The organism is Microcoleus sp. K1-B1 (genome assembly GCF_036704705.1).
In the GTDB taxonomy this organism is placed as follows: Bacteria; Cyanobacteriota; Cyanobacteriia; order Cyanobacteriales; family Microcoleaceae; genus Microcoleus.
This window is the reverse complement of the sequence record NZ_JAUBSH010000014.1, coordinates 1-57671: the sequence shown is the minus strand read 5'-3', so window position 1 is coordinate 57671 and position 57671 is coordinate 1. Positions and strand designations below refer to the sequence as shown.

Here is a 57671-nt window from a genome sequence, read left to right as displayed (position 1 = left end):
CGAGGCTGAATCGACGGAGCTACCTTGAGCTTGTTGTGAGCCCAAACAATCGACTCAATAAGTTCTTGCCAGTAGCCACGGCCGCTGAACAGGAACATCAAGCTGAAGGCGAAGACGAAGTGTCCAGCTAGGAACATCAAACCGTAGGCCGACAGTGCCGAACCGTAGGACTGAATCACCTGAGAAGCTTGCGCCCAAAGGAAGTCCCGCAGCCAGCCGTTAATCGTGATCGCACTTTGTGCGAAGTTGCCACCGGTAATGTGAGAAATTGTGCCGTCTGGCGATACTGTTCCCCACACGTCCGACTGCATTTTCCAGCTAAAGTGGAAAATCACGATCGAGATGCAGTTGTACATCCAGAACAAGCCTAGGAACACGTGATCCCAACCAGAAACTTGGCAGGTGCCGCCACGGCCGGGGCCGTCGCAAGGGAACCGGAAGCCCAAGTTGCCTTTGTCAGGAACCAAGCGAGAACTGCGTGCAAACAACACGCCTTTCAAAAGAATCAGGACTGTAACGTGAATGGTGAAAGCGTGGATGTGGTGGATCATGAAATCCGCCGTACCCAACTCGATCGGCATCATCGCTACTTTGCCGGCTACTACTACTGCGCCGCCGCCAAAAGCGTGGCTAACGATTTCCGTAGCATTAGGCGCTGTTGTTCCCGGAGCCAAAGCGTGGATGTTTTGCACCCACTGGGCAAATATCGGACGCAACTGAATCCCGGTATCCGAGAACAAATCTTGAGGACGACCGAAAGCCCGCATCGTGTCGTTGTGAACGTACAAACCGAAGCTGTGGAAGCCCAAGAATATACAAACCCAGTTCAGGTGGGAAATGATCGCATCTCTATGACGGATCACGCGATCCAACAAGTTGTTGACATTTCCAGCGGGATCGTAATCCCGAACCATGAAGATTGCTCCGTGAGCGGCTGCTCCAACAATCAGGAATCCGCCAATCCACATGTGGTGGGTGAACAGGGATAGCTGAGTCGGGTAGTCGGTCGCGATGTACGGATACGGAGGCATCGCGTACATATGTTGGGCGACGATGATGCTCAGAGAGCCCATCAGTGCCAAGTTAATCGACAGTTGCGCGTGCCAAGAATTAGTCAGGATTTCGTAGAGACCTTTGTGACCTTCACCAGTGAAGGGGCCTTTGTGGTTCTCTAGGATTTCTTTCATGCTGTGGCCGATGCCCCAGTTCGTCCGGTACATATGACCAGCGACGATGAATAGCACTGCCAAAGCTAAGTGGTGGTGTGCTGTATCAGTCAGCCACAAACCGCCTGTGGTGGGGTTCAGACCGCCTTTGAAGGTCAGGAAGTCTGTGTATGCGCCCCAGTTGAGGGTGAAGAAGGGGGTTAAACCTTTAGCGAAACTCGGGTAGATGTCAGCCATCAAGCCCGGTGTCAAAATCCACTCGTGCGGCAGGGGGATGTCGGCAACTGTTTTGATCAGCTTACCGCCGACTGTCAGCGGTGCACCTGCATCGATCGCGTCCATGCAAGCATTGATCGGCAGAGCAACGTGAATTTGTTGTCCTGCGAAGCCCAAGCACCCGCAGCCTAACAAAACTGCCAAGTGGTGGTTCATCATCGATTCCACGTTCTGGAACCATTCCAGTTTCGGAGCGCGGACGTGATAGTGGAACCAACCGGCAAACAGCATCAAAGCTGCCATTACCAGGGCGCCGATCGCAGTGCAATATAGCTGGTATGAGTTAGTGATGCCGTTGGCGCGCCACAATTGGAATAGACCAGAGGTGATCTGAATCCCGTGAAAGCCGCCGCCTACATCTGCATTTAAAATTTCTTGACCAAAAATCGGCCAGACCACTTGAGCGCTGGGCTTGATGGCTGTAGGATTTGTCAGCCAAGCTTCGTAATTGGAAAATTTAGCGCCGTGGAAATATGCGCCACTCAACCATACGAAGATTACTGCCAAGTGGCCGAAGTGAGCGCTAAAGATTTTGCGCGAAACGTCTTCTAAGTCACTTGTATGACTGTCAAAGTCGTGAGCGTTAGCGTGGAGGTTCCAAATCCAAGTGGTGGTTTTTGGCCCCTTAGCTAGAGTGCGATCAAAATGACCGGGTTTTGACCACTTCTCGAAAGAAGTTGGAACCGGATTTTTATCGACTACTACCCTAGCTTTTACCTCTCGCTCTGGAGGACTAATGGTCATGAAGACTCTCCTCTCGGTAAGACAAGGAACGAGAACTGAACACTGTACCGGACACTCCCCACGCTTGATTAGGCGGGGGATTCTCGAAAAAGCCGACACTTCACTGCACTTTACTCTTTGCAGAGCTAGACGCAGGTGCATCGTCTCCCCAAGCATTTTGCTTCTTTGAAGAAGCCAGTTTCCCAGTGTCGCTAACAATGTGACTGGGTACTGCTAACTCTTCTCTCTATCTGGAGCCGCCGATCGCGTTCTTGATTCAGACTTGATACGGCTGCTCCTTTTGAGGGAGTTTTATGAATTATAAGCTTGCTAGAGAAGTATTAATCGCTTGTTAACAATACTTAAAAAAGGCTCAATTCTTGATGTATTAACGCCTCTAAATCCCACAGTCACTCAAAAAAGTCAAGGGGTACTGCCATTAACTTTACAAAACTCAAAGATAAAGTAATTTAGGAATACTCATTTGTAGATATATGTTTTGGAAAACGGCTGCGGGAATTAATAGTCGGAGAGGATGAGTTGCCCGCTGCTGCCTCAATCCTGCCTCCTAGGAGCCTTTGGAATTCATGAGGTGGAATTCCCCCATACTAAATTCATTTTTGGGCTATAGTTCCCTATGAGAAGGCTTCTAGGAGTATGGTTGCGTGATTGGGATCAATTGGCACAGAACGGTTATGGGCAGGCTGCTGGCATTGTTCGCAGTAGCAGTATTAATTTTGGGTTTAGCAAGTTGTGGCGCGGGCAATCCCGAATTGCCCAAATCAGGGAACAAGAGCGGCTCAGCTACCGCCCCAGTAAACAGAATCTCAGAGGTTTCTCCCCCAGAAGCCATTCAACAACTGCGTCAGGCTCTAGAAATCTACCAGCCTCAAATTAGTATTTTGAATCCAAAACCTGACGAAGTGCTTCAGGATATAAATGTGTCTGTTCAGTTCCAAGTTAAGGACTTGCCCATTTTCAAAGAGGCAAACTTGGGTTTGGGCCCCCATCTGCAAGTTTTATTAGACAACCAACCTTATGCAGCAGTTTACGATATCAACCAACCTTTAACGCTCTCCGACTTAGAACCCGGAACCCATACCCTGCAGGTGTTCGCCGCCCGCCCTTGGGAAGAAAGCTTTAAAAACGAAGGTGCCGCGGCTCAAACCACCTTTCACGTTTTTACCAAAACAGACGACAATAATCCCGATCGAACATTGCCCCTATTAACGTACAACAGCCCCCAAGGCAGTTACGGGGCAGAACCCATCCTGCTCGACTTTTACTTGACAAATGCCCCTCCGCACGAAGTGGCGCAAGAAAATTCCCAAGATGAAATACTCGATTGGAAAATTCGAGCCACAGTCAACGGCCAAAGCTTTGCGATCGACCAGTGGCAACCTATATATCTTAAAGGATTCAAACCAGGGAAAAACTGGGTACAGCTAGAATTAATTGACGAACGGGGAAATATCGTCAAAAACGCCTTTAATAATACAGTCAGACTGATAAATTTCCAACCGCTCGGCCAAGATCCTCTTTCTAAATTAGTGCGGGGCGAACTAACAGCCGCAGAAACTCGCGGTATAGTCGATCGCACCTACCAAGCCCCCGAACCCAAACCAACCCCAACCCCCGAACCGACACCGACACCTGCATTAGAAAAAACACCAGTTGTCCCACCCTCACCAGCGGTTCCAGAAACCCCTGTTACCCAACCGAGCTTAGAGCCAACAGTCGCTCCCGAAATTGCTCCCATTCAAGAAATAGAACCGACACCAACAGCAACCCCACAGTTAGAAACCCCGAAAATTGTAGGACCTGTTCAAGTAATAGAACCGACACCGACAGCAACCCCACAGTTAGAAACCCCAAAAATTGTAGAACCTGTTCAAGTAATAGAACCGACACCGACAGCAACTCCACAGTTAGAAACCCCGAAAGTTGTTGCACCCGTTAAAATAATAGAACCGACCCCAACAGCATCTCCCCAAACAAAAAAACAGGAATATAAAGGATACTACAATCGGTTCCGCAACTTCCTGCGTCAAGAACCCCAACCTGTTAATCCTTCAGAGCCACCAACCCTCCCAGAAATAACAGGAAAAGCTCCAGTACCAAAAGTAGTTGCTCCCGCGATACCAGAACAGTCTCCCAATCTTGTACCGCCAACGCCACCAGTGGCCGCTGAAACTCCTAGCCAGCCAACCAGCGAATTAGCCTCTCCCGAAACAACAGTTTCCCAACCAGAAAATCCGCCCAAATCCGAACAAAAAGTCGAATTTGCCACCTAACAAAAACTTTCTGGGCTTCGTGGCATGGGCGTCCCGCCCGTGCTCCATCTGCGGTCAAAAATCAAAAATTAGGACACTAAAAAATGACCTACCTCGAAACAGCAGCCAAATTCTACAGCGATGTTGCTGAAACACCCCAAATCGGACTTTGCTGCGTCCAAAGCAGCCCCTTGCAATTGCCAGGATTAAAAATTCCCGAACAAATGCAAGAAATGAATTATGGCTGCGGCACAACCGTTCACGCCGCCGAACTTGTAGGCAATCCCTTCGTGCTTTATGTAGGCGTCGGCGGCGGCTTGGAAGCACTACAATTTGCATATTTTTCTAGACACAAAGGAGCGGTTATTGCCGTCGATCCGGTTCCAGCAATGCGAGATGCGGCTGCACGAAACTTACAAATTGCCGCCCACGAAAATGATTGGTTTGATGCTAGTTTTGTGGAAATTATAGAAGGCGATGCTTTTGCGTTGCCAGTGCCGGATGCTTCTGTAGATGTTGTCGCACAAAATTGCTTGTTTAATATTTTTGAACCTGCGGATTTAGCTAAAGCATTAAAAGAGACTTATCGAGTGTTAAAACCGGGTGGTAGATTGTTGATGAGCGATCCGATCGCAACTCGCCCCATTCCGCAGCATTTGAAGGAAGACCAACGCTTGCGTGCCCTGTGTTTGTCCGGCGCTTTGACATACGCAGAATACGTTCAACACCTTGTAGACGTTGGTTTTGGGCAAGTCGAAGTGCGGGCGCGCCGTCCTTACCGATTGCTGGACAAACACAATTATCAATTGGATGCAGATTTGCTGTTAGAAAGCCTGGATTCGGTGTCTTTTAAAGTGGAGGTACCGGATGACGGAGCTTGCATTTTCACTGGCAAGACGGCGATTTATACGGGTTCTGAGGAGCTGTTTGATGACGGGGCAGGTCACGTTTTGCAGCGGGGAGTTCCGGCGGCGGTGTGCGATAAAACTGCTGGGAAGTTGGGGGGATTAATGCCAGATAAGGTGTTAATTACGGATTCGACGTGGCATTATAACGGCGGCGGTTGCTGTTAGATTTATTTCGGAATAATAATGTGGCTGTAATCTTTTGGGAATAGAGCATTTCTCAAAGAAGTGAGGTGTGGGCGCTTCCTATGCCCTCTTTGCACCTCATGTTAGTGAGCCATGATATAGAGATATCTAATTTTAGACTTCGCCTCAAATTTTCATCAAATTTTTATTTCCGCCTGACATTCTAGCTGAAGAAGGTTCACAACTCTGAAGTAGTAAGGAATAGATTGCTCTTGAGAGGAGGGGCTGTTTTCATCACACTCGTTCGCTAAATGTGAGGAGGAAATTTCCATGCTATCGAAATCTTTAAATTCAAGTTCATTATCGATCGTCCGTTACGGGTCTAGTTTTGTTTTGGGATTAGTGTTGTGGACGGCTTCGGCCCCGGTGCTGGCGCACGTTGGGCATGACAACGAGTTTGCAGGTGGGGATGCGGCGAAGATTATGCAGCCGATCGAAGTTGATGCCAGTAAAGCAACCGCATTGGGAATTAAGACAGAGGCAATTGCCGCTACAAACGATGGAGGTATTGTCAAAGTTCCCAGCACCAGTTTGATTGATGCCAATGGGCAAAAGCTCGTCTACATCCAGGAAGGAACAACCTACAAACCAATCTCAGTTCAGATTGGTAGCGACTCTGGAGATGTGGTGGAAATTAAAGAAGGCAATTTAGTTCCGGGAAATCAGATTGTGATCCAGGGGGCAACGCTTTTGTACTCGGAGGCATTGCGAGGTAAACCGCAGCCAGAAACGCAGGCATCACCCGCTACATCGCAAGTAGAAACGCAGGCATCACCCGCTACATCGCAAGCAGAAACGCAAGCATTGCCCACTACATCGCAAGCAGAAGCGCAGCCTGCTCAAGGATCGTCACCTTTGATGTGGGTAGCAGGCGCAGGAGTTTTACTCGTGGGTGGATTCGCCGTCTTTGGGTTAAAAGGCAAGGATCAGTAGACATTCAAAAACCAAGATTTTTGGTAACTGTCGATCGCGACGGAGTAAATCTTTTTACTCCGTCTCCTAAAAGCTTGCCTCCTGCTATCCCAATTTCATTTTTATGTTAAACGTCATCCCCAAATGGTCTATTGCTCAACGATGGTTAGTGGTGTTCGGGGCGATCGCCCTAACCATCTGGAGTACACATACTGTAAGTCGAATGCCCCTCGATGTCTTGCCGAATTTTGCGCCCCCTCAAGTAGAAGTACAGACAGAAGCCCCCGGTCTTGCGCCGGAAGCGGTGGAATCATTGGTGACGTTACCGCTAGAAAGTGCGGTCAACGGAACACCAGGAGTTGAAGTCGTTCGTACCTCCTCAGCCGTAGGAATTTCTGTATTGCGGGTAGTGTTTAAGTGGGGTACTGACCCCTATCAAGCTCGTCAACTCGTGGCAGAGCGATTGCAGGACGTGCAAGACCGACTACCGGAAGGGGTTGGTACCCCGCAGATATCGCCCCTAGCTCCCCCCATCGGAACGGTGATTCAATATGCGTTCACGTCTGACACTACATCGATCATGGAAGTGCGACGTTTGGTGGATGGCAAAGTCAACAATCGCTTGTTAGCAGTTCCAGGCGTATCGCAAGTGCTGGTTTACGGCGGAGATTTGCAGCAGTTTCAGGTGATTGCGAATCCTGAAAAACTCCAAGCGTTGAAGGTTTCCCTTCAGGAAGTCGTCAAGGCGGCAAACGAGGCAAATGCCAAAACCGCAGGTGGATTGTTGATTGACCCCGATCGCGAATTAGTGATTCAGGGACAGGGACAAATTCAGACCATCGAAGATTTGCAAAAAGCGGTCGTCAAGGTGCAGGAAGGAAAAGCGATTCTACTGCAGGATGTGGCAGAGGTGAAGATTGGGGCTGCACTCCAGCGAGGCGATGCCAGTTGGAATACTAAACGGGCTGTGGTCGTGATGGTCAACAAGCAACCTTTGGTGGATAGTCCCACCGTCACGCAAGCCATCATCGAGGCGATGGAGGAAATTAAACCGGGTTTACCCCAAGATGTGAAGGCGAATGTCACTTTCCGGCAAGATGCCTACATTGATGCCTCAGTTGGTAATGTGCGATCGGCGTTGATCGAAGGCAGTTTGGTTGTCGCAGCCATTCTGATTCCCTTTCTGATGAACTGGCGCACCCTCACCATCTGTTTGCTGGATTTCTTTCTCACGCTACTGTTCTCGCTGTTAGTGTGTTCCTGGATCGGGCTGGAACTCAACACCATGACTCTCGGCGGATTGGTAGTGGCGATCGGGACAGCAGTGGATGATGCGATCGTCTATTGCGAAAATACTGACCGCCGCTTACGGGAAAATCGCCTCTCGCCCAATCCCAAGCCACCACTGGACATTATTTTTGAGGGTTCTCAGGAGGTGCGCGAGTCGCTGATTGGAGCGACGTTAATTGGGATTATTGTCTTTTCACCGATTTTCACCCTCTCTGGGGTAGAGGGGCGGATCTTCACCCCCATGGGCATTGCCTATCTGGTGGTGGTCATCATCTCCAGCCTGGAATCGCTAGTAATCTCCCCTGCATTGTGTGCCATTCTGCTGCCCCACAGCCGGATGCAGACGACAGAACCCTTCCTAGCCCGGTGGTCTAAACAACTCTACGATCCGTTGCTGCGAATGGCGATGCGTCGCTCTACCTTAATTTTAGGACTGGCAACAGCCTCAATGGTAGCGGCCATGCTGATCGTGCCGACGTTAGGACGGGATTTTCTGCCAACATTCCAGGAACGATCGCTGATGAATGCGATCGCCCTTTATCCGGGTTCCTCACTCGAAGCAACCAATCGCGTTGGCTTAGCGATTCAAACCGCCCTTAAGGATGACCCCCGGTTTGAATCAGTACAACTCCGGGCCGGGCGTGCTCCGGGCGACCCGGATGCCGCATCGGTGAACTTGGCACACTTGGACGTGGAACTGAGTGAAGCTGCGATGCAAAACCGTCCTGCCTCGATTGAAGCCTTGCGGGAGGCATTGGGTCAGTTTCCGGGAGTTGCCACCAATGTCGGTGGATTTATCAGTCACAGGATGGATGAAGTGTTGTCGGGGGTCAGGAGTGCGATCGCCATCAAAGTATTCGGCAACGACTTACAAGAACTACGTCGCATTGGAGAACAAATCGAAACGACAATGAAAGACGTGAAGGGAGTGGTAGACCTTCAGCTTGAGCCCCAAATACCGATCCGTCAAGTACAAATTCAATTTAATCGGGATGGAGCCGCCCGCTACGGGTTGACGATCGCCCAATTGTCCGATTTCACCGAAACAGCCCTAAATGGTCGCGTGGTTGGTCAGGTGCCGGATGGTCAACAGTTGGTCGATGTGTTGGTTTGGGTCAACGAATCAGCCCGTCGCAATCTCAACACGATTCGCAACCTCCAAGTTAATGCCCCAACAGGTCAAATTATCCCGCTTTCGCAAGTGGCAAACGTTGAGTTTGGCAATGGCCCGAACACGATTAACCGGGAAAACGTGTCACGTTTAATTGTAGTGTCAGCCAACGTACAGGGACGCGATGTTGCGTCGGTTGTCGGTGACATTCGCGCCAAGGTCAAGCAAACGGTGCAACTGCCCCAAGGCTACTATATTCAGTACGGCGGACAGTATGAGTCGGAACAACGGGCTGCTCAAAACTTCCTAATTTTCGGAATATTAGCGGTGCTGGCGATCGCAGTATTGATGTACTTCACCGTAAAATCCGTTCCTGCGATGCTGATGGTGATGGTCAATTTACCATTAGCACTGGTTGGCGGTGTCATCTCCGTGCTGCTGACGGGCGGTGTTCTTTCTGTTCCCTCAATGGTGGGCTTTGTGACGCTGTTTGGCGTGGCGACGCGCAATGGATTGCTGCTGGTAGACAACTACAACGCCAAACTGGCACAAGGAATGCCGCTTCCCAAAGTCATTGTCGAAGGCTCGATGGAACGGTTGCTGGCGATTCTGATGACAGCACTCACTTCGGCATTGGGGATGATTCCCTTGGTGTTAAGCGGTGGGGCTGGTAAGGAATTGTTGCAGCCGTTGGCGATCGTTGTCCTCGGCGGACTCTTTACCTCAACTGCTCTCACCCTACTGGTTCTACCTGCATTGTATGCTCGATTTGGGAAGTTTCTGATGCCTAAACGGGTGATGGAAACAACCGAGTTGAAAAACTATGGCATTGAGCAGACACCAACTAAAGAAGTAGGCTAATAACAGTTAACTGTTAACTGTTAACTGTTAACAGTTAACAGTTTAAACAATACCGATGCAACCGGAAACAATATGATATCAAATCCGGTAACATCGTCCTGTATTCATCTCTCTATTCTCTCTGTTCTCTGCGCTCTCTGCGGTTAAATCATTCCGATCCAAAATGTTGGATAAATTTCGAGAATTCGTATATGTTTGTTAGCAAAAAAGTATCGGACTAGGTAGCGATCGAATGAGAATTCTGCTGGCGGAAGACGAACCCGATTTGGGTGCGATCGTGCAACGCACCTTGAGCCGAGAAAAGTACCTGGTGGATTGGGTGCAAGATGGCACAACTGCTTGGAACTATCTGGAAGACCAATGGACAGAGTACACCGTGGCGATTTTTGACTGGTTGCTACCAGGAACTTCTGGGCTAGAATTGTGCCAACGTTTGCGCCGGCAGAATAATCCTTTACCCGTTTTGATGTTGACGGCAAAAGATCGCACGGAGGATATGGTGGCGGGGCTGGATGCTGGGGCTGATGACTATTTGATGAAACCGTTTGTGAAAGCGGAGTTGTTAGCCCGGTTGCGGGCTCTCCAGCGACGGGGACGGAGTTTGTCGCCAGAACAGTCGCCATATTTCAATCCTGCCCAACTTGAGGCGGGGCGATTGCGGCTTGACTATACTAAATCCATCATCTGCACTACGGATGACGAAGGACAGCTAAGGGTGATTCCTCTGACGGCTAATGAGTTTCGGTTACTGGAATATTTCATGCAGCATCCGAATCAAATCCTCACGCGCGATCGACTTTTGACTCGGCTGTGGGATGTGGATACTGACCCGATGAGCAATGTAGTTGCTGCTAGAATTCGTCTGTTGCGCCGCAAGCTGGCAGATTATGGCTGTGACGGGATGATTGAAACGGTTCATGGATTCGGGTATCGCTTGAACAAATAACTAAGTAGAAGGAAGAAGGAAGAAGTCAACAGTCAACAGTCAACAGTCAACAGATAATATGCACTCCAACAAGCTATTTAACCGCACGCGCTGGCAACTTGCGGGTTGGTATGCGATCGTCCTGGGGTTGTTGTTAGGTATATGCGGTGTTGCAGTCTATCAGGTTGTGTTTCACACGCAGCGATACATTCTCCAGGAAAAACTACAGTCCTTAGCCGGAACGCTACATGACACTATCGAACCACAATTACAACAACCGGGACAGCTTTCATCCAGCTTGAAAACTATTTTGCCCGGTTTGTGTCTGTGGAATGAAAACTGTTACTCTTCAGGCAATGACGGGGCGCGACATACTGCTAGGGTGTTTCAGCAGGAGGGATATTATCTCCGCTTTTTAAGCCAATCTGGGGAAATATTAGGGAAGGTTGGAGAGCAGCCGGATGTATTAGAAAACTTTGCACCAAATGAGTTTTGGCAAATTTTACATCTTTCTAATGGCGATCGCTTCTATCAAATTTCTGTATTGCTGCGAACAAACGACGGTTTGTTTTGGGGTTATTTGCAAATTGGGCGATCGCTCAAAGAATGGGATGCTTATCTGAGCACTTTGCGATTATTGCTCTTTTTAGGCTTACCCTTGGTCATGCTGCTCGTGGGAGGAGCTAGTTGGTGGTTATCTGGATTAGCGATGCGACCAATTTATCAGTCCTATCTCCAGATGCAACAATTCACCTCCGATGCCGCTCATGAATTGCGAACGCCTCTGGCTGTCATTCAGGCTACTGTTGAGGATACTCGTCTGGCTGAAGATTTACCGGAGGTTAGTCAAAACCTGGATATTATCGAACGACAAAACATCCGCCTTTCTAGGTTAGTGAAAGATTTATTGTTTATTTGTAGACTTGAGCAACAACAGATTCCGACTCAATTGCAGCATTGCTGTTTCAACTATCTGATCGGCGATTTAGTAGAAGAACTTGCAGGTTTAGCAATGGTGGCTGAGGTGGAGTTGAAGTTAGAAATTCGTGCTTCGCGAGCCGTTGTAATTCTTGGGGATGAAGCCCAACTTTACGGGATGGTGACGAACTTAATTACCAACGCTATTAACTACACTCCCCCAGGAGGGCTAATCCTTGCCATCCTCGATTGCACCGACAAGGAAGCCATAATTCAAGTTCAAGATACAGGTGTTGGTATCAACCCAGCCGAACAAACGCGAATTTTTGATCGTTTCTACCGAGTGCAGAGCGATCGTTCTAGAGCCACGGGTGGTGCTGGATTAGGGCTATCGATTGCAAATGCGATCGCAGTGGCTCATCAAGGCAGCATTCAAGTCCAGAGTGAGTTAGGAAAAGGCAGTACATTTACAATCCGTCTACCTCTCAAATGAGAACAATATTACTGCGATCGCGTCAAGATTGCCTTTGCAAGGGGAACCGCAGAATATCAATCTTTGGGTTAAGTCGATCGCAAGTGCGATCGAACCGACCAAAATTAACGATGTATTGGTGATGCTGGAAAATAACAGCCGGGAAAACCAAGGAGAAAATTGGGGTTCAGCAAGAGGGACGAATTTCTGAAGCGGTTAATTCTCTGGTTCGTCAGAGAGAATTTACAAGGGTAGCGACATCTGCCCGTTCTTTGATTGGAGATACTGGTATACTACGATCGACAGTTAGTTATTTAATAATTTGTAGTCATGGTAAATATGTCAAGCATCTCCAACATCGCCTCTGAAGTGGAAAGTGACTTTCTGGGAGAGATTGATAACCTTGACAGGCAATTACACGATCGCTTTCAAGACAAGTTTGTAGTCCAGCCCTCGCTTACGCGACTTTTGGTTAGTTTTCAGGCTAACAAAACTAGACCCATTTATAGATGGTACAAGTATAAGGAAGCTTTCTCCGCTTCTCTGGTAGAGTTCTTATTCCAAAAATATCAAGTCATTCAAGGCAAAATTTTAGATCCTTTTACAGGTAGTGGAACTGCTTTATTTGCTGCTAGCGACTTGGGAATAGATGGTGAGGGGATTGAATTATTACCTATTGGTCAACATATAATTAATACCAAAATTCTTTTAGACACTGCCTTCACTATTGATGATTTTCAGCGACTAAAGACATGGTTTAATTTGCAAATATGGAAACAATTTGAAAACCCAGTCACTCTGCCAGAATTGAGAATTACTAAAGGGGCTTACCCCGAAGAAACTAAAATAGAAATTGAGCAATATCTTGGAGCTTGTTATCAAGAAAATATTAAGGTTCAATCAGTTTTAGTCTTGACTTTACTGTGTGTTTTAGAATCCGTAAGCTATACACGCAAAGATGGACAGTATCTTCGTTGGGATTACCGTTCGGGTCATGGCACGTCAAAGAAGTCCTTCAATAAAGGTGAGGTTCTTGAGTTCAGTCAAGCTATTACCAAAAAAATTAATGAACTTGTTAACGACTTAGAACCTCCTACACAACAACTTGAGCTTTTTCAAACTCAGAATAATCAACAAGGCAAAATTAATTTGCATCAAGGTTCTTGTCTGAAGATAATGCCCGATTTGCCGGACTCTACCTACGATGCAATCATCACATCTCCACCCTACTGCAATCGATATGACTATACTCGCACCTATGCACTAGAGCTAGCTTTACTAGGAATTTCTGAAAAGGAATTAATTAATCTGCGTCAGGAAATGCTAAGTTGTACGGTTGAGAATCACCCCAAAGATTTATTGGCTATCAATCCGGCTTGGGAAGTAGCTTTAAGTATTGCTAATTCGCAAACTCTCTTGCAGGCTATCTTAAGATATTTGGACAGCCAAAAGTCACAGGGTATATTGAACAACAATGGTATACCAAGAATGGTAAGAGGATATTTCTATGAAATGGCTTGCGTAATACAAGAAAGCTTTCGTATCCTTAAACCCGGGGCATTTTTGTTTATGGTTAATGACAATGTGCGCTACGCAGGTATAAGCATTTCAGTGGACATGATTCTTTCTGATTTTGCTGAAAAACTCGGCTTTATTACGGAAAATATTCTCGTCTTACCAGGTGATAAGGGGAATAGTAGTCAACAGATGGGAAACTATGGACGCGCTCCTTTGAGGAAGTGCGTTTATGTATGGAAAAAACAATAACTGGATACCTATGTGTGCTTATCGTAACCACCTTCAATCCAGTGACGATCTTGTCACAACCTATGAAGATACTCGTGCGGGTTTTGTTGCACTTGCCATTGAAAAAAATCGACGCGCTACCCCTTATGTCGCCCAAGCAAGAGCACTTCAAGAAGCTGCTGGTCAAGCTGAGAGTCCTGCTGATTTGTTAAATGTTAAGGGCATTGAAATGGGGTTGTTGACGGCTGCAGGATTATCTGACAAATCTCTTGCTCATTTGATGCCAAAGGATAAGAGTGAAGCTATCAATGGTCTAATCAGGAATTTTCTTGAGCCAGCAGGCACAAGTTTTGTGGAGGAATTGGTCTTTAGATTTCTACTGACTCGTGGTGACACGCTTGGTGGCTCAATGCGTAATGTTGGCGGAGCATTAGCACAAAGAAAACTAACTCGTGCTATCCTCTCGACTCTCACAATTGCTAGTAAGAGATATTATTGGCAAGACTCAAAGACAAAAAAGTGGATAGCCATGACCAATGATGACACAGAAATTGAGTTGTCTTTACGTGGGATAAGTTGGGAGAGCGAGCTAGGTAATCGCACATTGATTTATAACCTAACTGTTCCACTTGTCAGGAGCAATGTGGATTTGTGTTTATTTAATCTTGCCCCGACGGAGTTGGTAGCTAATAAATCCAGCGCAATTGAGCCATCTATCGTGGCACCCTATGTTATTGCATTGGGCGAACTTAAAGGTGGAATCGATCCTGCCGGTGCAGATGAGCATTGGAAAACGGCACAAGCGGCACTAAATCGCATACGCGAAGCATTTTCCACAGTTGGACACTCACCTCTGACTTTCTTTGTGGGATCGGCAGTTGCAAGAAGGATGGCGGGTGAAATCTGGCATCAACTGGAAAACGGGACTCTCAGTAATGCTGCCAATCTGAATCAGGAGAATCAAGTTGCATCTATTTCTCGTTGGTTATGTAATTTATAAAAGCAACAACCGTTTTGACTCCGTGTCGGTTTTACCATCCTCCCTCGCCCCCCTCTTGTGGCACAGCCATCTTCGCTATCTCCAAAAACCCTGGTTTAGTAAGCTTTCTCCCCATCGTGCCAAACTTCCCGCTAAATTAAAGAAGTAAAAAAATAATTCACATCCTACCCAGGAGATGCCATGCCTCGCGTCAGAGCACCAGAATTCCCCGGAAACTACCCCTGGCTGAACACCGAAAAACCTTTATCCATTGAATCCTTAAAAGGGCGCGTCGTCCTCCTCGACTTCTGGACGTACTGCTGCATCAACTGCTTGCACGTCCTGCCCGACTTAAAATACCTCGAACAAAAATATAAAGATTCCCTCACGGTTATCGGCGTTCACTCCGCTAAATTTGAAAACGAAAAAGAAGTAGAAAACATCCGCCAAGCTATCCTCCGCTACGATATTGAACATCCTGTAATCGTTGACAGCGGCATGAAAGTTTGGCAAAGCTACGCGGTTCGCGCTTGGCCGACTTTAATGGTGATCGATCCTGAAAGTTATGTCGTTGGCTTTGTTTCCGGCGAAGGCAATAGAGAAGCACTTGACGAGTTAGTTGGCAAGTTAATTGCTGAATACAAAGATAAAAATGCACTCAAGTTTAAACAACTCAGTTTTATCTTAGAAAAACAGCGCAAACCTCTATCAACACCGCTGGCTTTTCCCGGTAAAGTGCTGGCATTTGCGATCGCTGCAACGGAAGCCAAACATCTTCACCAACAGGGCGCGCTTTTGGGCGAAATGAGTCAGGAAAATGAATCTGTAGATGAAACTGTATTGCCAGGGCCTGCTAATTCAGTCATACAAAACTTAGTCGGTTCTTGCTTATTTATTGCCGATTCCGGCCACAATAGGATTGTTGTCAGCACCCTCGAAGGTGAGGTGCTGCACGTCATCGGTAGTGGCAAACCGGGTTTAACTGATGGGGACTTTGAAGAGGCTGAGTTTTTTGCACCTCAAGGTATGGCTTTTGATGCAGAAAGTCAAATTCTATATGTTGCTGATACGGAAAATCATGCTCTCAGAAAGATTGATTTTACGACTCAACGGGTAGAAACTGTTGCTGGTACGGGCGAACAAAGTCACGAAATTTCACCCCGCAGCGGCAAGGGTTTAGAAACGCAATTGAATTCGCCTTGGGATTTAGAAAGAGTTGGAAATAGACTTTTTATTGCAATGGCGGGTTCCCACCAAATTTGGGAAATGCAGTTAGACACTGGCACGATCGGCACTTATGCGGGTATTGGCCGAGAATCCTGTGTGGACGGGAATCTTGCAGAATCTGCTTTTTCTCAGCCCAGCGGGCTCGCTACGGATCGATCGGAGTTGTTTGTTGCTGACAGCGAAATTAGTTCGATTCGTGCTGTGGGTATAGATGAAGACCCGAAGGTTCGCACTGTTTGCGGTAGCGGTGAATTGTTTGGTTTTGGGGATAAAGATGGTCGCGCTGAGCAGGTAAGGTTGCAGCACTGTTTGGGTGTTGAATACGCTCAAAATTACCTCTGGGTGGCTGATACTTACAATCACAAAATTAAGCGGATCGACCACCGGGGCGGTACGTGCAGAACGATGATTGGAGATGGTACAGCAGGTTTGGTTGATGCTAAAGGTCTCAAGGCTCGATTTTTTGAACCTTCAGGGTTGAGTGCGATCGGGCCTCACTTGTTTGTTGCTGATACGAACAATCATGTAATTCGGAGAGTTGAGTTGGATACGCTGGAAGTCACAACTTTGGATTTCCCTAGTTTGTGCGCTCCAGAGGTTTGTTTTCCTGATTAAGTCGATCGACTTTTTTGACTTCAGGCCCGGTTCTCAATTCTCCTGATTGGTCGATTGATTGTGGTAAAGTAGGGTGCTCTTCGGCGCACCTTACCACAATTTTCCAGCCAAGTAAGTTATCCTAATTATTCGCGGTGAGTGCAGTGCCTCACCCGCAATTTACTCCTGGATGGAGAACCTCTATATTTAGGGTGTACGGCCCAAGAACACCTAACCGATATAAGGATCGCGAATTAAATAATTTACACTCTTGAAAGTGGGGTGGGCCAGAAAGCCCGCCCTTTCTGGACGGGCGGGACGCCCATCCCACAAGAACCATCACGCATGGTAAGTTATTTAATTCTCATTCCTAAGTAGAACGCCAAACCACTTTTTGCGTCCAGGACTGAATTATTAAATGTTGTGAATTCCATCGCTACTAACACCGCGATCGCCCTTATTAAATAATCGCAAAAATCCTCGCCCCAATCTAAAATTCCGAATAGCTCAGCAGCCGCACTATTTTTTCATTATCATTCAATTCGCCGACAATTCGTCGCACGGGTTTCGGCCAGATTTTAATCAAAGTAGGAGTTGCTGAAATCTGATCTGCCTCAGCTTGGTCTGGATGTTTCAAAACATCAATTACTTTTAAAGTGTAGGGACGATCGAGGCATTTCTCTAAGAACTGGTGTAAAGTTTCGAGGGTGCGTTCGGTGCTGGGGTTGCTGCCGGAAACAAACAGACGCAAAACGTAACCTTGAGTTTGTGGCGGTGGGGTAAGTGCTGTTGGTTTGGGAAGCCGAGTCTGCTGCGATTGCGGAAAGCCCAAGGGAGTTACTATCGAACTGCTCCAGTCCGATCGAGCTTCGGAGCTGGCATACTGTACAACTAAGTCGTGATTTTCCCAAAGTTCGGGGAATTGTTCGTGATAAGTAGCAATCGCCATCGGTTCGCACATTTCTTCGCTGCGGGGATGCCACACTAAGTCGCCAGTCCCAAAAATGGCGTTCAGCAGCGTTTGATGTCGCAGCACGGGGGGGTAAGCCTCGGCAGCAACCCGCACCTGCCGATCGCCTGGATCGAGCCAGGAGTCAACGGTTGCCGTGTAGCAAGGTATCAGAAAATGCGGCGGTTCCGACAAACCGAGGATCTCCTGTAGAGCTACGCACAACTGCAAATGCCACCGAGTTTGCTTGCGGGGGTCTATGCAATAGATTAAGTCTCCCCCAGGCGTAAACAGCGCAATGCCTTTGAAAAATTCTGGCAAAATAGGGCGATCGACTTTCAATTCAGTACACCAATAACAGTTAGCAGTTAACAGTTAACACTCGATTTTTACCAGTTAATAATTGACATTTGACCTTTATGAGCGGGTTTAACATTTGATCATTGATATTTGATAATTGTCAACTGTTTAAATCCCCATCCTAAAAACCTCGTTTTCAACTGTCAACTGTCAACTGTCAACTGTCAACTGTCAACTATTTAGACTCGACCTCGGAGCATCTGAGCCATTTCGTTCGGGAACGGCGAGTTCTCTACACAAAGTTCTTCAGTAATCCGACCTTCTTGATAAAGACCGTAGAGCGACTTATTCATCGTCGTCATGCCTTCATAAGTATCTTTGATCATGATTTGATTGATTTCCTCATTCTGGCCCTTCAGAATGTATTCCTTAACCACGTCGGTATTGATCATAACGTCGTGGAAAGCAGCCCGCTTTCCGTCTGTGGTTTTGCACAGCAGTTGAGCAATAATCGCCACTAGGGATTCGGAAATAGAAACCCGTATGGCATCCTGTTCTTCCGCCCCGAACATATCAAGAATCCGGTTCAGGGTCTTAACCGCACTGTTCGTGTGCAGAGTTCCTGCAACTAAGTGACCGGTTTGAGAGGCTTTGAGGGCGATTTCCACCGTCTCTCTGTCCCGAATTTCTCCTACTAGCAGCATATCCGGGTCTTGTCGCAGAGCGCCTTTGAGAGCGCTCATAAACTTGAGGGTGTGCCTGCCGACTTCCCGGTGCTTAATCAAGGATTTTTTGCTTTCATGTACGAATTCTACGGGGTCTTCGATCGTGATGATGTTGTAGGCTTTAGTCTTATTGATGTAGTCGATCATCGCGGCCAAGGTGGTAGACTTACCCGAACCTGTCGGGCCTGTCACCAAAATCAGCCCTTTGTGGTAGCCACATATTTTCCTAAATACCTCCGGCAGTTTCAATTCCTCCAGTGTCATGATTTTGGCAGGAATTAGCCGCAGCACCATTGCCGGGCCTGCCAAGGAGTCCATGCAACTAATCCGAATGCGGACGAACCCGAAGTCGAAAGCGCCGTCAAAGTCTAGGGTTTTTTGGAAAATTTCAATTTCTTCATCGCTCATGCACTCCCGCAACCAGCCAAAAAACGTATCTAAATCCGTCGGTGGATAGCCGATGTCGGCAATCTCGCCCCGGGTGCGGAAGCGGGGAACTTCGTTTACTCCGAGGTGAAGGTCGGATACTCCTTCTTCTTTGGCTCGGATTACTAGCTCTTTCAAACTCGGAACTCCGCCGCTGCTAGAGCTCTGACTTTTAGGTGTGGCGAAGGATTGCGGCGCTGGTGCGGGTGGCGCTGCTGGTGCTGGTGCCGGGGGCGGTGCGGGTGGCATTCCTGCTGCTCTGGGGGGCATTCCGGGAGCTGGAGGGCGGGGCATTCCTGGCGGTGGGGGGGCTCCGGGTACGGGCGGGCGAGGAGCTGGCGGATGCTGTTGTGTCATATGCGCTACCTTAAGTTGGTGAGAAGGCTGACTCGAACAGATGATTTGTGGGAGTTGAACAATGCCGATCGCCATTGTGCGCGTCTTGCACAAAAGCTTAACTGTTGTTCTCAGTCTATCCCAAGAGGGGGTCGTAGTGCTGCACTACTAAGGAAATATTCTGCCAATTGGAGGATGCCATCCCTCTCGATATATGATCAACTATGGATTTTTGACTTTTTTGGATAAATTTTTTAAGGAAAAGAGTTTGCCGCAACTCAACAGTATTAAATTATACTTTGCCCAACTATTAAGGAGTTAAACGGATGAATTCTGTCGATCTGGCTTTTACTCCAGCTTTGGAGTTGGCGGAGTCGATCCGCACCCTGGAAGTGTCGCCTTTAGAAGTTGTCAATCTCTACTTGGAACGGATCGATCGATTAAACCCTGAGCTGGGCAGTTATTTTACAGTAACGGCCGAGCGGGCGATCGCCCTAGCTAAATCTCAAACCGAAAAACTAGCTGGGTTAAACAAGCCACAGGAATTGCCACCTTTTTTCGGAGTGCCGATCGCCATTAAAGACTTGACACCAGTGACCGGCCTTCCCTGTACCTACGGCACTCAGGCTTTGCTGGGTAACATCTCTGCCTACGACGAGTCAGTAGTATGGCGGATCAAAGCAGCGGGATTTAACATTCTGGGCAAAACAGCCACCTCTCAAATTGGCTCCTTACCTTACACCGAACCAGAGGGTTTCCCGCCCGCGCGCAATCCCTGGAATTTAGACTATACGCCCGGAGGTTCCAGCGGAGGCTCAGCGGCGGCTGTAGCAGCGGGTTTGTGTGCGATCGCCCAAGGTTCAGACGGCGGCGGTTCGATCCGAGGCCCAGCTTCCTGCTGCGGTTTAGTGGGCATTAAACCATCGCGGGGGCGAGTTTCTTGGGCACCTGTCGGAGATTACCTCAGCGGCATTTCTGCCAACGGCCCCCTGGCGCGCACTGTAGCTGACGCGGCCGCACTTTTGGATGTGATGTCAGGCTACACAACAGGCGATCCGTACTGGCTACCAGATTCAAATCCCACGTTTCTAGAGGCTTCCCGTCAACAGCAGGGCAAGCTGCGAATTGCGTTTTCTACGACTATTTCCCCTGTGGGCGAGGCTGCGCCTATCTGCCAACAAGCGGTACTCGAAACAGTAAAATTATTGACAGATTTGGGTCACGATGTCGAACCTGGATGCCCAGATTTTACGGGTTTAATCGAACCGTTTATCGCAGTTTGGCAGTCGGGGGCGGCGGCAAGTGGCATTCCCGGCCCTGCTTTGGAACCGATGAATCGCTGGCTGTTAGAAAGAACTATTTCGGCTGGGGAATATTTGCGGGCGGTGAATCAAATGCAGGTGATTTCACGGCGGATTGTGGGATTCTTTGAAAAATTTGATGTGTTAGTTTTGCCGACTTATATGCACTCGCCAATCCGGGTTGGAGAGTGGGCGGATTTGAGTTTTGAAGAAACTTTGCAGCGCATTATTAATTGGGTAGCTCCTTGTCCGCCGTTTAATGCTAGCGGTTTGCCTGCGATCGCACTTCCTGCCATTTTAGATAACAACGGTTTGCCCGTGGGAATTCAAATTATCGGGCGGCCGGCGGCGGAAGCAACTTTAATTGCTTTAGCGGCGCAGATGGAAGCGGCAAAACCTTTCCCCGTTTTAGATTTTAAATAGGGAAGAGCAAGGGATAAAAGCACGTTTCCCTTTTTTAGGGATATGCCAAATCAGGATTTGTGCGCGGGGAACTAGAAATCCGGTTTTTCGCATAAATTTCTATTGACTGTTTGACATTTGAACAATATTGATGCAAGGGGAAACGAGAGGATTGAGAAAAAGGACAAATTTCAGCTTTAATTTTGGTAAGTAAATATAAAACACTTCTTAAGGTACTTGACTTTTTGGGGAAAGAAGGTACAATTTTTTTCAAAATTATTCCCGATGGCGGGTGTATCTAAAAAAATAGCTTATGTTTAACACAGCAGGACGGTTTCCAGAAAATCCGATTCCGGGAAATGTTGCGGGTGTTTCAGCGGAAATACTAGACTTATTTGACAGTAAGTTCGATAGCTTAAATCGGATCAGCCCAAGTGCCGTCGGCGATACCAGCTACGCTTTGACTGAAAAACGAGATTGGGCTGCTGCTGCGACTGGTAGTGCGATCGGCCTTTTTGAGACATTAACCGACTTCGATCTCCCATCGTCAGAAGGCGACAATCTTAAATTTGATAGTAGTCTAAAATCCCAGAGCGCTATCTCCCCTAATTTAGTTCAGAGAGACGAACTGACAGGGATGGCTTTACCTGTTGGTGAACTCTCCCTATCCCAAACTTCTTCCCTATTTCCTGATGAAAACTGGGCTTTCAATTTTCAAGATTACACCATCGATCACCAAGGTTTAAACACCCTAAACCTCAAAGTTGGTTACGGGTTAAAACCGGGAATTACCCCAAACGAATATCCCGATTTTGTGCCCATTTACCAAAGCATTGATAACTTCCTAGTTAACTACCCGAACGAAACTGATTTTTGGGAAATTGTTAACAAAAATTTGACGGAAAAGGTGCTTACTGAAAATCCGGTACTGACAGATGTTACGATTCAACTGGAAGTTTTGCCAACGGAGATATTGCCCTACAATCGCGCCAGTACAGTTTTCCGCAGTCAATCGGGCAAAATCACAGAAGATTGGAATTTTTCAGTCAAAGACTACGCAATCAATCACCAAGGATTGAACAAGGTCAATCTCGATATAGATTACCAGTACAAGCCGGAAATCGCTCCCAATGAATATCCCGATTTTGTGCCAATCTACAAGAGCATTGATAACTTTTTAACCACATATCCGAACGAAACAGATTTTTGGGAAGTTGTCAATAAAAACTTGACTCAAAATATCCTCAACGAAAATCCTGCCTTGGCGGCAATTAAGATAGATTTCAACGTTCTGCCAAGCCAAACCTTGCCCTACAACCGCACCAGCAAAGTTACTCGCACTCAACCCAGCAATCCTCAAGGAACTTTCCTAGTTGGCAATAGCCGGGGAAATAATGTACTTCGGTTTGACGGCAATACCGGCAATTTTCTAGGGGAATTTATTCCACCGGGAAGCGGCGGTTTGTTCAATCCAGATACGATCGTTTTTGGGCCAGATGGCAATGGCGATGATCAGTCGGACATTTACGTTACTAGCGGCGACAAGCCCGGAAATTCGGGAGAACCGACAGCATCTGCGGTATTGCGGTATGACGGAATTACTGGCGCATTTATTGACAAGTTTGTCGGCGATAATCCGAACACGGCGGTCGATGAAACTGGCGGATTGTTTCGCCCTTACGGTTTAGCTTTTGGCCCTGACGGTAATTTTTATGTCAGCAGTTTTTTGAGTGACCAAATTCTCCGATATAACGGCAAAACAGGACAGTTTATTGATGTATTTGCTTCGGGAAATCAGCAAGCGGGAGGATTGAATGGCCCGAACGGTTTACTGTTTGCTCCTGACGGCAATTTGTATGTGACAACGCAGGGGAGTGTGGCGACCAACGGTCAACCAGATTTTAGCGCAGGTTTCCCCAGTCAGGTGCTGCGTTACAACCCGCAAACCCGGCAGTCAAGTATCTTTGCTTCGCCCGATCCTTCGCCTCGGAGTCAGGGATTTACAAGTCTTTTGGGAATGGCAATCGGGCCGGCTGACGGCGACCTTTATGTCAGCGATTTTGCTAACGATATCAGGCGCTACAATTTAAGAAGTGGGGAATTGGTCAAGGTTTTATCTACCAATTATACTGATACTTCGCCCAGTAGCAATTATGTAGGTAGTTTGGCCTTTTCGCCGATCGGCAATTTGTTTGCAGTTGGCTTTGACAACCGCGCTAATGCTAACGGTGCCGGCGCTGTTTTGCGGTATAATGGCAAGACTGACGAACCGCTGCCAATATCGGGAAATCCTGGGTCGACTAACAGTTCTATTTTTGTCCCTCCCGACAGCAAGCTACAGCGTCCAATAGGAATTGCTTTCTTTCCGTCCGATGCTCAAATGACGCAGAAATGGAATTTTACATTGGCCAATTACCCCATTAATCATCAAGGGTTAAACAACCTGAATATTGATGTAAATTATAAGTACAAAGACGGGATTCAAAATTATGAGTATCCTGATTTTGTGCCGATTTACAAGAGCATTGACAATCTGTTAGTTAACTACCCGAACGAAACAGACTTTTGGGAAATTGTCAACAAGAATCTGACCGAAAAAGTGCTTGCTGACAATCCGGCAATTTCGTCGGTGACGGTTAATTTGGATGTTTTACCGACGAACCAATTGCCTTACGATCGCAGCAGTACCGTTACTCGCACTCAAGATGGTAAATTAGGCGAAGCATGGGATTTCAAGCTTCCTAATTACTCGATCGATCACCAGGGTTTGAATAACCTCAATATTGATGTCAAATATCAGTACAAACCAGGAATTACGCAGGATGAGTATCCCGACTTTGTGCCGATTTACCAAAGCATCGACAGTTTCTTGACTAATTATCCCAATGAAACGGATTTCTGGGAAATTGTCAATAAGGGTTTGGCGCAAAAACTGCTAGCCGAAAATCCGGCTTTGGATGCGTTGCAAATTAATCTGGATGTTTTGCCGACTAACAGATTGCCTTACGAGCGAGCTAGTATTGTGTCGATCGCTTAGCCTATCATTGAAAATTAGATGGAAAAATCTTGACAAGAAATACATACTTAGCTACCGTAAGGGTAAGGTTAAGTACGTTGCGTAGAAACCGGGTTGTTTCTCGTCCAAGACTAACCCATTTAAATTGTCTGTTGTGGTGAAAAGCCCGGTTTTTTTAAGAAGCCGGGTTTCTGAATTAGACCGAGTTGGCCAAGCTCCATCTGGGGATGTATGTCTGTGTCTCCCTGCATTTGATACCTAAATAGTGGTGGACGCAAATAGGATAAAAAACCAGGTTTCGGCGTTAAAGTCGATCGCTCACAACCTGTTATTTTGACTCTTAACCTGGTTTTTGTGCCTCCAGGACTGAAAAATAGAGTTTTTTATCGGAGTTCGTGCTGCGCCCAATTTCTAGTCATCCAACCCATATTTTACCAATAAACCCAGTTGCTCCCGCCCAGTCCTACTTATTACCAATTACGCTGTAAAATATTGATAATACCTCTTTAGATTGATAGACATTTTGATTATTTCCTTTTAAAACTGGTAGCAGTTCGCTGCCAATATGTAGGGTGAAAAATTTATGTTAACTTCCGGGCCAATTACCGCCCCCGTTCCCGTTTTCCTGGTTCTTTTAGCAATCATGCTACTCGCGCCGCTGGTATTTGAGCGCTTGCGACTACCGGGAATAGTGGGTTTAATTATTGCTGGCGTAATTGTCGGGCCCAACGGTCTCAATTTGCTGCAACGGGACGCTACTATTGTTTTGCTAGGTACTGTAGGATTGCTGTTTTTGATGTTCCTAGCGGGACTGGAAACTAGCCTTGACGATCTCAAACTCAATGCGGACAAAGCTGTCATATTTGGGCTAGCTACTTTTTCGCTACCGATGATATTGGGGACAGGAGCAATGCTGCTGTTGGGATATAGCTGGCTGGCTGCAATTTTAGTCGCTTCTTGTTTCGCTACGCACACACTTTTAGCGCTGCCAATTCTCACCAAATTGGGATTGATGCGAACTCAGACTATTACTACGACTTTGGGCGGGACTTTAATTACAAATGTGTTGGGACTGTTGGTGCTGGCAATTGTTGTTAAAGCTTTCAAAGGAAATCTCACTCTCGAATTTTGGCTGTTTCTCATTCCATCTCTTGCTATCTACACTTTTGCTACTTTGTGGGGCGTTCCCAAAATCGGTCGCTGGTTTTTCAAGAAATTTGGACATGACGAAAATGCCGAATTTATATTTGTATTGGCTACCCTATTTCTAGTTTCTTACGCAGCAGAACTAATTGAAATTGAGGCAATTATTGGTGCATTTTTATCGGGAATTGCCATTACTCAAATAATTCCCAAAATGAGTCCCCTGATGAATCGGATTGAGTTTATTGGCAATACGCTGTTTGTGCCGTTTTTTCTGATTTCTGTGGGGATGTTAATTGACCCGCTAATTTTGGTGAAGCAGCCGCAGTCTTTGTTGGTGGCGGCAGTGATGATTTTAGCAGAGGTGGTGAGCAAGTTTTTGGCAGCTTGGCTACCGGGGAAATTATTTCGTTTTGAGTTTCCCAACATTATGGTAATGTTCGGTCTTTCTGTTGCTCAAGCTGCTTCTACTTTGGCTGCGATTACGGTTGCTTTTGACATTAAATTGGTCGATACTGAAACGGTGAACGGCATCATTGCCATGATTTTAGTAACTTGTGTCGCTTCTCCTTGGATTGTATCTCGGTGGGGTCAAGAAATGCAGCCGCCGGGGTCGAGTTTGCCGACTGCTACTTCGGGAAAGCATTCATGGGGAGAGCGAGTTTTAGTGCCTGTTGCTAATCCTAATACGGAAGATAATTTGCTGCGTTTGGCTTTGATTTTAGCAAAAACATCTCAGGGAACTTTGCTGCCACTGCATATTTTGTCCGATCGCGGAGAAGCAATTTCGCCCGCAGAGAAAATGCAGCAAACTCAACTTTTGACGGCTGCGGAAACTGTCGCCCATGCCGCGAATTGTGCGGTTGAACCGATCGCGAGGATAGATGATGCGATCGATCGCGGAATCCTACGGAGTGCAACCGAACGCGAAGCTAGTTTAATAGTTTGCGGTTGGAAGGGATTTTCCACGACGCGCGACAATTTTTTTGGCAGCATTATTGACACAGTGATCAGGCGATCGCCCGTACCCGTACTGATTGCTCGATTTCCCGATCCTCTCCAAAATACAGCCAGAATAATTTTGGCGGTAACTGACAGCGAGTTGACTCGGTTTGGATTTCAGGAAACCGTGGATATTGCTAAGAGTTTAGCCGAGGAACTAAAGGCTAGTTTGCAAGTGTTGTTGGTGGCGACAAAACGGGAACAAAGCAACAAAAGTGCGGCGGAGGTGGAAATTCTTTCTGAGATACCAGTCAATCGGGTGCGGGGAAATTTTATCAAGCTAGTTTCGCAGAATTTGTTAGAACACGATTTGCTGATTTTAACCACAATTTCTCACCAGAATTTGTGGGAAAAACCGGGAACTCTCAAAGAACCGGAAGCGATCGCCCGGACTCACCAAAATATTTCGATGCTTGTTGTTTATTTTCCTGTATCTTGAGGAGAATATTAACCGCAGATGAAGTTATAAATCTGCATTTATCTGCGGTTAATATTTTAGGACTAAAGCGCAACTACATACCTAAAATTTAAGCCCTATTTGTGATAATTCTGTAACTCTTATATTTAATCCTAATCCAACGGAATTGCTAGCAAAAATTCCGCACCTTTGTGCGGTTCGGAAATACACTGGCTCGATCTTTTCGCTCGCGAAGTTTGTATTTTTTGGGCAGTAGATTAAAAAATCCTTCAACTCATCATCATTAGCACCCGCACAAGAAGTGTACTTAGGTACGGAATGTGCGATCGGCAAGTAAATATGCGTAGAGGCCTTGCCGATCGCACTCCGATGGAGGCAATTTCTCGGCATCTAGGACAATATCTCGGTATCTGGGAGAATTTTGAGAATATGGTGATCTACCCCCTCTAGTTCAATAAGGTAAAAATGAGCATCAGACCAAATTTCAGATGGTTTTCTTCGGTGGCGAGTGTTTTGGGTTCGATTTCGATCGGCCCTTTGAGCGACGCGACATCCTCTGTAAAAGCGGCAGAAACGGTTGTTATCCGCAAAGGTATTTTAGAATCGTCAATATCGGTTGCGGATTTGCGCGAACTCGCAGAAACAGGAAAAGTCCCCGCCAAACTGCAAGCTTACGCCAATCTCCTGTCTGAGGAACAGCGGAGTAAAATTTTTCGGGCGCTGCAAGCGAAAATTCCCCTCAATGTAGTCGGCCTGAGCAACTTGCTAAATACGGGCATCGGCACTGCCATCCTGACGGATTTGACTACTGTGATACCCAGGCGCGACGGTGGGGGTGTGGAAGCGTTGCGAGCCGCTCTGGTGCAGGGAGCCAAAGCGCCGGAAGGCTTATCGATATTGAGTTTCATTGAATCTTATCCGAGCTCGCGGGTCGTGGTGGATCTCGATAGAGCTTTCGCTGTTTTGGGAAATATGAACGTAAGTTTTTGGCAAACTCAGCGCTTTATGGCGGCGATCGCACCTCAGTTAGCAGCGGTTAAACCCGCGTTTAAGCTGCCTTTCGATCCAACCCAGCCAGGCCCTAATGCCGTGCAGGTACGGGCGCTAGATTTGAACGATAGCGCCCGCAATCGACCTATTCCGGTTGATGTGTACTGGTCGAGAGCTGCGACAGCCGACAAACCGACGATCGTCTTTTCTCACGGGTTGGGTTCCGTCCGCACGGATTTGCGCTACTTAGCCGAGCATTTGGCGTCTCACGGTTATGTGGTAGCAGCTTTAGAACATCCGGGCAGCAACGAGACGAATACCAATGCTGCGATGGCGGGGAAGTGTCCCTTGCTAGCTCCTCAAGAGTTTTTAGACCGTCCCAAAGACATCAGTTTTGTACTCGACGAACTGACAAAATTGAACCTAACTGATGATAATTTGCAGGGGAAAATCGCGATCGACCGATCGATAATAATTGGCTATTCATTTGGCGGCGCTACAGCCTTGTCCGTGGCCGGCGCCGAACTGCAATTGAGCGGACTCAAACAAAGGTGTCAGGGAGATTTGATTGGTTTCAGCTTAGGCGAAGGCATTCAGTGCACGGCGGCCGCATTGCCCGAAGAACGGTATCAATTGCGGGATGAGAGGATTAAAAGGGCGATCGCCATGAATCCGATCACATCATTACTATTTGGAGAAACGGGTTTAAGTGCAATTCAAATTCCCACCTTAATAGTAGCATCTTCTGCCGACAAAACAACTCCCGCCTTAGCCGAACAAATTGCCGGCTTTCCGAAAATTCCTTCTCCTAAATGGCTAGTTGGTTTTGTAGGAGGAACCCACTTAAGCGTCAAAGATCCCAGTACAACTTTACACCAAGTTCGTAGGCCGAGCACAGTAATTACCGGAGATGAAGTTGTCGGCGACCAAGCTGCTAGCATACGCAATTATATTAAAGCTGTAAGTTTGGCAACTGCCGCTCAAATGACTGCTGAAGCTGACAAATATGCAGTCTTTCTAACACCAGAATACGCGCAATTTGCTTCCACATCGGCAATCCCGGTGCGCCTAGTAACAGAAATTTCCCCGGAAATTCATACAGTAGTGCAAACTTTTATTCAAGGGAATAAGTAGTGATTAGTCATTAATCATTAGTCATTAGTCCTCAGCTAATAACTAATGATTAAGACTTGTAGTAATATCAAATAAGATGACATCGAAATTATACTTGAGTGCGATATTCCCGGTCGCTCCTGAGAGCGCGGAGCCACACGGGAAACTCCCACTGCACTCAGAAAATTATGATTCCGATGTCAGTGGAAACGATATTACGACTACCAGTTTTCCTTGTGTAGGCGGCGCGCCTTAGCCCCAGGGGTGTATTTTCTTCTTAAGCTGTTTCTGATATTTTTTGTCCGTGCAAGGGCAAAATATAACAAACCGCTTTCACAAACTCTACTCCCAAACTGCGATGCCTAAAAAAAATCTTATCCCGCTATTGCTTCTGTTGGCAGCCCTGTTTACCCTTTACGGTGACACTTTAACTTTTCTGCCCAAACCTGTAAGAGATACTAGCGTGGCAAGCCGAAAGTTCTTCGTGGGGTTGTGGCCAGATTGGTTGAGGCCGAGAGATTTCAACGAGAAAAGGCAACAGGATATTGAGAAATTGCAAAAAAGCCCTAGCCCGAGTCGATAGTTTTGAGCTACCAGCGAGAAACCCGGTTTCTCTAATAATACCTAGCCATTTTCTTGTAGGTTGGGTTAAGCGAAGCCCAACCAAACATGACGATTTGAGATTGTAGATTTGAGATTTTTCCTCCAATCTCAAATCGATTAAACTTGAGATTTTAGATTTTCCTCAAACCAGTAAGGTGTGCAGTGCACACCCTACAGAGAGAGGTAATGCCTCCAGGACAGTTTTAGATTGGTCTTCCCATCTAAAATCTAAAATCTAAAATCTAAAATTGATTAGGCGTGCTTTTTCAACCAGCTAAACATAGCTCGCAAATCTTTACCAACTTCTTCAATAGGATGTTCTGCTTCCTGACGGCGCATGGAGGTAAAACCTGGCTTGCCGGCTTGGTTTTCGAGAACGAATTCGCGGGCAAATTGGCCCGATTGAATTTCGCTGAGAATTTTACGCATTTCGGCGCGGGTTTGATCCGTGACGATGCGGGGGCCGCGAGTTAAATCGCCGTATTCTGCGGTATTGGAGATGCTGTCGCGCATTTTGGCTAGGCCTCCTTCTACTACTAAGTCAACGATAAGTTTAACTTCGTGCAAACATTCAAAATAAGCTAATTCCGGTTGGTATCCGGCGTCAACTAAAGTTTCAAATCCAGCTTTAATTAAGGCGCTCAAACCGCCGCACAAAACTACTTGTTCGCCAAAAAGATCAGTTTCTGTTTCTTCACGGAAAGTGGTTTCCAGGATGCCGGCTCTGGTGCCGCCGATACCTTTAGCATAGGCCATTGCCCGATCGCGCGCTTGACCGGAAGCATCTTGATATACTGCAAACAAACTCGGAACACCTTCCCCTTGTTCGTAAGTCCGTCGTACCAAGTGTCCGGGGCCTTTGGGGGCAACCATTACTACGTCTACATTGGCAGGGGGAACAACTTGGCCGAAGTGAATGTTAAAACCGTGAGCAAATGCTAAAACATTTCCTTCAGAAAGGTTCGGTTCGATTTGTTCTTTGTAAATAGTTTTTTGAACTTCATCGGGCAATAAAATCATGATGAAGTCAGCGGCGGCGGCTGCTTTGTCTACCGGGTGAACTGTTAAACCCGCGTCGGTTGCTTTGGCGGCAGATTTGCTACCGGGATACAAACCGACAACGACATTCATGCCACTGTCTTTGAGGTTAAGGGCGTGGGCGTGTCCTTGGGAACCGTAACCGATGATAGCAATCGTTTTGTTGGCTAAGAGGTCTAGGTTCGCGTCGGTGTCGTAATACATACGGGCCATAATGCTTGTCTCCGAAGATGCAAATTGGGTGATTGACTGCAAAACTCTCATTTTATCAAACTAAGGTACTTTTTTTACAGAATTTTTTTTATTAAGATTTGAACGGGGGAAAATAAAGGGATCTCGCGCTGAATTTAGCAGGGTTGGTGGCGGAGTCTGCGATCGTCAAATATAATTGTCAATAGCGTGCTGTGCTGTTGGAAAAACCTCACATCTTGCACCATTCTCAAGAACAGGCAAGATGCCTGTTCCACAAAGAGTAATTTTTTTGGTGGAACAGGCATCTTGCCTGTTCATAAAAAGCTTATTTAAAATGGTGCAACATCTCAGAAAAACAAAACTAACTAACTTTATTCAGATGAAAATAAAGGCAATACATCATGTGGCGATTATTTGCTCGGATTACGAAGCATCGAAGAAATTTTATGTAGAAGTATTGGGATGTTCCATTATCAAAGAAACTTTCCGAACCGAGAGGAATTCTTACAAACTAGATTTGCGCGTCGGAAACGGCGACACCATCGAGCTTTTCTCATTTCCCCATCCTCCTGAAAGAGTTAACAATCCTGAAGCTTGCGGTTTGAGACATTTAGCTTTTGCCGTAGAGGACATAGAAGCATCCGTTGCTTACTTAAAATCCCAAGAAGTAGAAGTAGAAAACATTCGCCTTGACGAAATTACCGAAAAACGGTTTACATTTTTCCGAGATCCCGACAACTTACCATTAGAAATCTATGAAATTTAAGGAGTATCCCAATTTTGTAAAGTCGCTATTAAGTCAATAGGTGGGGTGTGCATTGCCCTAAAAACTGCATGATTCATTCCCAATCTCAAATCTACAATCTACAATCTAAAATTGTATAATGGACTCTATCATCAGAAACATAATCACGATCGGATTGCCTGCTTTAATGCTATTAATAGCGAGAGTAGCGACAGGTAAAACAGGTGACGCAGCCACTTGGTCGGCTTTGAGGAAACTGGGCGGTTCCTTTGGTATGCTAATCGGTTTATGTGTGTTGGTATTGGTAGGATTTGTTGCCAATTCGTTTAGTTATTTTGTGATAGATAGCTTGCTGGTGAGATTTTATCAAAAGCGGCGAGAGTTGGAACAGCCAGAACAACTGGTAATAGAAGTTGATAAATTGCCTATTACCAACGACCTTAAAATTAAGCTGAAATGGGCGTTACTGCACAGCCCTAACCAAATTATTAGCTTGAAGCACCTAATTTTAAAATGGTTTATGCTCGCCACTATTGTAGAGGCAATCTTGTCAATAACAGGTTACTTGGGAGAATTCAACCTATTATTTGAGTTGAGTTCTCATTTTAAACTACAATATCTATTGGCTGGGTTATCAATTTTTATATTCTTCGCTCTCGTGCGAGCCAAAAAAATATGGTTGCTGGTGAGCGCATTTTGCCTTATCCTTAATTTGGCGGAAATTGTTCCTTGGTATTTGCCAGGGCCAGCATTTGCAGGAGCGACTCCCGGACAACATCTGCGGATTTTGCATTCAAATGTTTTAACAAGTAACCGCCGATATTCTGAGGTGATATCGCTGGTAAAAGCAGAACAACCCGATATCGCGGTTTTTGTCGAAGTCAGCAGAGTTTGGGCGAAGGAGTTAGCCGTTTTAAGCGAAATGTTTCCTTACTCTTGCCACTACCAAGAATCTGAGAGATTTGGCAGTGCCATCTACAGCAAGCTGCCTTTAAACAATTCCTCTGTTAAACTCTTTTCAAAGGGAAGAAAGAGCTTGTTTGCGGAGGTTGAATTTCAAGGTAAAATCATTTCTCTGATTCTTGCTCATCCGACTATACCCATCAAACAGCAGAGTTTTATCCAGCGCAATAGACAGCTAGCCGACATCGGCGAGTATGCAGCCCAAGTCAAAAATCCGCTGATTGTGGTTGGGGATTTCAATACCACAATGTGGTCGCCATTCTACAAAAATATGGTAAAAACCGGAAACCTGCGAAATGCGCGATCGGGCTTTGGCATTTTACCGACTTGGCCGACTTTTATGCCGCTGGCTTATATTCCGATCGATCACTTTCTAGTCAGCAAAGAAATTGGTGTTTTGAAGATTCGTACTGGGCGCAATGTCGGTTCGGATCATTTGCCGTTAATTACAGATTTGGTCATTTGAAGGAAGTTAAAGCAGTGACTGATTAGAAATCCAATAATATTTAATTATTTTTAGGAACGGGCAAGATGCCCGTTCCACAATAAAACTGAATTTTTGTGGAACAGGCATCTTGCCTGTTCTTCCCACAATAAAACTGAATTTTTGTGGAACAGGCATCTTGCCTGTTCTTCCCACAATAAAACTGAATTTTTGTGGAACAGGCATCTTGCCTGTCCTTGAGGATTTGACAGAGCCATGAAACTCATCTAAAATCTTAAATCATATAACTTTTATTCTATCCAATTCTGCTTCTAAGTTCTCGATTAAATTATTTACTAACTGTAACTGGTACTGTTGAACATTCATATTTAATGGTTCTTTGCTATCTTGAAAACAGATAACTTTTCCGGCAATTTCCTTGTAGTGTTGCAGCATGGAAAAAGTATCGGTACTGAAGCGAGCGAGATAGTTTTTAGCAGCCTCGCTGCAAATTTCCGTTACTTGATTTAGATAAGCTTCTGACGATTCAGGCGGCTTTTCATTCCCAGTTCTTTTATTCAAAATATAGCTAGCACCGCCGACAACTGCGGCTCCCACAGGCCCGCCCAATAGCCAACCTAAGCCTGTGGCGATCGCCACAGGAGCCACTTCACTGTCGATCGACTTTTGTGGTGGAGGTGGCGGCGGCTCCGGTAAGCTGACTTGCGGGGATGGAGGAAACGAAATCAAAAGTGCGATCGGCTGTTCTTTCTCAAAGAATTCGCAAGCTTTATTTACCCATTCTGCGATGGTTTGCTGCTGATGTAAGACCTCTCGCTGAAATTTTAGCTTCCACGCATCAAAACTCCCTTCCTGGAGCGACAGCGCCATTTCCGATTGATACCGCTGCAAAAGTGTGGGCTGGTAAAGCCAAATCTCGAAGTCGGAAACACTGGCTTGAAAGCCTTTTGATATCAGTTTTTCAGCTTTTTGTTTAATTTCAATTTTGTCTTTATGCTTCTTTTGAGCAGTGGCTATTTCTGCGGTGACAGTTTCAGATTTGGCTCTGAGAGATTGGCAAATTTTAGTAGCTATAGCTTCAATTCTGGGCAACTTAACTGCTAGTTGTTCCTGTTGAGCTGCCACAATACTTTGCAAAGCCGATTCAAAGGTGGCAATTCCTGTAGTTTGGGCGGCAGCCACATCTCCTTTCAGCCTCGCCCTCAAAGCTGGCAAAGCATCGACGCGGTAGATATTGCTGATATTGTTCGGCAAGTTCGAGCGAAAACTTTCGGCAACAAACAACAAGCGATTGTAAACTTGTTTTTGGTCGTCTGGTTCGAGTAGATTGAGAAAATTGGCAACAAAGACGACAGTATTGATGTTGCGATCGCTCAACCAATCTCTTAAGTTCTCCCGTTCGCCTAAAGTCATCAATTTGCGAGCATCTAAAACCTGCACAACCAAATCAGCCGTTAGCAATTTATCCCGAACCAAATTATCCTGTTCTTCGCGGTCATTGGTTCCCGGCAAATCCAGCAATTCCACACCGGTTTGCAGGAATGGATGGGGACAGTAAACATTAACGGCCGCCACATCATCCCGCATTTGTCTCGCGTCGTCAAGGATGGCGTAGCGTTTCAAAACATCAGTCCCCCGTTCGCTAACTTCCGTGCCGTCTTTCAGGGTAATTTTTGCGTGCAGTTCCTCGCCGTAGTTGACATAAATGGCAGCACCTGTAGTGGGAACAAGGTCGATCGGCAAAGCCCTATTTCCAAGCAAAGCATTGAGCAAAGTTGACTTGCCGTAATTAAACGGGCCAAAGACAGCAATTTGAAATGTTGGTTTGGCGAGATAGTCGCAGATTGAGGTGGTATCTCGATACAGTTGGGAGTTTTTGTCGAGTTCGAGAATACCGAGTGCTGATTTGAGATTGTCGGTCAGGTATTGATAAATTTCCGGTTGTTGCATATTGTTGTTTTATTTCAAGCGGATGCTAGGAAACCTTGATATAGCGATTCAATACTCTGCGACTCTGCAGAAACATCAGCCTCCAATTTTTTCAACCGCTCAGATTCAGCCTGACAATTAATCTCGCGAGATTCCTTTTGTTCCAGCAAATTATCTAACTCAGCTTTCCGAGAATTAATATCCGCATTCATGCGATCGCCCACTTCTCGTCCGTAAACATCAAAACACTCTTTCACAGCATCGTGAATCGGCTGCCATTGGTCTTGAGCCACCTGCGGCAGATATTTCACTAGCTCTTTTTTCGCCGCTTTCACCAACTGTTTATGATCTCCGTCTGCTTGCAAAACCCCAACACCCATCCCCAACAAAGCTAAATATAGGGGCCCCAAAACAACCCCGGTCAAACTAGCAAAAATCACACTGACGCTCATCACAGTGATTAAGTTGAGCAGGATATTTTTCCAATCAAAACCCGCTCCTGCCATTGCTACACCTGCCAGATTTCCGGTAGTTAACGAGAACAATCCCATCGCCCATTTTGCCCAACTGGGCGAGTTATCTTCGTTCGAGTTGCTGACTGCTGCTGGTATTTTTTGTCCCGTCAGTTTTTCGGTAATTTTTTCAGTCACTTTCGTGTAAGATGCTCCGTAATTTGCGGCACTTTGCGAAAGTTGCGAAAATGCTGAATTCATCTCTTGTTCAGCAGTTAGAGTCCAAGCTGCTAGTTTGTCGTTGATGTACTGCTCGAATGCTCGTTTGAGCGATGCTTCAAAGGCTTCTCGCTTGCCTTGGCTGAAGAAATCCAGAAATCTCAGCTCTGGTTGATACCGTAAGAAATCTGTTTCAAAGGTGTTTTCTAAGTTAAGAACGTAGGCGCGGAAAGAATCTGCGATCGCCCGCGATTTACTATCTCTAACTTCGATAATTTCTTGTTGAAACTCATCGCGAATGTGAGTCAGCTTCTTAAACTCCGGCTCGACTGAATTAATCTTTTCCTTCAATTCATTGACATCGCGATCGAGTAATGGTAAACGGCGTGCAACAGCTTCGCGGACGCGAGCAGAAATTTGACGCGCCAAAGTCCTCGCCGGACGCAATTCCGAAATCGCCCTTTCCTGGGTCAAAAACGTATTTAGTGCCGCCATGAACTCGGGAAAACCAGTTCCTGCCAAATCCGCATCCGGGTTTTTCATCCGCAACCTGAGCGCCTTAAGTGAGGTAATTGCAAACACTCGCTCGTCGTAAATATCGTGTCCTTCTGTTAAACAATATTCAGCCAAATTAACTTGAAAAACCCGCCGCAGTTTGCCTTCTGCTTCTGCTAATTCTTCAGGATCATCCGGGTCAATCAAACTTTCCCGCACCTGATCCCAAGCATTGATCAAAAAGAAAATGCTCAAACCGCGATTTTTGATGTAATTTTCTAGATAGCGTCTTTCACCCATTGTGCAAGGCTGAGTGGCTCTAAGTACAAACAAAATAGCGTGGCAGTTGTTGATGTAACCGAGAGATAATTCATTGCGCGCTTCTGTATCGTTCAGTCCTGGACTGTCTACTATTTCTATGCCTTTTTCCAGCAAAGGTAAGGGATATTCTACTACGGCGCAATCGATATCGGGAAATGCTGGTTTCTTTTCTTCTTCTAAACGTTTTGCCTCGGCGGGGTCAATTGTGTAGTTTTGTTTAAAACTTTTAAAGTCTAGCTGTTTTGGGCTTTTGCCGTCATTGAAATAAACTGTTACTTTTTTTTCTGAACCATATCGCAAAATCGTCAGCAAAGCTGTACAGGGATTTACATCGCTGGGCAGTAAGTTTTCGCCGATTAACGCATTGAGAAAAGTGCTTTTACCGCGTTTCATGTCGCCTAGCACTAGCAGCCGAAAGACTCCTTGGCGCAAGTTTTTACTGGCGACATCAATGTCGGCGTTGTCTGTTTCTAAACCGAGTTTTCCCGATGCTTCTCCTCCTGCTAATTCTGATTGGTTGATGGCTGTCGCGATGTTGCTGAGGCGAGTGGCAATTTCTCGGCGGACGGCGGCTACTCGCTCTAAATCGTTGAGAAAGTTGCTAGTTTCTACTTTAAGGTTCATGGGTATTTCCTGATAGTTTCCTGCTTTAAATTCTCAACTTTTGTCTTCTTCAATAAACATTTTGTAAGCTATGAAAGCAATGCCTCCCACTATCAGCGCCGCTGCCAGCCAAGATGCTATGCGAACTGCAACGATAACAGCAATGACAATGCCTGTAAATTGAGCGGCTGCTATAATTTTTCGGCGCCACTGTTTGAGTTTGCCCTTAACTTGGCTATCTGGTTCTTGGTACTTGCTTGTTAGATGTTCGGGCACTGAGCGGTCAATTTCGGCTTCTAGTTCGCGGAGCCTAATTTCTTGTTCTCGCTTCCGGAGTTCTTGTTCTTTGCGCCGGAGTTCTCGGGATTTGTTGTCAGGAGAATTCATAAATTTTAGCCTGTTTTTCGCGGAAAAAATGTGTTATTTATTGTCAATGTTGCGGATCGATAAGTTCTCTACGACTGTAACTCACATTTTCCGGCGTGTCGAGAAATGTTAAGAAATTTTAAAAATGGCGAGCGACTAAGTAAGCCGATCGCCCTACGCCTAGACTAGCCGCTACAAATCATCAATAGCCTTCGGGCCCGATAGTAGTGCGATCGCACTCCGCTTCCGACAAATCAACCAAGCGCGATCGAAATAAGTTGCAGCCCGCTAATTGAGCTTTGGTTAACTTTGCTTTCTCCAAATTAGCTCGGCTCAAATCCGCATATCTCAAGTCGGCATTCGTCAAATCTGCATTGTACAAATCCGCACCTTGCAAATTAGCTTTCTGCAAATTAGCACCTTGCAAATTGGCGTGACGCAAATTTGCTCTTGATAAGTTGGCTCTTGATAAAGTTGCTTCCGACAAGTTAGCTTGATAAAGTTGAATGTCGCCCAATTCAGCATCTTGCAAATCAGTTTTATAAAGATTGGCTTGAGTCAAGTTTCCGTAGGGCAAATAAGCTCGCCTCAGAACGCTACCAGAAAGATTGATTTCTGTCAAATCTGCTTGAAACAAGTTGTGTTCACTTAAGTCAACGGCGTTAAAGTTTCGCTCGCCCTCAGCATACTGAGCAAGCAATTCCTCAGCGCTTAGCTTTTGCATTTTCATTCCTCATGACGACAGCTACTGCAGCCAATCCATAACAGTAATTAATGGTTATTATTCTGCGTATTTATACTTATGTCTCTTATTATGTTAAGCTTGTGTAACAACAGTCGCATTTTTTCTAAGATTTTTTTTATATTTGTAAATTTCTGCCTTGCTCAACCAGTAAGCGGTTAGTAATGTCAAGATCGATCGAGAAACCAAAGCGAATCCTCTACTGAAATATGCCAGAACATCCTCTCTCCATTGCTGAGCACTACCACGAACGGACAAAATACGACCCTGAAACCATTGCTGCTAAAAGTAAACAGCTAGATTGGACAGAGCAACCTGTGCCTTTCAAAGAATATAAAATTGGAGCGTATTTTGACCTCAAGCCTTATCTAAAAGACCCCTCGGAGGATGCCGATGCCGATCCCGATGCCGCTTGGTGGCATCGGTTATCTAGCTTGTTGCTGTGCAGCTACGGGTTGACGGCGAAAGTGCAGACGGTAGACGACAGCTACCTGTATTTGCGATCTGCACCGTCGGCGGGTGGACTCTACCCAGCAGAGGTTTATTTAATCTCCCGTGGCACTGCCCAGTTGCCGGCCGGACTCTACAACTATCAGTGCAGAACTCATTCACTTGTTCATTTTTGGGACAGTCAAGTTTGGCCGACATTGCAAGCAGCTTGTTTCCAGTCGCCAGCGCTAGAAAATACCCAATTGGCGATCGCCATTACCACTGTTTTTTTCCGTTCTTCTTGGCGTTACGAAGACCGAGCTTATCGGCGAATTTTTCTAGACACCGGCCATTTATTGAGCAATATCGAGTTAGCTTGCGCCGTCAACGATTACCGACCTCACCTGATTGGAGGATTCGCCGACGAAGCTGTCAATGAATTACTTTACATTGACTCGGAGCAAGAAGGAGCGATTTGTGTAGTTGCTTTAGCCGACTTGCTAGATATTGACCAAAACTTGCCTAAATTTAAAACAGCTTTGCCCGGAAACACCACGACAGATTACCCGAAAATTTCCGAAGGTCAACTGTTAAAATACCTCCATAAAGCCACGCATTTAGAATCAGACCCTACCGGATCTGACGGCTGGAAACTTGATGAAAGTGAAGGGGTACTAGAGGATAAATACAACTTTCCATTTTGTACTAAAGTTTCGACGGTCACTCCTTCGATTCCTTGGGGAGTTAACCTGGAAACTTTAGAAAACACTATGCTCAAAAGGCGTTCGACCCGTGCTTATACAGGTGCTTCTTTGAGCTTGGGCGAACTGTTAGCTATGCTGGATTTTACTTACCAGCCGCAGCACTATATCGACCAAGGATTAGACGGTAATCCAGACTATTTCGATCTAAGTTTGATCGAGACTTTTATTGCTGTTTCGGGAGTGCATGGGTTAGAAGAAGGCTGTTATTATTACGCTCCGAAAGCTCAAGAATTGCGGCAAATTCGGTTTAAAAATTTCCGCAGGGAACTGCATTTTTTGTGTTTGGGGCAAGACTTGGGCAGAGATGCGGGGGCGCTGTTATTTCACACGGCGGATTTAAACAGGGCTGTAGCAAAATATGGCGATCGAGTTTACCGCTATTTGCACATGGACGCGGGTCATTTGGGCCAGCGGTTGAATTTAGCAGCTATGCAACTGCGTTTGGGTGTCAGCGGTATCGCGGGCTTTTTTGACGATCGCGTCAATGACGTTCTCGGTATTCCTGCGGGTGAGGCTGTGCTTTATATTACAAGTCTGGGAAGACCTCGATCGTAAGAATGAGTTAGTTGTTATTTGTCAGTAGTATTGCTTCACTAAGCCCAGCCGCATCTAAATTTTACAGTCAAGTTTGATGAAATTAACATCTTACACCATTCTCAAGAACAGGCTTTCCGGCCTGTTCCACAAAGAGTGAAATTCGGTGTTTCAAAAAGAGTGAAATTATTGTGGGGAGTAGGGGTTGGGCGTCCCGCCCGCCCTAAAAATACAACAGAACAGGCAAGATGCCTGTTCCACAAAGAGTGAAATTCGGGGTTTCAAAAAGAGTGAAATTCTTGTGGGTGGGCGTCCCGCCCGCCCTAAAAATACAACTTAAATGCGAGACAGCTTACCTATTTAATTTACTCTTTTCCTATTACTATTTGCCAATGCAAAACCTGCTAAATATTCTGTCGAGCACTGATTCTGTCACTTCTTCGCCCGTAACTTCCCCCAATGCTTGAATTGCACCGCGCAAATCTATTGTCCAGAAATCTAAAGGCAATTTGTTGCTCATAGTCTCTGTACATTGTTCCAGAGAAATTTTAGCTTTAGTTAACGCCGCTGCTTGTCGCTGGTTGATTGCTAAGTCTGAGTTTGCTGCTTGCAAATTCCCCCCGCTGACGGCATCTAAAATTGCTGTTTCTAAGTCTTCTATGCCTCGATCGATGGCGGCCGCTGTGGTAACTATACGGTGAATTTCAGGGGGAAAAGGTAATTCGGGGATGGTTTTTACTATGTCGATTTTGTTGATAATTATAATTAGCTGGCGGTGCTTTACTTGTTCGTAAATTTCTGAATCTTCCTCTGTCCATCCAGATTCCGCGTCAATTGTCAACAACACTAAATCGGCTTGTTTTGCTGCTGCGCGCGATCGCTCAACGCCAATTTTTTCTACCTTGTCTTCGGTTTCTCGAATGCCCGCAGTATCGAGCACCTGCACCGGAATTCCACCCACAACTAGCTGCGATTCTACCACGTCCCGCGTCGTACCGGGCAAATCCGTGACGATCGCCCGATCGCTCTTACTCCACGCATTCAACAAACTCGATTTTCCCACATTCGGCCGCCCAACAATCGCTACTTTCAAACCAGTTCTCAACAATTCTCCACGATCTGCCGTCGCCAAAATTGTTGACAATTCCTCCAAAACATGATTGATTTCCAAAGAAGTGTTAGCTTCATCTAAAGGCGGCAAATCTTCCTCAAAATCAATTCTCGCCTCAATTTCTGCCAGCACGTCCAAACAAGTTGTTCTCAATTTGCGAATGGGCTGCGCTAATTTTCCTTGCAAACCAGCCAAAGCACTTTGTGCAGCAGCGGGCGATTTTGCTCCCACCAAATCTGAGATACTTTCAGCTTGAGTTAAATCCAGCCTCCCGTTCAAAAAAGCCCGCAGCGAAAACTCTCCTGGCTGCGCTAATCTCGCCCCATTTTCCAAACACAACTGCAAGACTTGCTGCACAGCCATAATACCGCCGTGACAGTGAAATTCCACCACATCTTCGCGAGTAAAAGAACGCGGCGCTTTCATGATTAGCAGCAAAGCTTCATCGACTAATTCTTGGGTTTTGGGGCGGCGGATGTGGCCGTAAAGAATGCGGTGAGACTCCCAAATTTGCCGTCCTGGGGCGCGAAACAGAGTTTCGGCAATTTTTAAGGCTGCGGAACCGGAAACTCGCACAATGCCGACGCTGCCTTGTTGGGGAACTATGGCAGTGGCGATCGCTGCGATCGTTCCTCCTTTTGTTAATGATTCAGACATTTTTATTGTTCACACATTTAAAAGTTCTGTCAATCTCCTGTTTTTGAGTATCAGGCAATTGCTTCTCGATCTTTGAGAGTATAAATCTCTAGTTCGTCATTCAAAAAATTAAAATAGCCACCCTTTAGGACAAGCTGCACGAGCTTCTGAGTCAAAGGGCAAGGGATATTTTTTAATCTTTTTCCTGCGATCGCTAATTGCTTGCAGGCTTCGAGAGACAGGATAACTTGAATTAGGGATTCAACCAGTTGTACGTTCATTTGAGTCACCTCCGCCCCGGTTGTTAAATTATACAGTTTTCATTGAGAGGATAAACAATTTCAGCATTTTTTTTCTAAAATATTAGAAGAGCGTGGCAACAGCGCTGGACTTGGATTGCCAATCCCATCGCCCGTTTGTCCAATCAGTCGATTTTAGATTTTAGATTTTAGATTGACTCCACAAATGAATCGGGTAGCTTCAACTCTGGTCTAAAATTTTGGGAGGCTAAGCACTCCTATCGGAAATCAAGTATCCGTTTTTGGGTGGGAGTCACGGCTTGATCGAACTTAAATTACTCAGCCAAATATTTTGGCTATTCTGATTTCATGCGATAATGGAAAATTGATAGGGTAGAGGGCAAAGCATGATTGGTCAACTTCTAGACAGACGTTACCGCATCATTAAAGTCACAGACTCAAGTGAAGTGGGAAAAACTTATCTAGCAGCAGATACTCACCGTCCCGGGTATCCGCAATGCACGGTTAGAGAAATGCGACTCCCCGGCACAAGTTCGCAAACTCCAGAATTAGTCAAAGTTTTATTTCAAAGAAACGCAGAAATAATTGAAAAATTGGGAAAACACGACAAAATCCCGGAATTATTGGCGTATTTTGAGGAAAATCAAAGTTTATACTTAATTGAAGAATTTATTGCCGGTTCACCTTTAAGTCAAGAACTAATACCCGGTCAACCTTGGGATGAAGACCAAGTAATTGCTCTGCTATCAGAAATATTAGAAATTTTGGTGTTCATACACGAGAAGGGTTTTATTCACCGCAGAATTCAACCAGACAGAGCGATCCGGCGCGAGTCAGACGGCAAATTTGTATTGGTAGACTTTAGCTTAGACAAAGAAATTAACCCGGAACTTGCTAACTGTCATTTGTTGTCGCAAACTTCCCCGAACTCTGTTAAACGGCATGAGGCAAAAAAACAGGATTTGGCGGCCCAGGAGTTATACGTGCCGATCGAGCAATCGAGCGGCAACCCCCGTTACAATAGCGACATCTACGCTCTAGGTACGATCGCCCAGCTTGCCGTGACGGGACTCTCGCCCAACGAACTGAGTGCCTTAAAAAACAACAAAAACGAAATTTCCTGGCGAAACCGGGCAACTTGTTCGGCAGCTCTAGCAGATATTATCGATCGAATGGTGCGCCCTGACTGCGAGGAACGCTATCAAGAGGCAGCCGAAGTTTTAGCAGACCTCAAACAAATCGCCGTAAAATTGGAGGTTGAGCCGCCGCCAGCCACAATCATCACTGACGCTATGAGTCAACCGCGAAGACAAAGCCAAACCAAACTCCTGCTGTTGGCTGCAACAGCGGCAGCTTTAATCTTGACGGCACTGATAATTTACTTTTGGCAGAGTCAAAGTCCGGCGAGGTCAAAAGAATTGTTAGCCCGCGGCGTTACCAAGGCGCAGCAAGGTGACACAACAGGCGCGATCGCCGATTATACTCAAGCGATCGCCCTGAATGCCAGCGATGCGGAAACTTACTACAAGCGGGCAAACGCTCGCTACGACATGGGCGCAACCGAGGAAGCAATACAGGATTACACGCAAGCAATTAAAGTCAATCCTAGCCACACCAAAGCTCTCTACAATCGAGGGATGGCCCGCCTCGACATCGGGGACAAGCGGGGGGCCGTGGAAGATTTCACCCAAGTAGTGCGACTCAATCCCAGCGACGGTGAGGCATACTCTCAGCGGGGTTTAGCCTACTACGATTTGGGCGACTACCCCCAGGCAATTGAAGACTACACTCAGGCAATTCGGCTCAGTCCCAACGATGCTACAGCTTACAGCAATCGGGGTTTAGCTCGATCGGCTGCAGGCGACAAAACAGGAGCAATGGCAGATTTTACTCAAGCCCTTCAAATTAGCCCCAAACAAGCTGGCGTATACTACAGTCGTGGTCGATCACGGTTTAATCTGGCAGATTATCAAGGAGCGATGGAAGATTATACTAAGGCGATCGAATTGCAACCCGATCTCGCTGATGCCTATACCAATCGGTGCAGCGCTTACTTGAATTTGGCCACCTACGACAAAGCGATTGCAGATTGCACCGAAGGAATTCGCCTCGATCCAAAAGACGAAGCAGCTTACAACAACCGCTGCATTGCTTATCTGAATTTAAAACAATTTCAAAAGGCCAGCGAAGATTGCAGTTTGACGATCGGACTCAACGGCAACAATCCCAAAGCATACAGCAATCGAGGATTAGCTCGATCGGCTTCGGGAGACAAGCAGGGAGCTTTAGAAGATTTTACTCAAGCAATTCGACTCAATCCTAGCGATGCAGTAGCTTACAGCAATCGCGGTACTATTTACTCAGAACTAAAAAATTACCCTTTAGCGGTTGAGGATTTCGCTCACTCGCTGCGGCTCAACCCCAACAATGCTAGCGCTTTTTACAGCCGAGGCCTCGTCCGCCGCCAACTCAAAGACCGTGCTGGGGCGATCGAGGATTTTCAGAAAGCTGCAACCTTGTTTCTAGAACAAGGAAGAGCTGATGGTTTCCAAAACGCACAATCACAAATCAACGACCCTAAATAAACTATTAGTCACCATTCAGATGTTAAAAAAAGAAGAAAAAAGGCAGAAGGAAGAAGGAAAAAGGAAGAAACAAGAAGACCCAATTCCCAATTCCCAATTCCCAACTTCCCGTTACCAACTCCCCGTCACCAATTCCCAATTACCACCTCCCCGTTACCAATTCTCAATTATAGATATGAACATGGTTGGTCAACTGTTAGACAGGCGTTATCGCGTAGTGCAAATTCTCAGTTCAGGAGCTTTCGGACAAACTTATTTAGCTGTCGATACTCGCCGCCCTGGCCACCCTCAATGTGTAGTCAAACAACTGCGCCCTCCCAGCAACACTTCCACAGTTCTCAAAACAGCTTATCGCTTATTTAAACAAGAAGCCGAAATATTAGAAAAGCTGGGAAAACACGATCAAATTCCATTTTTACTAGCTTATTTTGAAGAAGCCAATCAATTCTACCTCGTCGAAGAGTTTGTCCCCGGACACGCCCTAAATAGGGAAATTGTGGCCGGTCAACCTTGGCGAGAAGAACGAGTGGTGGATCTGTTGCAAGAAGTGTTACAAGTTCTCGCTTTCGTACACTCTCAGGGAGTGATTCACCGCGATGTTAATCCCTCCAACTTAATCCGCCGCAAACCAGACGGCAAATTAGTTTTAATTGACTTTGGTTCGGTTAAAGAAGTTGCGAGTCACGTCAGCGAGTACGATACAGAATTTCCGCGCACCATTGCTACTGGAACTCCGGCTTATATGCCGATCGAACAATTTCAAGGCAACCCACAATTTAGCAGTGACCTCTATGCAGTTGGGATGATGGCAGTCCAAGCTATCACTGGTTTACCCGGTACGGATTTGCCAAAATTGCAAGATCCGAGTCCTTCTCACACGGGGGAAATTGTGTGGCGAAACCGCTCTCAATGTTCTGTGGGATTAGCCAATATCATTGACAAAATGGTCTGTCACCAATTTGCCAAGCGCTATCAATCTGCGGATGAAGTTTTGGTAGCTCTCAGCAAGTTGAGACACCGCCAAGATCCTGTGAATACGGCTCACAAGAAAAGTATTGCTCCCAGCTTAGTGTCTTCTGATAGTTTTTATTCACGTTTGGGAAGTCGATTTTGGTTGCTGATTTTGGCGGGCGTCGGGGCGGCGATAGTTCTGATATTTCTGTTTAGTTATTGGAGCCGCCCGAATCCGATTAAAGCTAAGGAATATTACGAACAGGGAGTGGAAAAGTCTCGCAATAAAGATGCGGAGGCAGCTTTGCAGGCTTTTAATAAGTCAATTCAATTGAATCCTAAAAATGCTGAGAGTTTTTATCAGCGCGGTAATGCTAATTATGATTTACAAAAGTATGAAGAAGCAATTGCGGATTATTCTCAGGCGATCGCTCTCAATCCTAAATATGTTCAGGCTTATTTTAACCGCGGCCTAGCCCGTCACGATTTTAACGACAAGCGTGGGGCGATTGAGGATTACACTCAAGCTTTGAATCTCCAGCCCAAGGATGCTGATACATATTATGAAAGAGGAGTTGCTTATTTAGAACTCCAAGATTACAAGATGGCTATTCAGGATTTTAACGAAGTAATTCGGTTAGAGCCGAACATGGTTAAAGCTTATCATTCGCGGGGGTTGGCTCGTGCTGGGAGCGGCGATTTACAGGGGGGAATTGGAGATTATACTGAGGCAATTAAACTGGATGCTAAGAATGTTGATGCTTTTTACAGTCGGGGGAGAGCTCGCTTTCACCTAGGAGATTATCAGGGAGCTTTGGCGGATTATTCTCAGGTAATTGCGATCGATCCCAAGAGTGCAGATGCTTACGCTAATCGTTGTAGCACGCAGTTGAATTTGGGAGCGCATCAAGCGGCAATTGACGATTGCACTCAGGCAATTTCGCTGAGCGAGGAGGATGGGGTTCCTTACAACAATCGCTGCATTGCTTATTTAAATTTGAAGGATTATCCGAAAGCAATTGCCGATTGCACTCAAGCGCTGACAGTGAATCCGAATGATTTTAATGCTTTTAACAATCGTGGTTTAGCTCGCAGCGCCGGGGGTGATGCCCAGGGGGCGATCGCAGATTTTACATCAGCAATCGGGTTCAATCCCAACAATGCTGAAGCTTACGCCAATCGGGCTAAGATTTATCAGGAGTTAAAGAATTACAATAGTGCGATCGCAGATTACGTGCAAGCTATTCGGATCAGTCCGAATTATGCTGCTGCTTACTACGGTAGAGGCATGGTTCGCCGCTCCTTGGGAGACAAAGCAGGAGCAATTAGCGATTTAGAAAAAGCCGGCAAAATGTTTCTCGATCAAGGACTTACCGGCGGTTACAAAGATGCACAATTTGAGATTGAAAAGCTCAAGTAGTCAGTTGTCAGTTGTTAGTCAACAGTCAACAGTCAACAGTCAACAATGCCCCATGCCCAATTCCCTTTAAGAATTTTGAAGTCTCTTCACCAATTCATAAAACGGTTCCCAATTATCATCAATAGCTATGGGTTCCCAAACAGCCTCAATCGTCGGTCTCAACAGCGATTGTTCGGGATTGTGCCTCCGCAAACAGTCGGTCATTTTGTCCATATCATCCGCCGACAAACTTTGCAACACGTGATAATAAAACTCTCGCCAAGGTGCTATCAAGTCCGCCGGTTCCGCCTCAGCAAAAATTAGACTAGCATCATCTCGCCAAGTGCGATCGAACTGTCTTCGCAATTCCCAAAAGAAATCGTGATAGCCTACTTGAGACTCCGCCAGCATTTTAATTGTCACCTTCAACAACTCATCTCCATCAGCTTCGGGCAAATGCTCAAATCCCAATCTATTGAGCATCAACTGCCGATAAGCTGCATTATAATACTCGCCAAACTTTTCCAAAGCACCATCCATATCAGCTTGAGGAATCGCCGCTGCTAGCGGTTGCTGAAGCTTCTCTAAATTGCTCTTACAAATAAACGGTTGATTGCCGTAACAATACAGACCGTAATGGTCGAAATAAGCTGCTGTAAATTCCGGCTTGTAAGTTGGGATAAAAGCGAAAGGCCCGTAATCGAAACTTTCTCCAGTAATCGACATATTATCAGTATTCAGCACGGCGTGGCAAAATCCTGCTGCCATCCACTGAGCAACTAATTCAGCTACTCGCTTGACTAAATCTGCATAAAATAGGGCATATTTTTCCGCAGGCGAAACACCCGCATTACTTGCTTCTAAATGCAGTTCTGGATAGTAATATTCAATAACAAAATCTAAAAGTTTTTTAGTTAAATCCGGCCTGCGGATATAGTGCAACCTTTCAAAAGTTCCAAAGCGGATGTGAGAATGACTAAAACGCACCATTACGGACGATCGCGTGGGTGATGGTTCGTCGCCCCGCCACAAAGCCTCGCCCGTTTCAACTAAACTAAAACAGCGAGATGTGCGAACTCCCAATCGGTGCAAAGCTTCGGCGGCTAAAACTTCGCGAATTCCCCCTTTGAGAGTGAGTCTACCATCAGCGTGCCGCGAGTAGGGCGTGCGGCCGGAACCTTTAGTGCCGAAGTCGTAAAGTCTGCCGTCATTGCCGCGAACTTGGCCGTACAAAAAGCCTCTACCGTCGCCTAAATTCGGGTTGTATTCGTTGAATTGATAGCCGTGGTAACGGAGTGCAAGAAAGGGACGGACACAATGAAATTTGCCGAACGCTTCGATGAAATGTTGGTCGGTTACTTGTGCGGGGTCTAAACCCAATGTCGGCAATAATTGGTCATTGCGGAAGCGGAGAATATGCTGCGGAAAATCGGCCGCAGGGACTTCATCAAAATAGTCGCCACCGAGGGATTCGATGGCGGGTTCGTAGTTAAGGGAAAGCAAAGGATTTGACATTTTTCTATTTTATCTTGAAATTGGCGATCGCTCCAAATTATATACGGGTAAGGTGCGGACTGCATTGGTGTCAACAATCGCCTCAAACCCTTTTTCTCTCTCGTTTATAGCCGAGTTCGATACTTCTCACATCCCAGGCCTGTTTCATGCTCAAACTTGAGCTAGGCTAAAATTTGAGCATGAAACTTTAATGTCTTCCTCGAACGCAAAAAAAATTTACGGTCAATTTTATTGATAGTTGAATTAACCGTTTTCCTTGCTAACAATGGGGTGGAAGGCTTAAATTTTAAAAATTTTAGTGGGATTCACCAGCTAATATACCTTTTTCCCTATGTGAACTACCCAATGCTGACATAAAGGTACAGCGTGGGCTTCTGACTTCATTGGGGATTGCGTCAGCTTAGACTTACGTCCCAGCTTCGGACTCACATCCCCTCCATCAGCAGCAGTCCTGGCTCCCAAGACCGATAGCATTCTGATTCCTTCTGCTCTGATATTGGTTGCAGCGTTGCCATCTCTATCGTGATGAGTACCACAACTAGGGCAAGTCCATGCCCTAACATCTAATGGCATTTCATTAACCTGATAGTAACAATTTGAACAGAGTTTCGAGCTAGGGAACCATCGGTCAATCTCTACCAACACTTTGCCTTCGCGGTCTAGTTTGTAATGCAAGAAATTGACAAACATCCCCCAACCCACATCAGAAATTGCTTTAGCTAGTTTGTGGTTGCGAACCATGCCCTTTGTGTTTAGACTTTCGACTACGATGACTTGGTTATCGTCAACAAGCTTTCTCGATAGTTTATGTAAGTAGTCTTGACGGACATTGCTAACTCGTTCGTGAACCCTAGCAACCAGTTTCCTGGCTTTATCTCTCGACTTGCTTCCTTTCTCCTTTCTGGCTAGTTTTTGTTGTTTTCTTTTGAGGTTGCGCTCATGTTTTGGTAAGTGTTTAGGATTAGCATATTTAGATGTCCTGATGCCATCATTGACAATTGCAAAATCTTTTAATCCTAAGTCAATTCCTGCAACTTTTCCATGGGTGCAAGCAACTGGTTTGTCTCCTTCGAGTTCTGTCAGCACGGAGGCATAATATTTCCCTGAAGGAGTCATGCTGAGAGTTACGGTTTTGATGGTTCCCTCAATCGGTCGATGTAATTTGGCTTTGACAGTGCCGACACGACCGGGAAACTTGAGAAAACCATCAACAATTTTGACGGACTGCGGATACTGGATTGACTGCCTATTTTTCTTGGCTTTGAATCTAGGGTATTTAGCCCTACTTTCAAAAAAGTTCTTGTAAGCAGCTACCAAATTGAGCGTAGTAGCTTGCAAAACCTGAGAGTAACACTCAGACAACCATTGTGTTTCTTCTTGTTTTTTGAGATGCGGTAGGAGTTTGTTCAACGCAATTTGAGTCAAGCCTTTACCCGTGGCTTTGTAGGTTTCAATACACATATTGAGTGCATAATTCCACCACCAACGGGAACAGCCAAAGTGCTGAGCTAATGTCGTCTGTTGTTCAATTGTTGGATACAGTCTAACTTTGACGGCTTGATGTTGCATTGCTCCCACCTCCTTTTAGGATTATATACATTCCTGATAAAATTAGTCCATCTAGCTTGCAAATTTTACGCCTGATTGACCGGATAAAATTTGCTTGGGAGAGTCCATGTATCCCAACGCCGATCCAACGCGTACAGCGTGGGACTTATAGCTCCCCCAAACCCCGTCAAAAGTTAAAATTGGTCAATACCCCGTAAATCGCCCAAATCGCCATCGCCCGCAAATAGTGACTCGCCCGAAAAGTCCCCCCCGCCGTAATCGCTTCCGGCGTGCGAAACTGCAACCCATTTTCATAAATCTGCTTCACCACCGCATCCGTCAATTTAAACGCTTTCTCCTCCATTCCCATCTGTACCAAAAAAGCCGCCAACCCAAAATTAATCCCCGTCCAAACTTCCAAAGGATGAGTCGCATTGGGATTTTCCGGCGAACCATTCAGCATCACCCCATTTGCCGCACCGAACTCCCCCTCATTGAACTTCAAAAAGCAAGAATCGTACACAGTTTCTAAAGCGCTGACTGCACATTCGGGCGGCACAATATCCGGTAATCCTAACAGCTTCGCGTAAAATTGACCGCACAGTTGGTCAGCCATCACCACTTCGGAATTACTCTCGCTGTCCAAACGGTAATATTGACCGTTCCACAGTTTTTCTTGATAGCTCGGTCTTGCTTGTAACAGCCAACTGTGATATAATGCTATCTTTGCTTGAGGGTTAGGAATTATCTCCGGTGCTGCATCTTCCAAGATTTCGCCGATCGCGATCGCAGCCTCCAGCGCCGCCAACCACAAACCCCCGCAATAGGCACTTATCCCCCGCATTTGCCAGTCATCAAACGTCTGATCCGGTGCGCCCGAATTCTCAGGAATTCCGTCCCCATCCTCATCAAAAGTTTTCAGATAAGCCAAAGCCTCAACAATTGCCGGCCAACACTCTTGCAGAAACTCACAATCTGTGCCACCAGTCAACAGGAAATCCCGATAAACCTGCAACACAAAATCGCAAGGCAAATCCTTCCACAAATTGCAATCTTGATAGCTAGTATAATTCGTTTTTTCCCAAGGATGTTCGTTAGGAGCACCCAAATCGTGTGGCGTCGCACCGACAGCTTTTCTAATAGCCGAAGCTTGATTCCAGCCAATAATTCTCGGCGTATCGTCTCCGGCTGAAATTGCCCTAGCGAATGCTAAAACCACCGACTTTTCCAAATCCGGCCACAGCATCAATAAAGCAAAAGAACCGTAAAGCCGCACATCCAAACTTTCGTACCAGCGGTAATCAATGCACTCCAAAACCGCAAATTGACCCTTGGGATCGCGTTCGTCAGCCGCACTCCAAAGAGTGCCGCCGTCTGTTAGGGCGTATAACTCGTTAAACAGCGCCATTTTAAAACTGTCTGACAAATCTTTCCGTTCTAAAATCGGTTTTTGCCAAGCTTCAATATTTTCGCGCCAAGTATCGGAATGCTTCATTGCAGTGCGAATAATCGGCCAAGCATTTTTGCCGTTGCGGCCGAAGAAATCCGTATAGCGGCGGTAGTACCAAACTCCCGATGCAAACTCAGTAACGGGCAAATCCCAAGCTATAATAAAGGGGATTTTGCGCGTTTTTCCAGGTCGAAGAGTAAAACGAACTGCGATCGCACAAGCCAACTGTTCTCCTGCTGCTGCTGCTGTCTCGTCTTTGTCATCCAACAAGAAACCTTCAGCCGAAAAGTTGCGCCAAATATCGTCGCCATTCCCCGCCGGGTTCCAGCGAGTTTGATAGAATACTTCTACCGCCGGATTAGTAATAGTTGCGATCGCCCATTGTCCATCCCCCTCTTGCGGTTCGTCCTCAGCAGTCAACCGCGTCATCACGCAACCGATGCGGTGGAAATCTTCCACCAACAAATTCAAATTTCCGGCACTTTCTCCCCACCGGGGTTGATAGTCATAAAATGGACTACCATCATCTCGCACCATCACTTTCGGCGACTTATTGGCATTAGTAAACCAACCGACAATATTCTCCCAAGTCAGCATGATGCTGAGAGTAATCGGCGCATCTGTAGGATTGTGCGCCACCCATTCAAACATGGCAACTGGGTAACTGCTTTCTTGATAGTTATCAGGCAAAATGGGCGAAAATTGTTCGCAGCTTAATTGAGCATTAAACACATTTTCGTAAACAAACCAACTGCGCGGATACAAAGCATGATAACTCCCCGAATAGTTAGACTCTTCCCCGGTTTTTTCTTCTTCTTCCCTTCTGCCTTCTGCCTTCTGCCTTCTGCCTTCCGATGGATACCATTTCCAAGTAGATAAACTGCCATCTGTAGGTGGTTCAGTGGACAGTGCGAATGCTTGTTTCTTGCCTTGAGTTTCTTCAAAAACGCTGAACTGACAAGCGGGCAAACTGCGAAAAATGTGCTCGCCGCCGTCAATGTGCCAGAGGTTGAAGTCGCCACGGGACGATCGCCCGATGCAGCCGGCACCGAACCCGCCCAGAGGCATTCCGTGCCAGGGGCCATCGTCGAGATTGCTTGCGTAGCGTACTGTATAGGGATTCTCCCAACCGAGGCCGATAGGACGTTTCCAGGTGTGTGGGGGGATGTTTGGATTGGATGTGCGATCGTTCATAATTTATTTTATCAGCAAAGGCGATCGGTCAAATTCCGCCAGAGCTTTAATAGTATAGAGCCCATTTGACATCTCAATTTGGGGCGTCTTGCCTCGCGTTACCAAACATCAGTTAAATCTAAAATAAATCCCGGCAACACATCTTCCCCGGACAAAGTGCTGGGATTGTCTAATATTTCCACATCTCGATGGTGTCTGTATATCTCAACTTTCTTGTTTTTGCGATCGATTAACCATCCCAAACGCGCTCCATTGGCGATGTATTCTCGCATTTTTTCTCGCAATGGTTCCATGTTGTCAGATTTAGAGCGCAATTCTACAACAAAATCCGGACAAATGGGAGCGAAACCTTCTTGTTCTTTGGCTGTGAGAGTTTGCCACCGTTCTAATTTAACCCAGGAAGCATCAGGGGAGCGATCGGCCCCATTGGGCAGTTGAAAACCAGTAGAAGAGTTAAATGCTACTCCCAGCTTGGTTTGGCGGTTCCACAGCCAGACTTGTCCTTCTATATCTAGATTGCGCTTACCTGTATCGCTTCCAGTGGGGGGCATAACAATTAATTCTCCTGTAGCAGTTCTCTCTAGCCTTAAGTCACGGTTGACCGCAGCAATTTGCTGGAACTGTTCGTGAGTTACTTTGAAGGTTTGGGGAATGGTAATGGTGTTGTTGAGCATACTGTGCGGCCTCGCGATCGGCTATTACCTATTCTATTGTGTCACAGTCTTTTCTTTACTATATGAATCATAAATATCAAGTCATATCGTTTTCGGTTGCATTGTCAGTCCTGGACGCGCTTCGATCGAAGAAACCGGGTTTTTTACCGAATCTTCGGGTTGTGACGAGGATTTGCGAAAAACCCGGTTTCTGGGCCTCATACTAAGTCCTGAAATTGAATAGATCGAGCTTATAGATCGATCGAACTCTCACCCTACAAGTGCAATATATCCAGTCAACAGCTTGAGAAACCTGGTTTCTGTACTTACTGCCCATCGCCAATTAAAATTAAAGGCGACCAGAAAAAGGGATGACTATTAATCTGACTGAGTTTAGCTTGCCTCAGTGCTTCGCTTTTGCTCATGCCTTTTTTGATGTTTTGATAGAACTGAATTGCGATATCTTTAGTCTTTGTGTCTGGCGCAGTCCAAAGGCTGGCGATGACAGCTTTGGCACCAGCGCGTTCAAACACGTAGGCAACACCAGAGATTTGTTCGCCGTTTACATCGGTTTCTTTGGCAGTTTGACAGGCACTCAGAGCTAGTAATTCGGTGTTTTGCAATCCTAGTAAAGCTGCATCGGCAATATCGTATTCTTTATCGGCAAACAGGATCGTATTGGCTTTCATGTTTAAGTTTTTACAGCCTTCGAGTTGGAAACAACCGTGAGTTGCTAGGTGCAAGAAGGGAAAGCGAGGTGCTTCGGTTTTGAATCTGTCGAGGGTGGCATCTTGGTGAATATAGGATTTACTGCTTGGGATAATTTTTTCGATTGCTTTAACTTCCGCTTCGGCTTCCTTTAAAATATATGGTTCAATAGGTTTAGGATTGCCTAGCGCTAAAATGGGAGCCTTGCTACCAGATGCCAACCACAAGGCAACTCCACCTGAAACTACAACTAGGATACTGGCTGCTACAATCCCGAATTTGCGAAATACTAAAAAACCGAGTCCGCCAATGATGGCAATAAATGCAATGCCTTGAATCGATGGGATGTCTTTTAGCGGTGTAACTGATTCGATCTGTTGGCGATTTTGCCAGGAACGAGGAGAAATGAAGGTGAGATAGTTGATGGGATATTTTTGAATTAGGTACTTGTCAGTTTGGCTGTCGTAGAGAGTTTCAAAGGGGAGATAGCGCAGTTGCCTGGGGGCAATGATACTCACTTGAGTGTTGGATGCAGTCGGAATTTTGTATGCAACTGGACGAATGAGGATATCGTATAGTTTTTGGCTGGTTTCGAGGTAGTTGGTGTTATAGCGGTTTTCTAGTTGTTTGCTGTATTGGGTGAGTAGTTGATTGAATTGTTTGGAATTAATGTTTTTTTGAGTGACGGTCAGTTGATCTTTGGTGATGACAAAGATGGCAATTTTATTCGTGATGTTTGTCACGCCTGTCAGGAATACGGGATGAATAATCACGCTTCCTGATGGGATATTTTTTCTCAGTTGGTCAAGATCGGCAGGTTTGGTTTCAAAGAGTTCGGCAACTTCGGGAAAGCTGCGGGCTATGTCTTCGGCTTGTTTGTTGACTTTGGCTTCTAAGTCCCGCATTTGTCGGGAACGCTCAACTGAAAAATTTTGTTGTAATTGCTGCCGCAGCAATTGAAGTCGCTGATTTTTTTGATTCCAATCATCAATTACTTTCTGGGCTTCGGGATTCTCAACTTTGGCGTTAATTAGGCGAGTGTAGTCAGCTAGTTCGGCAGTAGTGACGCGGTTAATCCATTCGTAGGCTCGATCGGGTTGGTTTTGCTCGATGAGGAGATCGACAAGGGCAACTGCTATTCTTGCTTGAGTTTCCAAAAACTTTTGTCGATTTTCTCGCTTTAAACTACCCCGCATTTCTAAGGTGATTTTGACCGCTTCCTCTAACTTTTCGATAGCTTCAGTCGAGCGTTTGGTATTTCGGTAGACCAATCCGATATTATTCAGCGTGATGGCTTCCTGTTCGCGATCGCCCACTGCTTTGCTAATCGGCAAAGCTTGGTTGTAGTATGACAAAGCTTTCTGCCGTTGCCCGATGTTCCAGTAGACCGAACCGATATTATTCAGCGTGATAGCTTCCCCTTTGCGGTTGCCCACTGCTTTGTTAATTGGCAAAGCTTGGTTGTAGTAATCCAAAGCTTTCTGCCGTTGCCCGATGTTATCGTAGACCAAACCGATATTACTCAGCGTAATAGCTTCCCCTGTGCGATCGCCCACTTCCTTATGAATCGGTAAAGCTTGATTGTAGTATGACAAGGCTTTCTGCTGTTGCCCAATACTCCAATAGACCAAACCGATATTATTCAGTGTAGTGGCAAAACCAGAGCGCTCGCCCACGGCTTTGAAAATCGGTAAAGCTTGGTTGTAGTAATCCAAGGCTTTCTGCTGTTGCCCGATGTTACTGTAGACCGCACCGATACTATTCAGCGTGGTGGCAACTCCACCGCGATCGCCTACTGCTTTGCTAATCGGTAAAGCTTGGTTGTAGTAATCCAAGGCTTTCTGCGGTTGCCCAATACTCCAGTAGACTGCACCGATATTATTCAGCGTCGTAGCAACACCAGCACGATCGTCCACTGCTTTGCTAATCTGCAAAGATTGGTTGAGGTATTCCAAGGCTTTCTGCCGTTGTCCGATGTTATCGTAGACCAAACCGATATTATTCAGCGTCGTAGCAACACCAGCGCGATCTCCTACTGCTTTGCTAATCTGCAAAGATTGGTTGTAGTAATCCAAAGCTTTCTGCTGTTGTCCGATGCTACGGTAGACTTCACCGATACTATTCAATGTGGTGGCAAAACCATAGCGATCGCCCACTTCCTTGCGAATCGGTAAAGCTTGGTGGAAGTAATCCAAGGCTTTCTGCTGTTGCCCGATGCTACCGTAGACCGCACCGATATTATTCAGTGTGGTGGCAAAACCATAGCGATCGCCCACTGCTTTGCTAATCGGCAAAGCTTGGTTGTAGTATGACAAAGCTTTCTGTGGTTGCCCGATGTTACGGTAGACCGAACCGATATTATTCAGCGTCCTGGTTTCCGTTGAGCGATCGCCTACTGCTTTGAGAATCGGTAAAGCTTGGTTGTAGTAAGTAGGTGTGCAGAATTAATTACACAATATTTCTACTGAAACCCTTGCCTAGCAAGGAGTCTTTATGTAATTAATTTTGTGTGGTTACTTATGACAAAGCTTTCTGCGGTTGCCCAATACTCCAGTAGACCACACCGATATTACTCAGCGTCGTAGCAAAACCAGAGCGATCGCCCACTGCTTTGAAAATCGGCAAAGCTTGGTTGTAGTATTCCAATGCTTTCGGCGGTTGCCCGATTTTACGGCAGTTATAACCAAGCCCAAGCAGTGCATTCGCTTCAGATTTTCTATCTTTGAGTTGTCGGGAAATAGCTAGAACCTTCTGCAAGGTATCTATCGATTTTAGGGGTTCTCCTTGCTGCTCCTGTTGCTCTGCTTGTTTGAGAAGTTGCTCTAATTTCGGGCGCTGGGGATTTTGAGTTTGCCCCCAACTAGGTTCAACCATCAACGGAACCGTCAGCGGAGACAAACCAATGCCTATTGCTAAAATACTGCCTAAAATGCGTTTCATAAGATGTTCCAATTTAATTGCCAAACTGAGGCAACCAAGTTTCTCCAGAACATCGTGATTTGAGCCAACAGAAAATACCAAAGAAACCGGGTGTCTAACCTCGTAACTTTTACTTGTCAAACGCTGTTACCTGAAGCGTCATCTTTCCCCCAGCAGAATCCAACTGCATTTGCTCCAACCTAAAGCCACTGTTCGCCGCTACTTGCTGGATACCTTGCTGCTTTGTCTTATCCAAGGACGTTATCTTTACTTCTGCCGTATCAGGATTTTGCAGTTGAAAATCGCTCAGCGGAATTCCTTGCCAACTGTCTAGCACTGGTTTTGTCTTATCCTCCCCCCGGATTTTTAGCGCTCCATTGCTGACATATTTAACTTGACCCTTAAACGTCACTTTCTTATCCTTAATTTGGTCAATTAGTATTGATACCGGAGAACCGCCACCGGGAGTAATTTGTATTTGCTTCTGAGTCAAAGCCGTTAACCTACCCGACTTAGACTGACCATTTTTCAACGTCATTTGTGCTATATCTGGCAACAGGACTGCAACGGTTTGCTGATTATTCAAAACCTCTTTACGGGTTTGATTGTTTGAATCTTTTGGAGGTTGGCTGCCACACCCAGCTAAACCAGTCATTGCCGTCAAGAGTGCTAATACGCCTAATATCTTCAATAATCCGTTCATGATTATGACAGCGCTGTTTATTGACTTATACTTCCTATTACTTAAGTAGGAGCTCCGATCCGGAAAATTACTGTTCTGAAACGAATTTTTAGTCACATAACCCTATTTCGGTAATCCTCCGTGTCCCAAAATCCCCCATCTAACCCAGAACCTAGCATTTTAGGAACCTTTGCCAGTATCCTTGGCTTACTCAGTGCGGCGCTGTTTTTCACAGGCTGGATTTACCGCTGGGCTTATTTTGGCTTTTTTCAGCTAGAAGTCACTACCCTGGACTTGGGAGCATCCCAATTTTGTAAAAGGGGAAAAGTATGATACAGTTCCCCTTTTATTTTAGCTTATCCCTATATTATAGGATGGAAAAAATTAGCGAGACTCTAATCAAATTCGCTTATCAAAATATATAAACTTAAACAAGTAGACCAAAAATACCTAAAGAGTTTTAGATAATTTATAATAATTCATTTAAGTAAGTACACCTCAGCTTAAGCATTTGACTAATATTTTTTAACGACCA

The 57671-nt window shown here is 46.0% G+C and carries 36 protein-coding genes and 1 pseudogene (1 of these 37 running past the window's edge); 20 read left to right on the top strand and 17 right to left on the bottom strand.

The genetic code is table 11. From position 1 onward, the window contains the following. Positions 1–2186, bottom strand: partial view of a photosystem I core protein PsaA gene (gene psaA, locus QUA83_RS07650; protein ID WP_333057330.1) — the 5' portion only. It extends 109 nt beyond the left edge of the window; 2186 of the gene's 2295 nt are visible here — the first part of the coding sequence; the start codon lies at positions 2184–2186; its stop codon lies beyond the left edge, outside the window. Between the two features lie 644 nt (positions 2187–2830). Here psaA and QUA83_RS07645 point away from each other — a divergent pair. From QUA83_RS07645 to QUA83_RS07600, 10 genes are all read left to right on the top strand, one after another. Beyond that, positions 2831–4459: a hypothetical protein gene (locus QUA83_RS07645; protein WP_333292397.1), complete on the top strand. Its 1629-nt coding sequence runs from the start codon at positions 2831–2833 to the stop codon at positions 4457–4459. An 83-nt stretch (positions 4460–4542) separates the two neighbouring features. Next, a complete protein-coding gene (gene arsM, locus QUA83_RS07640; protein WP_333292396.1) occupies positions 4543–5511 on the top strand; it encodes an arsenosugar biosynthesis arsenite methyltransferase ArsM in 969 nt (322 codons plus the stop codon). A 288-nt stretch (positions 5512–5799) separates the two neighbouring features. Next, positions 5800–6462, top strand: a complete 663-nt coding sequence (locus tag QUA83_RS07635; RefSeq protein ID WP_333292395.1) for a hypothetical protein — start codon at positions 5800–5802, stop codon at positions 6460–6462. Positions 6463–6565: 103 nt separating this feature from the next. Beyond that, the gene (locus QUA83_RS07630; RefSeq protein WP_333292394.1) at positions 6566–9703 is read left to right on the top strand and encodes an efflux RND transporter permease subunit; all 3138 of its coding nucleotides are present in this window, start codon (positions 6566–6568) and stop codon (positions 9701–9703) included. A gap of 232 nt (positions 9704–9935) precedes the next feature. Next, entirely contained in the window at positions 9936–10649 is a 714-nt protein-coding gene (gene rppA / locus QUA83_RS07625) for a two-component system response regulator RppA (RefSeq protein WP_333292393.1), read from the top strand. Between the two features lie 58 nt (positions 10650–10707). Next, entirely contained in the window at positions 10708–12039 is a 1332-nt protein-coding gene (rppB, locus tag QUA83_RS07620) for a two-component system sensor histidine kinase RppB (protein ID WP_333292392.1), read from the top strand. Positions 12040–12067: 28 nt separating this feature from the next. Beyond that, a complete protein-coding gene (locus QUA83_RS07615; protein WP_333292391.1) occupies positions 12068–12229 on the top strand; it encodes a hypothetical protein in 162 nt (53 codons plus the stop codon). Positions 12230–12357: 128 nt separating this feature from the next. After that, on the top strand, positions 12358–13785 hold the full coding sequence (locus QUA83_RS07610) for a site-specific DNA-methyltransferase (protein ID WP_333292390.1): 1428 nt from the start codon (positions 12358–12360) through the stop codon (positions 13783–13785). Beyond that, on the top strand, positions 13766–14764 hold the full coding sequence (locus QUA83_RS07605) for a type II restriction endonuclease (RefSeq protein ID WP_333292389.1): 999 nt from the start codon (positions 13766–13768) through the stop codon (positions 14762–14764). Before QUA83_RS07610 ends, QUA83_RS07605 begins: the two co-directional genes overlap by 20 nt. A 180-nt stretch (positions 14765–14944) precedes the next feature. Continuing rightward, positions 14945–16585, top strand: a complete 1641-nt coding sequence (locus QUA83_RS07600; RefSeq protein WP_333292388.1) for a thioredoxin-like domain-containing protein — start codon at positions 14945–14947, stop codon at positions 16583–16585. Between the two features lie 469 nt (positions 16586–17054). On the opposite strand, the gene QUA83_RS07595 is transcribed toward QUA83_RS07600, so the two are convergent. Both QUA83_RS07595 and QUA83_RS07590 read right to left on the bottom strand, forming a co-directional pair. Continuing rightward, complete coding sequence (locus QUA83_RS07595; protein ID WP_333292387.1) at positions 17055–17855, bottom strand: circadian clock KaiB family protein; 801 nt, start codon at positions 17853–17855, stop codon at positions 17055–17057. A 197-nt stretch (positions 17856–18052) separates the two neighbouring features. After that, positions 18053–19321 (bottom strand): type IV pilus twitching motility protein PilT, encoded by a 1269-nt coding sequence (locus QUA83_RS07590; RefSeq protein ID WP_333096738.1) that lies wholly within the window; start codon positions 19319–19321, stop codon positions 18053–18055. Positions 19322–19626: 305 nt separating this feature from the next. On the opposite strand from QUA83_RS07590, the gene QUA83_RS07585 reads away from it, so the two are divergent. The 4 genes from QUA83_RS07585 (at position 19627) to QUA83_RS07570 (ending at position 28706) form a co-directional block, all read left to right on the top strand. Beyond that, the gene (locus tag QUA83_RS07585; RefSeq protein ID WP_333292386.1) at positions 19627–21024 is read left to right on the top strand and encodes an amidase; all 1398 of its coding nucleotides are present in this window, start codon (positions 19627–19629) and stop codon (positions 21022–21024) included. Positions 21025–21316: 292 nt separating this feature from the next. After that, positions 21317–24040, top strand: a complete 2724-nt coding sequence (locus QUA83_RS07580; RefSeq protein ID WP_333292385.1) for an NHL repeat-containing protein — start codon at positions 21317–21319, stop codon at positions 24038–24040. Positions 24041–24602: 562 nt separating this feature from the next. Further along, positions 24603–26603, top strand: coding sequence for a cation:proton antiporter domain-containing protein (locus tag QUA83_RS07575; protein WP_333292384.1), 2001 nt, complete (start codon positions 24603–24605; stop codon positions 26601–26603). Between the two features lie 444 nt (positions 26604–27047). Then, positions 27048–28706, top strand: coding sequence for an alpha/beta hydrolase (locus tag QUA83_RS07570; RefSeq protein ID WP_333292383.1), 1659 nt, complete (start codon positions 27048–27050; stop codon positions 28704–28706). 834 nt (positions 28707–29540) lie between these two features. Here QUA83_RS07570 and ilvC read toward each other — a convergent pair. Further along, the gene (gene ilvC / locus QUA83_RS07565; protein WP_333158861.1) at positions 29541–30590 is read right to left on the bottom strand and encodes a ketol-acid reductoisomerase; all 1050 of its coding nucleotides are present in this window, start codon (positions 30588–30590) and stop codon (positions 29541–29543) included. 190 nt (positions 30591–30780) lie between these two features. Here ilvC and gloA2 point away from each other — a divergent pair, with 190 nt between their 5' ends. Next, entirely contained in the window at positions 30781–31284 is a 504-nt protein-coding gene (gene gloA2, locus QUA83_RS07560; protein WP_333292382.1) for an SMU1112c/YaeR family gloxylase I-like metalloprotein, read from the top strand. 118 nt (positions 31285–31402) lie between these two features. Then, entirely contained in the window at positions 31403–32692 is a 1290-nt protein-coding gene (locus tag QUA83_RS07555; protein ID WP_333292381.1) for an endonuclease/exonuclease/phosphatase family protein, read from the top strand. Positions 32693–32950: 258 nt separating this feature from the next. Here the strand turns inward: QUA83_RS07555 and QUA83_RS07550 are convergent, their stop codons facing one another. The 4 genes from QUA83_RS07550 to QUA83_RS07535 all read right to left on the bottom strand — a co-directional run bounded on the left by QUA83_RS07550 (position 32951) and on the right by QUA83_RS07535 (position 37780). Then, the gene (locus QUA83_RS07550) at positions 32951–34621 is read right to left on the bottom strand and encodes a dynamin family protein (protein ID WP_333292380.1); all 1671 of its coding nucleotides are present in this window, start codon (positions 34619–34621) and stop codon (positions 32951–32953) included. 14 nt (positions 34622–34635) lie between these two features. Beyond that, positions 34636–36711 carry a dynamin family protein gene (locus tag QUA83_RS07545; protein WP_333292379.1) on the bottom strand — a complete coding sequence of 692 codons (2076 nt, stop codon included), beginning with the start codon at positions 36709–36711 and terminating at the stop codon, positions 34636–34638. Positions 36712–36744: 33 nt separating this feature from the next. Then, complete coding sequence (locus QUA83_RS07540; RefSeq protein ID WP_333292378.1) at positions 36745–37077, bottom strand: hypothetical protein; 333 nt, start codon at positions 37075–37077, stop codon at positions 36745–36747. A gap of 181 nt (positions 37078–37258) precedes the next feature. After that, complete coding sequence (locus QUA83_RS07535) at positions 37259–37780, bottom strand: pentapeptide repeat-containing protein (RefSeq protein WP_333292377.1); 522 nt, start codon at positions 37778–37780, stop codon at positions 37259–37261. 227 nt (positions 37781–38007) lie between these two features. Here QUA83_RS07535 and QUA83_RS07530 point away from each other — a divergent pair, with 227 nt between their 5' ends. Continuing rightward, a complete protein-coding gene (locus QUA83_RS07530; RefSeq protein ID WP_333292376.1) occupies positions 38008–39546 on the top strand; it encodes a SagB/ThcOx family dehydrogenase in 1539 nt (512 codons plus the stop codon). A gap of 361 nt (positions 39547–39907) precedes the next feature. On the opposite strand, the gene mnmE is transcribed toward QUA83_RS07530, so the two are convergent. Both mnmE and QUA83_RS07520 read right to left on the bottom strand, forming a co-directional pair. Beyond that, complete coding sequence (gene mnmE / locus QUA83_RS07525; RefSeq protein ID WP_333292375.1) at positions 39908–41293, bottom strand: tRNA uridine-5-carboxymethylaminomethyl(34) synthesis GTPase MnmE; 1386 nt, start codon at positions 41291–41293, stop codon at positions 39908–39910. Between the two features lie 50 nt (positions 41294–41343). Next, positions 41344–41553 carry a hypothetical protein gene (locus tag QUA83_RS07520; protein WP_333292374.1) on the bottom strand — a complete coding sequence of 70 codons (210 nt, stop codon included), beginning with the start codon at positions 41551–41553 and terminating at the stop codon, positions 41344–41346. A gap of 365 nt (positions 41554–41918) precedes the next feature. Here QUA83_RS07520 and QUA83_RS07515 point away from each other — a divergent pair, with 365 nt between their 5' ends. Beyond that, positions 41919–44117: a tetratricopeptide repeat protein gene (locus tag QUA83_RS07515; protein WP_333292373.1), complete on the top strand. Its 2199-nt coding sequence runs from the start codon at positions 41919–41921 to the stop codon at positions 44115–44117. Continuing rightward, a complete protein-coding gene (locus QUA83_RS07510; protein ID WP_333292372.1) occupies positions 44074–46488 on the top strand; it encodes a tetratricopeptide repeat protein in 2415 nt (804 codons plus the stop codon). Before QUA83_RS07515 ends, QUA83_RS07510 begins: the two co-directional genes overlap by 44 nt. A gap of 66 nt (positions 46489–46554) precedes the next feature. Here QUA83_RS07510 and QUA83_RS07505 read toward each other — a convergent pair whose 3' ends face one another. The 7 genes and pseudogenes from QUA83_RS07505 to QUA83_RS07470 form a co-directional block, all read right to left on the bottom strand. Next, a complete protein-coding gene (locus QUA83_RS07505; RefSeq protein ID WP_333292371.1) occupies positions 46555–47982 on the bottom strand; it encodes a protein adenylyltransferase SelO family protein in 1428 nt (475 codons plus the stop codon). A 312-nt stretch (positions 47983–48294) separates the two neighbouring features. Then, positions 48295–49551, bottom strand: a complete 1257-nt coding sequence (locus QUA83_RS07500; protein WP_333292370.1) for an RNA-guided endonuclease TnpB family protein — start codon at positions 49549–49551, stop codon at positions 48295–48297. Positions 49552–49717: 166 nt separating this feature from the next. Next, the gene (locus QUA83_RS07495) at positions 49718–52174 is read right to left on the bottom strand and encodes a GH116 family glycosyl hydrolase (protein ID WP_333292369.1); all 2457 of its coding nucleotides are present in this window, start codon (positions 52172–52174) and stop codon (positions 49718–49720) included. Positions 52175–52272: 98 nt separating this feature from the next. Further along, positions 52273–52848, bottom strand: a complete 576-nt coding sequence (locus QUA83_RS07490; protein ID WP_333292368.1) for a Uma2 family endonuclease — start codon at positions 52846–52848, stop codon at positions 52273–52275. A gap of 305 nt (positions 52849–53153) precedes the next feature. Next, positions 53154–55964: pseudogene (locus QUA83_RS30535) on the bottom strand (CHAT domain-containing protein); the annotation flags it as partial. An 88-nt stretch (positions 55965–56052) separates the two neighbouring features. After that, a complete protein-coding gene (locus QUA83_RS07475) occupies positions 56053–56475 on the bottom strand; it encodes a tetratricopeptide repeat protein (protein WP_333292367.1) in 423 nt (140 codons plus the stop codon). 109 nt (positions 56476–56584) lie between these two features. Beyond that, positions 56585–57157: a hypothetical protein gene (locus QUA83_RS07470; protein ID WP_333292366.1), complete on the bottom strand. Its 573-nt coding sequence runs from the start codon at positions 57155–57157 to the stop codon at positions 56585–56587. A 120-nt stretch (positions 57158–57277) separates the two neighbouring features. Between QUA83_RS07470 and QUA83_RS07465 the strand changes: the two genes are divergently transcribed. Continuing rightward, on the top strand, positions 57278–57469 hold the full coding sequence (locus QUA83_RS07465; protein WP_333292365.1) for a hypothetical protein: 192 nt from the start codon (positions 57278–57280) through the stop codon (positions 57467–57469). Positions 57470–57671 lie beyond the last annotated feature (202 nt).

Excerpts from the sequence above, each read along its gene's own strand:
- arsM (WP_333292396.1), top strand. The coding sequence starts at position 4,543 with ATGACCTACCTCGAAACAGCAGCCAAATTCTACAGCGATGTTGCTGAA.
- QUA83_RS07635 (WP_333292395.1), top strand. The coding sequence starts at position 5,800 with ATGCTATCGAAATCTTTAAATTCAAGTTCATTATCGATCGTCCGTTAC.
- QUA83_RS07630 (WP_333292394.1), top strand. The coding sequence starts at position 6,566 with ATGTTAAACGTCATCCCCAAATGGTCTATTGCTCAACGATGGTTAGTG.
- rppA (WP_333292393.1), top strand. The coding sequence starts at position 9,936 with ATGAGAATTCTGCTGGCGGAAGACGAACCCGATTTGGGTGCGATCGTG.
- rppB (WP_333292392.1), top strand. The coding sequence starts at position 10,708 with ATGCACTCCAACAAGCTATTTAACCGCACGCGCTGGCAACTTGCGGGT.
- QUA83_RS07610 (WP_333292390.1), top strand. The coding sequence starts at position 12,358 with ATGTCAAGCATCTCCAACATCGCCTCTGAAGTGGAAAGTGACTTTCTG.
- QUA83_RS07605 (WP_333292389.1), top strand. The coding sequence starts at position 13,766 with ATGTATGGAAAAAACAATAACTGGATACCTATGTGTGCTTATCGTAAC.
- QUA83_RS07600 (WP_333292388.1), top strand. The coding sequence starts at position 14,945 with ATGCCTCGCGTCAGAGCACCAGAATTCCCCGGAAACTACCCCTGGCTG.
- QUA83_RS07590 (WP_333096738.1), bottom strand. The coding sequence starts at position 19,321 with ATGACACAACAGCATCCGCCAGCTCCTCGCCCGCCCGTACCCGGAGCC.
- QUA83_RS07585 (WP_333292386.1), top strand. The coding sequence starts at position 19,627 with ATGAATTCTGTCGATCTGGCTTTTACTCCAGCTTTGGAGTTGGCGGAG.
- QUA83_RS07580 (WP_333292385.1), top strand. The coding sequence starts at position 21,317 with ATGTTTAACACAGCAGGACGGTTTCCAGAAAATCCGATTCCGGGAAAT.
- QUA83_RS07575 (WP_333292384.1), top strand. The coding sequence starts at position 24,603 with ATGTTAACTTCCGGGCCAATTACCGCCCCCGTTCCCGTTTTCCTGGTT.
- QUA83_RS07570 (WP_333292383.1), top strand. The coding sequence starts at position 27,048 with ATGAGCATCAGACCAAATTTCAGATGGTTTTCTTCGGTGGCGAGTGTT.
- ilvC (WP_333158861.1), bottom strand. The coding sequence starts at position 30,590 with ATGAGAGTTTTGCAGTCAATCACCCAATTTGCATCTTCGGAGACAAGC.
- gloA2 (WP_333292382.1), top strand. The coding sequence starts at position 30,781 with ATGCCTGTTCCACAAAGAGTAATTTTTTTGGTGGAACAGGCATCTTGC.
- QUA83_RS07555 (WP_333292381.1), top strand. The coding sequence starts at position 31,403 with ATGGACTCTATCATCAGAAACATAATCACGATCGGATTGCCTGCTTTA.
- QUA83_RS07550 (WP_333292380.1), bottom strand. The coding sequence starts at position 34,621 with ATGCAACAACCGGAAATTTATCAATACCTGACCGACAATCTCAAATCA.
- QUA83_RS07545 (WP_333292379.1), bottom strand. The coding sequence starts at position 36,711 with ATGAACCTTAAAGTAGAAACTAGCAACTTTCTCAACGATTTAGAGCGA.
- QUA83_RS07540 (WP_333292378.1), bottom strand. The coding sequence starts at position 37,077 with ATGAATTCTCCTGACAACAAATCCCGAGAACTCCGGCGCAAAGAACAA.
- QUA83_RS07535 (WP_333292377.1), bottom strand. The coding sequence starts at position 37,780 with ATGCAAAAGCTAAGCGCTGAGGAATTGCTTGCTCAGTATGCTGAGGGC.
- QUA83_RS07530 (WP_333292376.1), top strand. The coding sequence starts at position 38,008 with ATGCCAGAACATCCTCTCTCCATTGCTGAGCACTACCACGAACGGACA.
- mnmE (WP_333292375.1), bottom strand. The coding sequence starts at position 41,293 with ATGTCTGAATCATTAACAAAAGGAGGAACGATCGCAGCGATCGCCACT.
- QUA83_RS07520 (WP_333292374.1), bottom strand. The coding sequence starts at position 41,553 with ATGAACGTACAACTGGTTGAATCCCTAATTCAAGTTATCCTGTCTCTC.
- QUA83_RS07515 (WP_333292373.1), top strand. The coding sequence starts at position 41,919 with ATGATTGGTCAACTTCTAGACAGACGTTACCGCATCATTAAAGTCACA.
- QUA83_RS07510 (WP_333292372.1), top strand. The coding sequence starts at position 44,074 with ATGGTTTCCAAAACGCACAATCACAAATCAACGACCCTAAATAAACTA.
- QUA83_RS07505 (WP_333292371.1), bottom strand. The coding sequence starts at position 47,982 with ATGTCAAATCCTTTGCTTTCCCTTAACTACGAACCCGCCATCGAATCC.
- QUA83_RS07500 (WP_333292370.1), bottom strand. The coding sequence starts at position 49,551 with ATGCAACATCAAGCCGTCAAAGTTAGACTGTATCCAACAATTGAACAA.
- QUA83_RS07495 (WP_333292369.1), bottom strand. The coding sequence starts at position 52,174 with ATGAACGATCGCACATCCAATCCAAACATCCCCCCACACACCTGGAAA.
- QUA83_RS07490 (WP_333292368.1), bottom strand. The coding sequence starts at position 52,848 with ATGCTCAACAACACCATTACCATTCCCCAAACCTTCAAAGTAACTCAC.
- QUA83_RS07475 (WP_333292367.1), bottom strand. The coding sequence starts at position 56,475 with ATGAAACGCATTTTAGGCAGTATTTTAGCAATAGGCATTGGTTTGTCT.
- QUA83_RS07470 (WP_333292366.1), bottom strand. The coding sequence starts at position 57,157 with ATGAACGGATTATTGAAGATATTAGGCGTATTAGCACTCTTGACGGCA.